The sequence below is a fragment of the Candidatus Nitronereus thalassa genome (genome assembly GCF_032191465.1).
GTDB classification, from domain to species: Bacteria; Nitrospirota; Nitrospiria; order Nitrospirales; family UBA8639; genus Nitronereus; species Nitronereus thalassa.
Window position 1 is genome coordinate 3,101,201 of the sequence record NZ_JAQOUE010000001.1, and the last position, 54,941, is coordinate 3,156,141.

The 54,941-nt window shown below is 50.7% G+C and carries 64 protein-coding genes (2 of these 64 running past the window's edge); 41 read left to right on the plus strand and 23 right to left on the minus strand.

The features are described 5' to 3' along the window. On the plus strand, positions 1-1,268 hold the 3' portion of the coding sequence (locus PPG34_RS13950; protein ID WP_313834022.1) for a VWA domain-containing protein. 106 nt of this gene lie to the left of the window's left edge; only the last 1,268 of its 1,374 coding nucleotides appear in the window; its start codon lies beyond the left edge, outside the window; the stop codon is at positions 1,266-1,268. Between the two features lie 135 nt (positions 1,269-1,403). Beyond that, entirely contained in the window at positions 1,404-1,949 is a 546-nt protein-coding gene (locus PPG34_RS13955; RefSeq protein WP_313834023.1) for a hypothetical protein, read from the plus strand. Positions 1,950-2,025: 76 nt separating this feature from the next. On the opposite strand, the gene PPG34_RS13960 is transcribed toward PPG34_RS13955, so the two are convergent. Then, the gene (locus PPG34_RS13960) at positions 2,026-3,105 is read right to left on the minus strand and encodes a HEAT repeat domain-containing protein (protein WP_313834024.1); all 1,080 of its coding nucleotides are present in this window, start codon (positions 3,103-3,105) and stop codon (positions 2,026-2,028) included. 226 nt (positions 3,106-3,331) lie between these two features. On the opposite strand from PPG34_RS13960, the gene PPG34_RS13965 reads away from it, so the two are divergent. After that, positions 3,332-3,679 (plus strand): STAS domain-containing protein, encoded by a 348-nt coding sequence (locus tag PPG34_RS13965; RefSeq protein WP_313834025.1) that lies wholly within the window; start codon positions 3,332-3,334, stop codon positions 3,677-3,679. After that, entirely contained in the window at positions 3,676-4,053 is a 378-nt protein-coding gene (locus tag PPG34_RS13970) for a PilZ domain-containing protein (protein ID WP_313834026.1), read from the plus strand. Before PPG34_RS13965 ends, PPG34_RS13970 begins: the two co-directional genes overlap by 4 nt. Before the next feature lie 171 nt (positions 4,054-4,224). Here PPG34_RS13970 and PPG34_RS13975 read toward each other — a convergent pair whose 3' ends face one another. From PPG34_RS13975 to PPG34_RS13985, 3 genes are all read right to left on the minus strand, one after another. Beyond that, on the minus strand, positions 4,225-4,686 hold the full coding sequence (locus PPG34_RS13975; protein WP_313834027.1) for a RusA family crossover junction endodeoxyribonuclease: 462 nt from the start codon (positions 4,684-4,686) through the stop codon (positions 4,225-4,227). A gap of 98 nt (positions 4,687-4,784) precedes the next feature. Then, positions 4,785-5,225 (minus strand): division/cell wall cluster transcriptional repressor MraZ, encoded by a 441-nt coding sequence (locus PPG34_RS13980; protein ID WP_313834028.1) that lies wholly within the window; start codon positions 5,223-5,225, stop codon positions 4,785-4,787. Between the two features lie 104 nt (positions 5,226-5,329). Beyond that, positions 5,330-6,067 carry a double zinc ribbon domain-containing protein gene (locus tag PPG34_RS13985; RefSeq protein ID WP_313834029.1) on the minus strand — a complete coding sequence of 246 codons (738 nt, stop codon included), beginning with the start codon at positions 6,065-6,067 and terminating at the stop codon, positions 5,330-5,332. A 212-nt stretch (positions 6,068-6,279) separates the two neighbouring features. On the opposite strand from PPG34_RS13985, the gene PPG34_RS13990 reads away from it, so the two are divergent. Both PPG34_RS13990 and PPG34_RS13995 read left to right on the plus strand, forming a co-directional pair. Further along, positions 6,280-6,996, plus strand: coding sequence for an ABC transporter ATP-binding protein (locus tag PPG34_RS13990; RefSeq protein WP_313834030.1), 717 nt, complete (start codon positions 6,280-6,282; stop codon positions 6,994-6,996). Further along, positions 6,993-7,919 (plus strand): dihydroorotate oxidase, encoded by a 927-nt coding sequence (locus tag PPG34_RS13995; protein WP_313834031.1) that lies wholly within the window; start codon positions 6,993-6,995, stop codon positions 7,917-7,919. Before PPG34_RS13990 ends, PPG34_RS13995 begins: the two co-directional genes overlap by 4 nt. A gap of 48 nt (positions 7,920-7,967) precedes the next feature. On the opposite strand, the gene PPG34_RS14000 is transcribed toward PPG34_RS13995, so the two are convergent. Beyond that, the gene (locus PPG34_RS14000) at positions 7,968-8,252 is read right to left on the minus strand and encodes a LuxR C-terminal-related transcriptional regulator (RefSeq protein WP_313834032.1); all 285 of its coding nucleotides are present in this window, start codon (positions 8,250-8,252) and stop codon (positions 7,968-7,970) included. An 88-nt stretch (positions 8,253-8,340) separates the two neighbouring features. Here PPG34_RS14000 and PPG34_RS14005 point away from each other — a divergent pair, with 88 nt between their 5' ends. From PPG34_RS14005 to PPG34_RS14080, 16 genes are all read left to right on the plus strand, one after another. Further along, a complete protein-coding gene (locus PPG34_RS14005; protein WP_313834033.1) occupies positions 8,341-10,914 on the plus strand; it encodes an FtsX-like permease family protein in 2,574 nt (857 codons plus the stop codon). 123 nt (positions 10,915-11,037) lie between these two features. Then, on the plus strand, positions 11,038-11,568 hold the full coding sequence (locus PPG34_RS14010) for an ATPase (protein ID WP_313834034.1): 531 nt from the start codon (positions 11,038-11,040) through the stop codon (positions 11,566-11,568). Then, a complete protein-coding gene (locus tag PPG34_RS14015) occupies positions 11,568-11,822 on the plus strand; it encodes a hypothetical protein (protein WP_313834035.1) in 255 nt (84 codons plus the stop codon). The genes PPG34_RS14010 and PPG34_RS14015 overlap by 1 nt, the downstream gene beginning before the upstream one ends. A gap of 42 nt (positions 11,823-11,864) precedes the next feature. Then, positions 11,865-12,080 carry a DUF2283 domain-containing protein gene (locus tag PPG34_RS14020; protein WP_313834036.1) on the plus strand — a complete coding sequence of 72 codons (216 nt, stop codon included), beginning with the start codon at positions 11,865-11,867 and terminating at the stop codon, positions 12,078-12,080. A gap of 202 nt (positions 12,081-12,282) precedes the next feature. After that, positions 12,283-12,567 (plus strand): FtsX-like permease family protein, encoded by a 285-nt coding sequence (locus tag PPG34_RS14025; RefSeq protein ID WP_313834037.1) that lies wholly within the window; start codon positions 12,283-12,285, stop codon positions 12,565-12,567. Positions 12,568-12,639: 72 nt separating this feature from the next. Beyond that, positions 12,640-12,864, plus strand: coding sequence for a FitA-like ribbon-helix-helix domain-containing protein (locus PPG34_RS14030; RefSeq protein ID WP_313834038.1), 225 nt, complete (start codon positions 12,640-12,642; stop codon positions 12,862-12,864). Positions 12,865-12,877: 13 nt separating this feature from the next. Beyond that, positions 12,878-13,291, plus strand: a complete 414-nt coding sequence (locus tag PPG34_RS14035) for a type II toxin-antitoxin system VapC family toxin (RefSeq protein ID WP_313834039.1) — start codon at positions 12,878-12,880, stop codon at positions 13,289-13,291. 292 nt (positions 13,292-13,583) lie between these two features. Further along, positions 13,584-16,082 carry a type I restriction-modification system subunit M gene (locus PPG34_RS14040; protein WP_313834040.1) on the plus strand — a complete coding sequence of 833 codons (2,499 nt, stop codon included), beginning with the start codon at positions 13,584-13,586 and terminating at the stop codon, positions 16,080-16,082. Then, the gene (locus PPG34_RS14045) at positions 16,073-17,395 is read left to right on the plus strand and encodes a restriction endonuclease subunit S (RefSeq protein ID WP_313834041.1); all 1,323 of its coding nucleotides are present in this window, start codon (positions 16,073-16,075) and stop codon (positions 17,393-17,395) included. The genes PPG34_RS14040 and PPG34_RS14045 overlap by 10 nt, the downstream gene beginning before the upstream one ends. Next, positions 17,385-17,921 carry a hypothetical protein gene (locus PPG34_RS14050; RefSeq protein ID WP_313834042.1) on the plus strand — a complete coding sequence of 179 codons (537 nt, stop codon included), beginning with the start codon at positions 17,385-17,387 and terminating at the stop codon, positions 17,919-17,921. The genes PPG34_RS14045 and PPG34_RS14050 overlap by 11 nt, the downstream gene beginning before the upstream one ends. Then, the gene (locus PPG34_RS14055; RefSeq protein ID WP_313834043.1) at positions 17,914-18,795 is read left to right on the plus strand and encodes a hypothetical protein; all 882 of its coding nucleotides are present in this window, start codon (positions 17,914-17,916) and stop codon (positions 18,793-18,795) included. Before PPG34_RS14050 ends, PPG34_RS14055 begins: the two co-directional genes overlap by 8 nt. Next, complete coding sequence (locus PPG34_RS14060; protein WP_313834044.1) at positions 18,795-21,917, plus strand: type I restriction endonuclease subunit R; 3,123 nt, start codon at positions 18,795-18,797, stop codon at positions 21,915-21,917. The genes PPG34_RS14055 and PPG34_RS14060 overlap by 1 nt, the downstream gene beginning before the upstream one ends. Then, positions 21,917-22,633 carry a M48 family metallopeptidase gene (locus tag PPG34_RS14065; protein ID WP_313834045.1) on the plus strand — a complete coding sequence of 239 codons (717 nt, stop codon included), beginning with the start codon at positions 21,917-21,919 and terminating at the stop codon, positions 22,631-22,633. Before PPG34_RS14060 ends, PPG34_RS14065 begins: the two co-directional genes overlap by 1 nt. 230 nt (positions 22,634-22,863) lie before the next feature. After that, positions 22,864-23,313: a gamma-glutamylcyclotransferase family protein gene (locus tag PPG34_RS14070; protein WP_313834046.1), complete on the plus strand. Its 450-nt coding sequence runs from the start codon at positions 22,864-22,866 to the stop codon at positions 23,311-23,313. A 357-nt stretch (positions 23,314-23,670) separates the two neighbouring features. Next, complete coding sequence (locus tag PPG34_RS14075; RefSeq protein ID WP_313834047.1) at positions 23,671-24,006, plus strand: DUF6883 domain-containing protein; 336 nt, start codon at positions 23,671-23,673, stop codon at positions 24,004-24,006. An 11-nt stretch (positions 24,007-24,017) separates the two neighbouring features. Beyond that, entirely contained in the window at positions 24,018-24,248 is a 231-nt protein-coding gene (locus PPG34_RS14080; protein WP_313834048.1) for a DUF4926 domain-containing protein, read from the plus strand. Between the two features lie 42 nt (positions 24,249-24,290). Here the strand turns inward: PPG34_RS14080 and PPG34_RS14085 are convergent, their stop codons facing one another. Then, complete coding sequence (locus tag PPG34_RS14085) at positions 24,291-24,506, minus strand: hypothetical protein (protein ID WP_313834049.1); 216 nt, start codon at positions 24,504-24,506, stop codon at positions 24,291-24,293. A gap of 100 nt (positions 24,507-24,606) precedes the next feature. On the opposite strand from PPG34_RS14085, the gene PPG34_RS14090 reads away from it, so the two are divergent. Continuing rightward, complete coding sequence (locus PPG34_RS14090; RefSeq protein ID WP_313834050.1) at positions 24,607-24,879, plus strand: type II toxin-antitoxin system Phd/YefM family antitoxin; 273 nt, start codon at positions 24,607-24,609, stop codon at positions 24,877-24,879. Next, positions 24,879-25,292 (plus strand): type II toxin-antitoxin system VapC family toxin, encoded by a 414-nt coding sequence (locus PPG34_RS14095; RefSeq protein ID WP_313834051.1) that lies wholly within the window; start codon positions 24,879-24,881, stop codon positions 25,290-25,292. Before PPG34_RS14090 ends, PPG34_RS14095 begins: the two co-directional genes overlap by 1 nt. 50 nt (positions 25,293-25,342) lie before the next feature. Here the strand turns inward: PPG34_RS14095 and bioB are convergent, their stop codons facing one another. The 7 genes from bioB to rplU form a co-directional block, all read right to left on the minus strand. After that, positions 25,343-26,335: a biotin synthase BioB gene (gene bioB, locus PPG34_RS14100; RefSeq protein WP_313834052.1), complete on the minus strand. Its 993-nt coding sequence runs from the start codon at positions 26,333-26,335 to the stop codon at positions 25,343-25,345. Between the two features lie 60 nt (positions 26,336-26,395). Continuing rightward, complete coding sequence (gene rsfS / locus PPG34_RS14105) at positions 26,396-26,788, minus strand: ribosome silencing factor (RefSeq protein ID WP_313834053.1); 393 nt, start codon at positions 26,786-26,788, stop codon at positions 26,396-26,398. 47 nt (positions 26,789-26,835) lie between these two features. Further along, a complete protein-coding gene (gene nadD, locus PPG34_RS14110) occupies positions 26,836-27,495 on the minus strand; it encodes a nicotinate-nucleotide adenylyltransferase (protein WP_313834054.1) in 660 nt (219 codons plus the stop codon). A 149-nt stretch (positions 27,496-27,644) separates the two neighbouring features. Next, positions 27,645-28,766 (minus strand): glutamate 5-kinase, encoded by a 1,122-nt coding sequence (gene proB / locus PPG34_RS14115; RefSeq protein ID WP_313834055.1) that lies wholly within the window; start codon positions 28,764-28,766, stop codon positions 27,645-27,647. Continuing rightward, on the minus strand, positions 28,751-29,770 hold the full coding sequence (gene obgE / locus PPG34_RS14120; RefSeq protein ID WP_313834056.1) for a GTPase ObgE: 1,020 nt from the start codon (positions 29,768-29,770) through the stop codon (positions 28,751-28,753). The genes proB and obgE overlap by 16 nt, the downstream gene beginning before the upstream one ends. Positions 29,771-29,863: 93 nt before the next feature. Then, a complete protein-coding gene (rpmA, locus tag PPG34_RS14125; protein ID WP_313834057.1) occupies positions 29,864-30,118 on the minus strand; it encodes a 50S ribosomal protein L27 in 255 nt (84 codons plus the stop codon). Positions 30,119-30,146: 28 nt separating this feature from the next. After that, positions 30,147-30,461 (minus strand): 50S ribosomal protein L21, encoded by a 315-nt coding sequence (gene rplU, locus PPG34_RS14130; RefSeq protein WP_313834058.1) that lies wholly within the window; start codon positions 30,459-30,461, stop codon positions 30,147-30,149. 36 nt (positions 30,462-30,497) lie between these two features. Here rplU and PPG34_RS14135 point away from each other — a divergent pair, with 36 nt between their 5' ends. Then, on the plus strand, positions 30,498-30,629 hold the full coding sequence (locus PPG34_RS14135) for a hypothetical protein (RefSeq protein ID WP_313834059.1): 132 nt from the start codon (positions 30,498-30,500) through the stop codon (positions 30,627-30,629). A 16-nt stretch (positions 30,630-30,645) separates the two neighbouring features. Then, positions 30,646-31,560 (plus strand): branched-chain amino acid transaminase, encoded by a 915-nt coding sequence (locus PPG34_RS14140; protein ID WP_313834060.1) that lies wholly within the window; start codon positions 30,646-30,648, stop codon positions 31,558-31,560. Between the two features lie 153 nt (positions 31,561-31,713). Here PPG34_RS14140 and secG read toward each other — a convergent pair whose 3' ends face one another. The 7 genes from secG to PPG34_RS14175 all read right to left on the minus strand — a co-directional run bounded on the left by secG (position 31,714) and on the right by PPG34_RS14175 (position 39,094). Beyond that, positions 31,714-32,061 (minus strand): preprotein translocase subunit SecG, encoded by a 348-nt coding sequence (gene secG, locus PPG34_RS14145; protein WP_313834061.1) that lies wholly within the window; start codon positions 32,059-32,061, stop codon positions 31,714-31,716. A gap of 21 nt (positions 32,062-32,082) precedes the next feature. Further along, positions 32,083-32,853, minus strand: a complete 771-nt coding sequence (gene tpiA / locus PPG34_RS14150; protein ID WP_313834062.1) for a triose-phosphate isomerase — start codon at positions 32,851-32,853, stop codon at positions 32,083-32,085. Between the two features lie 33 nt (positions 32,854-32,886). Continuing rightward, entirely contained in the window at positions 32,887-34,074 is a 1,188-nt protein-coding gene (locus PPG34_RS14155) for a phosphoglycerate kinase (protein WP_420888102.1), read from the minus strand. 69 nt (positions 34,075-34,143) lie between these two features. Then, a complete protein-coding gene (gene gap, locus PPG34_RS14160) occupies positions 34,144-35,148 on the minus strand; it encodes a type I glyceraldehyde-3-phosphate dehydrogenase (protein ID WP_313834064.1) in 1,005 nt (334 codons plus the stop codon). A gap of 166 nt (positions 35,149-35,314) precedes the next feature. Beyond that, a complete protein-coding gene (trpS, locus tag PPG34_RS14165; RefSeq protein ID WP_313834065.1) occupies positions 35,315-36,301 on the minus strand; it encodes a tryptophan--tRNA ligase in 987 nt (328 codons plus the stop codon). A 15-nt stretch (positions 36,302-36,316) separates the two neighbouring features. After that, positions 36,317-37,033, minus strand: a complete 717-nt coding sequence (locus PPG34_RS14170; protein ID WP_313834066.1) for a site-2 protease family protein — start codon at positions 37,031-37,033, stop codon at positions 36,317-36,319. A 72-nt stretch (positions 37,034-37,105) separates the two neighbouring features. Further along, positions 37,106-39,094, minus strand: coding sequence for a penicillin-binding protein activator (locus PPG34_RS14175; RefSeq protein ID WP_313834067.1), 1,989 nt, complete (start codon positions 39,092-39,094; stop codon positions 37,106-37,108). A 167-nt stretch (positions 39,095-39,261) separates the two neighbouring features. Between PPG34_RS14175 and xerD the strand changes: the two genes are divergently transcribed. The 7 genes from xerD (at position 39,262) to PPG34_RS14210 (ending at position 45,636) form a co-directional block, all read left to right on the plus strand. Further along, on the plus strand, positions 39,262-40,197 hold the full coding sequence (gene xerD, locus PPG34_RS14180; RefSeq protein ID WP_313834068.1) for a site-specific tyrosine recombinase XerD: 936 nt from the start codon (positions 39,262-39,264) through the stop codon (positions 40,195-40,197). A 348-nt stretch (positions 40,198-40,545) separates the two neighbouring features. Continuing rightward, entirely contained in the window at positions 40,546-40,731 is a 186-nt protein-coding gene (locus PPG34_RS14185) for a hypothetical protein (protein WP_313834069.1), read from the plus strand. Positions 40,732-40,904: 173 nt separating this feature from the next. After that, positions 40,905-41,528, plus strand: a complete 624-nt coding sequence (locus PPG34_RS14190; RefSeq protein WP_313834070.1) for a flavodoxin family protein — start codon at positions 40,905-40,907, stop codon at positions 41,526-41,528. Between the two features lie 27 nt (positions 41,529-41,555). Continuing rightward, a complete protein-coding gene (locus tag PPG34_RS14195; protein WP_313834071.1) occupies positions 41,556-42,254 on the plus strand; it encodes a hypothetical protein in 699 nt (232 codons plus the stop codon). A gap of 77 nt (positions 42,255-42,331) precedes the next feature. Continuing rightward, complete coding sequence (locus PPG34_RS14200) at positions 42,332-43,306, plus strand: pyridoxal-phosphate dependent enzyme (protein WP_313834072.1); 975 nt, start codon at positions 42,332-42,334, stop codon at positions 43,304-43,306. Continuing rightward, entirely contained in the window at positions 43,306-44,142 is an 837-nt protein-coding gene (locus PPG34_RS14205; protein ID WP_313834073.1) for a hypothetical protein, read from the plus strand. Before PPG34_RS14200 ends, PPG34_RS14205 begins: the two co-directional genes overlap by 1 nt. Before the next feature lie 132 nt (positions 44,143-44,274). Next, a complete protein-coding gene (locus tag PPG34_RS14210; RefSeq protein WP_420888103.1) occupies positions 44,275-45,636 on the plus strand; it encodes an alanine/glycine:cation symporter family protein in 1,362 nt (453 codons plus the stop codon). 522 nt (positions 45,637-46,158) lie between these two features. On the opposite strand, the gene PPG34_RS14215 is transcribed toward PPG34_RS14210, so the two are convergent. Further along, complete coding sequence (locus tag PPG34_RS14215) at positions 46,159-47,391, minus strand: toll/interleukin-1 receptor domain-containing protein (protein WP_313834075.1); 1,233 nt, start codon at positions 47,389-47,391, stop codon at positions 46,159-46,161. Between the two features lie 509 nt (positions 47,392-47,900). On the opposite strand from PPG34_RS14215, the gene PPG34_RS14220 reads away from it, so the two are divergent. Together PPG34_RS14220 and PPG34_RS14225 are read left to right on the plus strand one after the other, a co-directional pair. Further along, the gene (locus PPG34_RS14220) at positions 47,901-48,128 is read left to right on the plus strand and encodes an AbrB/MazE/SpoVT family DNA-binding domain-containing protein (protein WP_313834076.1); all 228 of its coding nucleotides are present in this window, start codon (positions 47,901-47,903) and stop codon (positions 48,126-48,128) included. A 41-nt stretch (positions 48,129-48,169) separates the two neighbouring features. After that, positions 48,170-48,550, plus strand: a complete 381-nt coding sequence (locus PPG34_RS14225; protein WP_313834077.1) for a type II toxin-antitoxin system death-on-curing family toxin — start codon at positions 48,170-48,172, stop codon at positions 48,548-48,550. Positions 48,551-48,586: 36 nt separating this feature from the next. Here PPG34_RS14225 and PPG34_RS14230 read toward each other — a convergent pair whose 3' ends face one another. Then, entirely contained in the window at positions 48,587-48,898 is a 312-nt protein-coding gene (locus tag PPG34_RS14230; RefSeq protein WP_313834078.1) for a tetratricopeptide repeat protein, read from the minus strand. 179 nt (positions 48,899-49,077) lie between these two features. Between PPG34_RS14230 and PPG34_RS14235 the strand changes: the two genes are divergently transcribed. The 5 genes from PPG34_RS14235 to PPG34_RS14255 all read left to right on the plus strand — a co-directional run bounded on the left by PPG34_RS14235 (position 49,078) and on the right by PPG34_RS14255 (position 53,557). Further along, positions 49,078-50,022 (plus strand): histone deacetylase family protein, encoded by a 945-nt coding sequence (locus PPG34_RS14235; protein WP_313834079.1) that lies wholly within the window; start codon positions 49,078-49,080, stop codon positions 50,020-50,022. Between the two features lie 3 nt (positions 50,023-50,025). Continuing rightward, positions 50,026-51,348 carry a multiheme c-type cytochrome gene (locus tag PPG34_RS14240; RefSeq protein ID WP_313834080.1) on the plus strand — a complete coding sequence of 441 codons (1,323 nt, stop codon included), beginning with the start codon at positions 50,026-50,028 and terminating at the stop codon, positions 51,346-51,348. Positions 51,349-51,374: 26 nt separating this feature from the next. Then, a complete protein-coding gene (locus PPG34_RS14245) occupies positions 51,375-52,244 on the plus strand; it encodes a sulfurtransferase (RefSeq protein ID WP_313834081.1) in 870 nt (289 codons plus the stop codon). Positions 52,245-52,342: 98 nt separating this feature from the next. After that, on the plus strand, positions 52,343-52,684 hold the full coding sequence (smbP, locus tag PPG34_RS14250; protein ID WP_313834082.1) for a small metal-binding protein SmbP: 342 nt from the start codon (positions 52,343-52,345) through the stop codon (positions 52,682-52,684). A gap of 84 nt (positions 52,685-52,768) precedes the next feature. Then, positions 52,769-53,557 (plus strand): nitrilase-related carbon-nitrogen hydrolase, encoded by a 789-nt coding sequence (locus PPG34_RS14255; RefSeq protein ID WP_313834083.1) that lies wholly within the window; start codon positions 52,769-52,771, stop codon positions 53,555-53,557. A 41-nt stretch (positions 53,558-53,598) separates the two neighbouring features. Here PPG34_RS14255 and PPG34_RS14260 read toward each other — a convergent pair whose 3' ends face one another. Next, the gene (locus PPG34_RS14260; protein WP_313834084.1) at positions 53,599-54,483 is read right to left on the minus strand and encodes an undecaprenyl-diphosphate phosphatase; all 885 of its coding nucleotides are present in this window, start codon (positions 54,481-54,483) and stop codon (positions 53,599-53,601) included. Positions 54,484-54,770: 287 nt separating this feature from the next. Here PPG34_RS14260 and PPG34_RS14265 point away from each other — a divergent pair, with 287 nt between their 5' ends. Then, positions 54,771-54,941 carry the 5' end (the start) of a helix-hairpin-helix domain-containing protein gene (locus PPG34_RS14265; protein ID WP_313834085.1) on the plus strand. The gene runs 615 nt beyond the window's last position, so 171 of the gene's 786 nt are visible here — the first part of the coding sequence; it begins with the start codon at positions 54,771-54,773; its stop codon lies off the right edge, out of view.

Here is a 54,941-nt window from a genome sequence, read left to right on the forward strand (position 1 = left end):
TAGGAGTCGAAGTGGGGCGTTGGTATGTGGTACGGGCCGAACTCTCAAAATCAGTGGATGCGATTGCGTTGTTGGGGGCTCAACATTTGTCCAACCCTCATTTGAGCCTACCAGTACTTGTGCAAGAAATGGGGAGGGCAAATTTTCAGCCAGGGTTTTTGGGCACAGATGGCCCAGCGGTGTTTGCCGAAGAGGTTCAATCTGATGGAACGATTCAGGTCACAGGCTACACCTCGGTCATCAACATGATGGCCTCAGTGCTTGAAACTCCAAAAAACAAAGGCGCGTACAAAAGGCAAACGGTTGGATCATTAGGAGTGGCACAACAGCAGCCTGTGGAAATTGTCCTAATCCTAGATCGCTCGGCTTCCATGAGTTCAACATTTAATCCCCTAAATCCCGCGTCTCGATTTTCTCAACCCCCTATCGAAGATCTGAAAATAGCAGCCATCAACTTTTTAGAATTTTTTACCGCCACTCAAGAGACTGATCAAATGGCCTTGATCACCTTTGGAACGAATGTGAAGGTGGATGTTTCCATGGGGTCTGATTTTGTCGGGCCGATGTCGGATGTCATTTATGAATTGGAAGCGAATGGCTCGACGAATACAGAGGATGCATTGCATCAAGCCTCCGGCCCTGCAGGGTTTTCAGAATATCTCACGACTCCAGCCGAGCACCGAGCACAGCAATATGTGGTGTTGTTTTCCGATGGGTCCCCGACGGCGTTTCGTGCACCAGAGGCTTACCCCTTTATGAGAGAAGGACAGACGATCGATGATGCGGTTGTGACAACGAGGTCGAGCAATACCACGACCTTGTTCGATGCCGACACTGGGGAACCACTCGGAATCTATCAGTACCAAATGGGAGATGGCGAGACTCTTGGAATGACCCAATGTGCAACCGGGAGCCCAGCTGTCGCCTATCTGACCACGAAATGGGGCGTGTTGGAAGATCCGGTGTATGGGATTCACAGCTACGAACCCATAGCCAACGTCGATCCTGAAGCTTGTGCAGGTGTCATCCCTGTAATGTTGGGGAGCTATGTGCAACATACCGCTCGGCAAATGGCTATAGATCGCGCGCAAGCGCTGAAAGATCGAGGGGTGAGGATTTATATTGTTGGATTGGGGGCAATCGATCAAGCTTTTTTGTCTGAGGTCGCCAGCGGAAAAGATTTCGAATTTTATACTTCAGATCCAACTGGGCTCACCCAGATTTTTCAGCAGATCGCGACAAATATTAAACTTCGATTGGTTCGGTAAAAGGGGTTCTTGCCGATTTGAATACGTATCCCTCGTATGAGGAATTGCAATGGACTTGGTGTTTTCGATACCGTTGACATTGGAAGTTGGCCCTAGGTGAGGTCCCCCGTTCACGGCATTTGAAAGGTCAGTAAAGTGTTGAATGTTGGACGTTATGTCATCGTCATGGCCCTAGTCGGAATGTTGTTGCCATTGAGCAATACATCGGCCGCTACAGTGAGTGAAAGGGAGTCGCTCCGAGGATTGTCGGGGATTGTGTTGAAGCCGATGGTGTTCGTTTCGACTCCAACCAACGTCCATGAAGAATTGCCCTTGTCTGATCTGACGAGAGAAATAGAAAGTCAATTCCGAAAATCGGGAATGCTTCTCGACGAACAGGTGTCGGATGGGTCAACCGAGCGGCCGTATTTGGAAATTCAAGGAGCAGTCACACAGATTGCGGCGAATTATTATGCCTACACGATTGTCATGGAGTTGCATCAAGAAGTTTTTCTGATGCGCAACGCCAGTCGTCCTTTGGTCGTGACCTGGAGTGAGGGAACGTTATCGACCGGAGATATTCAAAAGTTTCAGGACCGCATTCGATTGCTCGTCAGCATGTTTATCCAGGATTTCCAAACGATGAATGAATCTCGTTCTCCATCCCGGCCTCTTTCCTTGAGACCTTCTGGCGCCACATAAAGATATTATTGTTGTCCCGGACAATTACTCTCCACCATTGACAATTTTACCCACCAATTGACTTCAGGGCACTCAATCACTCGGAATGGGGATTGGGGCTGATTTGCCATAAACTCATATCAATCGCTTCCCGAAGTTCTTGCATGCGTGGATCATTCGATCGAGAGGTCCACGTCTTGACGCCAAGCGTTTTCAGAGGACCAACTGATCGTTGATCAGGTATTTTCCCAAGGGTTTTGACAATTTCAGTCTGAACCTGAAGATCGATCGTTGGGGAATCCACCATCGCAAGCAAGGGTGGGAGAATGGTCATGTCACCGCTTCGAGTGCCAATCTCACCTAAAGCATGCGCGGCGAGGGCTTTGATTTCATCGGAATCCGAATGTTGGAGGAGGTCCAAAAGAATCGGAGTGGCGGCGGTTCCCATAAAGCCCATCGCTTGCGTGGCATCCGGTGCGAGATCTTTTTGTGCCATGGTGGTTTGCAACGCCTGCAGCATCGGGGGACCAGGCGCTTTTTTTGCAAGCTTGAGAATCGTGTGTTTGGTGGCCAGACTACTGTCAGGTGAAGTCAACAATGAGGCCAAACGATCAGCCTGTTTCCACTCGGACAAAAGTTCGAGGGCAAAATCGTCGTCTTTGAGCACATCGGTGAGTTGTTCCAATGCATAGAGCCCGGAGTCCTTGTGTCCATTGGTTTGGGCAGCTTCCCACGAATCTTCAAATGTGGTGCGAACCTCCTGCCGCCAGGGTCCGACCTGACCTTCAATGCTGTAGGAAAACTGACAAGCCGGCCCTTTCCAATGCCGAGAGGGGCTGCCGGGTTGATCCGCATCCCCACCGATTTTGGTCATAGCCACGATGGACCGGCGCTCCTCGCATTTCACCTTGAGCACGGCATCATGCGGTTGGGTTGGTGAATCGACCACCGTGAGTCCAAAGGATTTCACGCGATCAGAGATTGCACGATGAATCGTCTCGCTATTTGCTCGCCCTTTTTCAGTAAGGGCGAGAGTGTGGATGTGAATCGTTTGAGCGGTTTTTAAGCGTTCTATTTGTTCAGGTGTGTGCGCGTTGCGTCGCGCGAAGGGTTCCGGGGGGTTCACCGCCGATAACAAGGTGAAAACGAGCAAAAGATACGGCAACACAATCCTCATGTGTAATGTACTCCCTTTGGATGATGATAATAGGCAAGATCTTCATGATTTGGGGAGCATGAAAATATGCTCTAAATTCAATGTACCATAGTTGAATGTTTTTACGCAGCCCGCGTCAGGCCATGAGTCCTCGAGGTGTGAGGACCAACAAGTGTCAAGTGTTTGAAAGAAAGCACCGAAACAATGGAGAAAGCAGACAAATAAGATTCTCAGAGGGATACCATGTATGGTGATTTCTGAACAACAGGTGAACAATGAAGTCATCATTGAGACGATCGTCGGACGGTTCGATCAGAATGCTCGACAAGAATATAAGTGGCGAATGGATTTAGCCATCAACGCCGGATATCGCCATGTCATTTTGGATGTCACGGAGGTGACCTTTATTGATAGTGCGGCCCTGGGATGGCTGGTGCTCTCTCAACGAAAATTAAATCGGGTACAGGGAAGAATGAGTCTGATTGTGCAGGACGGGATTGTGCGGGATATTCTGAATATTACGGAGGTGGGGGATTGGATCCCTGTCTTTCGCACCCAACAAGAAGCCCTCAAGGCTAAGTGGGAGAAATCATGAAAAGTGAACGACGAAAAACTCCACGCGTTGAGACTCTTTCCGAGAAGTTTCCTTCCGCAGAAGTTCGAGCGAGCCATAATCAGTCCATCGTGGCCAAATGCCTCAACCTTAGCCGTCATGGGGCCCTTTTGGAATTAGATCGTCGTGGAACAGTCCGTTTTCGTGTTGATGAGCAAGTGTCAGTGAAGCTCCGTCTTCCGCAAGACGTCGTGTGGGTGGCAGGAATCGTTCGCCATTGTTATGGCTCAAGGCTCGGAGTATTTTTCCCTGCCGGAGTAGGAAAGGCACTGAACAGTCCCACTCATATTTCTCGCAAAGCCAGTCAGTTGGCAACCCACCGTCGCGCACCCCAAGAAATTCTTCAAGCGTTATAGTCTCGCGTTTCAATTCTCGCCATTCTCAGGCACTCAATCTTTTTGAGTTTCCTGCAATTTCCCTTTCTGTGTTGCCATAGTGTGGCAATTGACCACAAATGAAAATCTACGACAAGGCTAGGTGAATTATCTGCTTGGGTGTTTCTGAGGAAGATTACGGCCCTGGTCGATTTACGATCGAGTTCGCCGATTGGAAGTCGGGCGGTGGGCCTGCCGTTTGCGTGAGGACATGGGGGGCGCGGGGGTAGTGGTCGACAATGAACAATCAAGTCGAGGGGCTTCTCGATCCAACAATTTGAATAAGTGAATTTCCGCGATGCGATTGTCGTTGATGCCCATGGCTTCGCACACGGCATCCTGGGCGATTTTCAGCCCGCCGTCCAAGTCTCGTCTCAACAACGAGGGAAAATAAAATTGGAGCGACAGCGCGAGGTAGTGGGATTGGGCAGAGTGAAGAAAAGTGGCACGATGTGGCGATTGCGCTAGGGCGCTGAGCAACAGTTGTGCGATGGAAGATTTATATCGACGCCCGGTGGAAGACAGCACGCGTCGGCCATTCACGGTGGCATATTGAGTGTTAATGCTAGGAGGCAGCGGCAAGGAAAAAACAAACCGAGTTGGTGTGACCTTCACCGAAGTATTCGGGATACCTGAAAGGGCTGACGTGAGAAGCGAAGAACGTGTGCGCTGACGTGAGGATCGGAAGGAGGGGGCCGCCACGGGCTATTGAATCAAAGCATGTTCAGCATTTTGCCGAGATTGTTTTCAAATTCCTCATCATGCTGGATGAGATACCGTCGCCATTCCGAGGGATTCCAAATCTCCAATTTGTGATACATCCCCACCAAAACCACTTCGAGATCGTCTTCAATGGGAATGGTTTTTCGGAGTCGGCCCGGGATGAGAATGCGCCCGGTTTTGTCGATATCCGAGGATGCTGCTTCCGACACCACAAAGTGCATGAACAGGCGACTTTGGTTTTCGTCAAACGTCTCTTTGGCTTTGGCCAGAACCGTTTCCCATTGTTTGACGGAATAGGCGGATAAGGGTTGTTCCTGGCCTTTCACAAAAATAATGCGCTCGCCTTCGGCTTCCAACTGTTCGCGAAGCGGGCTAGGAAGGATGAAGCGACCCTTCTCGTCTAACTTGCAATGGTACTGGCCAGCAAACATGGAGTAGTCAATCCCGATGTGAAAATGATTCGCGACTGCGCAATAGTCAAAACCAGGTTAGGAAAATTACCTAGTAATGTCAAGTAATACTTTTAGTTTCACTGCTAGACCATTCGCGCCAATGTTTCCACGAACACGTCGGCTGCTCCAGCTTTGCGAAGGGTTTTCGCGCATTCATTGATCGTTGTCCCCGTCGTATAAACATCATCCACCAGCAATACCTGTTTCCCGGACACGACCTCTGGGCGAGTGACGGCAAAAGACTTTCGCAAGTTCTTGAGTCTTGCGGCTCGCTTCAATGTGGTTTGCGGAACGGTAGGGTGCGTGCGGACCAAAATATTCCACATCACCGGTAGGCCGAGACAATGACTCAAGCGTTCGGCCAATAAGAGGGATTGATTGTATTCCCGCTCTCTCAGTCGTGTCGGGTGGAGGGGCACGGCGATAATCCCATCAATACTTTGCGGCAAATCCCAAGCGGAAGCCATGAGTTGCGCGAGTGGTTTCGCGAGTCGAACTTTGCCGTGATATTTGAATTGACTGATGGCATCCTTCAGAACACCCTGATAGGCGTAGGGCGTGCACGCCTTGGTAAAAGCGGGTGGGCGTTGCCGACATCGCCCACAAAGGTGCTGAGGGCTGTGAGTGAGTGTGGATGCCGAGGAAAACGGAAGATGGCAGCGGGGGCATTTGGGCTCAGGTAAAACAGAAATAGTTCCCCAGCAAGGCTCGCAAAAATAGGGAATCGCATTATCCAACAGCGCTTCGCCACAACTGAGACAAGGAGTGGGAAAAAGCGTATGAAGCACACGATGCAACAGTCGAGCAGAAGTCACCGTCATGCGGATTCGAGCCTCGAGGAAAGGATGTACACGACTCTAGGAAAAGGCCTTCAGGCCGTCAAGTCCAGGACATCAGGGTGGCAGTATCCCAAGAAACACGAAGGCCAAAGGGCCCAACATTTGGACCCTGTACTAACGGTATGATATAGGAAGGATTGTCTACCCATCGATGAAGGTTTCCAGGAAATCACCACCATTGGGATTGAGCGAGCGTGATTAAATTAGAACGCGTGTGTAAGGAATACCGGCGGGGAACCGTGGTCATCCGGGCTCTCGACGAGGCCACGATTAACATTGGCGACGGCGAGTTCTGTGCTGTGATGGGACCCAGCGGAAGCGGAAAAAGCACTCTATTAAACGTGATAGCCGGGTTGGATACCATCTCATCCGGAGAAATTTTTCTGGATGGCCAGCCGGTCCGGGGAAGTTCAGATGCAGAATGGACGAGGCGACGGCGGGAATGGATGGGCATGGTGTTTCAGTCCTTTCATTTAGTACCGGGATTGACCGCTTCGGAAAATGTGGGGCTGCCCCTTCAGTTCAACGGACAATCCTCGACATTCATTCGTCAACGAGTAAAGGAAGTCTTGGAGATGGTGGGTCTTGGGCATCGGCAGAACCATCGACCAAGCGAATTATCAGGTGGAGAACAGCAACGGGTGGCCATTGCCCGAGCCGTGGTGCATCGGCCTCGGGTGCTTTTGGCCGACGAGCCAACGGGCAATCTCGACTCTCACCAGGGAGCGGAAATCGTGGAATTGCTGCATCGCATTGCCAAAGCTGCCGGACAGACGGTCATTCTCGTGACGCATTCGGAAGCCGCCGCACGGGTCGGAGATACCCTGTATGCGTTACAAGATGGGCAACTCAAACCTAAAAGTTTACCGCAACTCGCCACCATTGGTGGATCAAGGATGGAGTCCTCATGAACCTTTCGACCACCATTGCCGGAGTGACGTTCCCCACATGTTTAATGAATGCCGCGGGGGCCTGTTGCGTGACCCAAGAGGAATTGGAGGCGTTGGGCGAATCGCATGCCGGCGCGATCGTGACCAAGTCCATGACCCCGCAACCGCGTGAAGGCAATCCCGGACCGCGGTATGTCAGCTTTCCCGGTGGTTCGATCAACTCCATGGGCCTGCCGAATTTAGGGTATCCGGCCTACGCCAAATTAATTCCAGAACTACGCCGGTTCAAGAAACCCGTCGTGGCGAGTGTGGCGGGTTTAAGTCCTCAAGATTTTATCGAGGCGGCCAAGGCTATCGAATTGGCGAAACCCGACCTTGTCGAAGTGAACCTGTCCTGTCCTAATATCCCAGGGAAACCCCAGATTGGATATGATATGGAGGCGTCGCGGCAGTTGTTGCTCGAACTCCAGGATATATTCACCATTCCCATGGGCGTGAAACTGCCACCCTATTTCGACCCCATCCATCATGAAGCCATGGCGCGTGTGCTGGAAAAAGTGAAGGTATCATTTCTCTCCCTCATCAACTCAGTAGGCAACGGGCTGGTCGTAGACCCCGAGTCGGAAACTGTGGTGATCAAGCCCAAAGGCGGGTTTGGCGGGATGGGTGGCACCATTATTAAACCCGTGGCACTGGCCAACGTGCGTGCCTTTTGGAAACTCTTTCAGGGTCAAATGCCCATAATTGGGACAGGCGGGGTCGTGACGGGCACGGATGTCTTCGAGCATCTGTTGTGTGGCGCGTCTGCGGTTCAAATCGGCACCACGCTGGTGGATGAAGGACTCACGGCGTTCGACCGTATTGAGAAAGAGTTGTCGGAGGTCCTAAATAAAAAAGGGTATGCGTCGGTGGAAGCCTGTCGAGGGAAGCTGAAAGAGTTGTGAGTCAGTTTCGGGTGGACTCAAAAGACGAGGCGGAAATAATCGGAGAAATTAGGATTTACTGGGAACAGAATTTTTGGGAATGAGGCGTAAGAGCAAACCTTGACGAAGCAGTTGAGCGACATTGCGTACCCGCAGGCGACGCATTAAATTAAAGCGATGTACTTCCACCGTCCGCACACTGATATCGAGTTGTTCACCGATTTCTCGATTGGTATGCCCTAAGGCAACGAGTCTGAGGATTTCTTTTTGACGAGCCGTTAACGAAAACGCGTCATCCTTCTTTTCACGTACCGCACCCTTCACATCTTGGGTTTTCAATTTTGCTTTCGCCATGAATGAAGCCTGGAAGAATGAATGCGCAAATAAGAAAGATCATATGTACCAAAATTAGACCCCCCCACTCAACCCTCACTATTCATGCATGTTTTATTCCATCCTGACATTGGCAATTCACCATTTGTGGAGCCGTCCCCTGCGAACGGGGTTGACCGTGTTCGGGGTGGGAATCGGGGTCTCAGCGGCGATCGCGATGTCGGTGGCGAATGAGGAAGTCTTCCGGTCATTCGAAACAACCGTCACTAGTGTAGTAGGGACAGCGACCATTCACATCACCGCCACAGAAGGATTACTCGACGAACTGGTCGTGATCCCGGTTCGAAAACATCAGGCCGTAGAGTCAGCGAGTCCGGTGATCAATCTTTCAGCAAAAGTGTTGCTGTCTGAAAACAATCCGCAATCATTTCGAATTCAAGCCGTCGATGTTCTCGAATGGCTCAGCGCCGACACGCTAGAATTTTCTTCCACAGACGCCGAGGATTCGTCACTGGATTATTTGCTGAATCCCGATGTGCTCTTTCTTCATCAAGACACAGCCGAGCGACTCAATCTGAACGTCGGAGATTCGCTCAATTTGGAAGTAGGGAGCCGTCGCTACGAAGTGACATTAGGAGGAGTGTTTGTGGCGACCAATCCCGGGCAAACCTGGGACTCCTTTGCCATCATGGACATTGCTGCCGCGCAAATGTTGTTTGACCTGGTGGGATTTGTAGACAGGTACGACCTCAAAACCCAACACCATGCGCCCGTCCAAGAGATCATCCAAGATTTACAGCGCACCCTGGGCCCCACCATCTCCGTCGGCCGCCCCGCCCAGCGCAATCAACAAGTCGAGCGCATGCTCAGATCGTTTCAGCTCAATCTCACCACCCTCAGCATGGTCGGGCTATTCGTGGGAGTGTTCCTCGTTTACAACGCCGTGGGCTTTTCGGTGGTCCAATATCGGCGGGAAATCGGCATCCTGCGGGCATTGGGCATGTACCGCCGACAGATTGCATGGTTGTTTTTAGGCGAGGCCGCAGTCGTTGGTCTGTTGGGTGGAGCCGGGGGAACCGCCTTGGGTGTGGTGTTCGCCAAACTCTTGGTGGTGTTAGAAAGCGAAACCGTGTCGGAATTGTATACCTCAGTACCGGTAGGGGCGGTTGAGATGACGCCTGCCTTGATGGCGGGCGGTTGTGTCCTGGGATTAGGGCTCGCAATCCTGGGAGCCCTTGGCCCTTGTTGGGAAGCCAGCCACACCGAGCCGGCTCGGGCTCTGGCCCCGGGCCAGTATGAAGACACACGGCAAAACCGTTATGGACTCTTTACGAGTCTCGCGGTGGCGCTGTTTCTGGTGGCGTTCGGGCTGTCGATGTTGCCCCCCGTCGATGGCATTCCGGTGTATGGATATGCCGCGGCCTTTTGCCTGTTGCTCGCCTGTACCTGTTTAGCGCCGCTATGCATTCAGGCCCTTCGGGGAATCATGAGCCTTCCATTCAAATCTGCACTGGGCTTGTCCGCGCATCTGGCCGCGGATCAGATTATTCGCACGCCGGGACGAAATAGCATGACCCTCTCCGCCCTCATGGTGGGCATTGCCATCATGGTAGGCGTGGGTGTGATGGTCCAAAGCTTTCGCACCACCGTGGAAACCTGGATCGATCAAACGATGATGGCCGACTTATTAATCACGCCCCAATTAGATGTGTTGGAAGCCAGTCAGGCGGGAAAGGAGGCGCATTTTCCGGAAGAAATTCTCAAAGCCGCATCAGCCCTGCCGGGAGTGGTGGCCGTCGACCCGTATCGCCAGGTCCGCATTCAAGTAGGAGAGACCACCGTCATTCTCGTGGCCAGAGATTTCCGGGTTCATGCCGATCGGAGCCAGTATTTGTTTGTTGGTGGCGACTCGGATACGCGCCTGCAAGAAGCCCTAAAACAGAATGGCGTCATCGTGTCCGAGGTGTTGGCGAGACGATTAAACGTCGAAGTCGGCGAGTCGTTACAGTTACCGACGAGCCAAGGGTCCCACGGCTTTCCGGTTGTGGGGATCTTCTACGACTATGCCACGGATGGCGGAAAAGTCGTCATGGATCGGGCGCTGTACGAAGAGCATTGGGGAGATGCCTCGGCGTCGGTATTAGCCATCTACAAAGATCCGCAGACAACATCTAATGAACTTCGAACGCAACTGAACTCCGCCCTGACTCCGCTCATGCCCATCACCATTATCGGCAATCAAGAGCTTCGCGAAGAGATTCTCGAAATTTTTGATCGTACGTTTCGAGTGACGCATGGCTTGGAATTGATCGCCGTGCTCGTGGGGTTGCTGGGTATCGCCAATACCTTGCTTACCGCCATCGTAGAACGCCAACGAGAGTTCGCTACGTTCCGTGCGCTCGGCGCAGGCGTGCGACAGATTCAAGGCATGGTATTTTGGGAGTCACTCATCCTCGGCGCCATCGGCGCCATCCTGGGTTTGCTGGCAGGACTGCTGTTGGCTGCTTTGCTCATCTTCGTCATCAACAAACAATCCTTCGGCTGGACCATCCAATTCGTCGTCTCCCCCAGCATCCTGCTCGGAGCCGTGACCGTTGCAGCCCTAGCCGCCATTGCCGCCGCCTACCTCCCAGCCCGCTGGGTCACCAAAGGGGTCATCGCTGAGGGATTGAGGTATGAATAAAATGAGAAAGTAGTCATTCCCGACATTATTAATCGGGAATCCATCCATTCCTTATGTTCTGATCTTTCTTTTTGTTCAATGGTTGGTTAGCATGCAGTTGTCCAAGTGGACACAAAGTCACCAATGGCAAAATCCCAGAAGAAAAAAATCCTGATCCTTGCTGGACCAAACGGTGCAGGCAAAACCACCTTCGCGCGGGAGTTTCTGCCTCAAGAAGCTGAATGCCTAAGGTTCATGAACGTCGATCTTATTGCAGAAGGTCTTTCCCCATTTAACCCAGACGTTGCAGCCTTCCAAGCAGGACGCCTCATGGTTCAAGAGATGGTAACACTCGTCAGGCGTCGCGAAAGTTTTGCGTTTGAGACCACCCTCAGTGGATTGCGATATGCTCGACTCATCCCCCAATGGAGAAAGAAAGGGTATTTCATTAAACTGATATTCCTGAAACTTCCAAACCCGGAAATGGCCATCGCGCGGGTAGCCGCCCGGGTGGCCCAAGGCGGACACAATGTGGCGGAAAACGTGATTCGAAGAAGGTTTAAGGCAGGTTGGCGAAATTTCCAAGGCACCTATCAACCCCTTGTCGATTCATGGATTCTGTATGATAATGCCGGAGATGTTCCACGATATGTCGACTCAGGAGGAACCCGATAATGGCAGGGAAACAGGTATCCATCAAAGATCCAGATCTTGCCAAAGTGGGTATAGCCTTAAAACGTGCCGCGTTAAAAGCCAGAAAATTAGGCTTTGCTACAAACACGCCAGTGTATGTGTATCGAAACGGGAAAATTATCGATATTGTGGCAGAACACCGAAAAACTCGAACATCAAAAAAGGTGAGCGCTAACGGTGGGGTCGGCAAGAAAACCCATCGAAGTCAAAAAGCCCTACGCGATAAGAACCGATAAAATTCCCATTACTTTCGCCTTCTTCCATCGTGGATATAAACCATGAAACTGAACTATTATGCTGAGACGGACTCTCTCTACATCGATCTGACCGAAAACCAAGGCGTAGAAAGCCGGGAAGTGTCTGAAGGGATAATCTTGGATTATGACGCCGAGGGTAATCTGGTAGGCATTGACATCGACAATGTCAGCCGAAAAGTCAAACTCGAGGAATTAACATTAAACAAACTCCCCGCCTCAGTTCATGCCATAGCCTAATAACGTCTGTATTCAGACTGATGTAAGCGACCATCAGAGGCGTGCATCCTTTCCTCAAAAAACGTTTCCGACATTCATAATCGGGAATCTATCTATTCAATTTTTCCCCTTTTTCTTGATCAATTCCCCATCGATTGTATGTTCCAGTTGCGTGACGAGAAGTTGGCCAACTTGAAATCACAAATTGTGACGTATAGTTGGAATGGGCGCAGGCGTGCGACAGATTCAAGGCATGGTGTTCTGGGAATCCTTGATCCTCGGTGCCATCGGCGCCGTCCTGGGCTTACTGGCAGGACTGCTGTTGGCTGCCTTGCTCATCTTCGTGATCAACAAACAATCCTTCGGCTGGACCATCCAATTCGTCGTGTCTCCAAGCACCTTGCTCGGAGCCGTCACCGTCGCAGGCCTAGCCGCCATCGCCGCCGCCTACCTCCCCGCCCGCTGGGTGACGAAGGGGGTGATTGCTGAAGGTTTGCGATATGAGTAATGTGTAGAGGTCAAAGCATCTTGCCCTTTTGCTAGCATAACTCAAATAGTTTTAAAGCGATGAGGTAAAGCCATGAGCACGCTCACAATTCGAAAAATTCCAGAAGCCATCCTTGAACGACTCAAAGCTGCTGCCAGTCGAAAGGATCATTCCATGGAGCAGGAAGTGCGTGAACTGCTCAAAAAAAAGTATGCCACCACTCCAGAGATAGCCGCGCGGATTCGGAAGCGGTGGAAGGACCTGCCTAAGACCACCCCTGCAAAAGTCAAAACCTGGCGACAAGTCGGTCGGCCCTAGGGAAGGCTAATCGATGGTTGTGGACACAATGGTCTTTGCCTACGCGCTGCTTGGTGTCCCACGCTTTCGTGATGAATCTCTTGCAGTGCTCACCCAAGTTGACAGTGTTCTTGTTCCTGACAGCTTCCGAGCCGAACTCGTAAATGTTGTATGGCAATGGATTCGAGAACATCAGCAAACCCTTGAAGTGGGAATGGATGTGTTGACGGATGCGGATGCCCTCATCACCTATGCGGCGCCTGCAGACGAACTATGGGAGCGTGCATTGGAATTGTCTGTCGAAGCCAATCATCCAGCCTATGACACCCTATGTGTAGCATTGGCTGAGAGGGAAAATACCGGCCTCATCACCTACGACACAAAACTGCGCAAAAAGTTTCAGAATCAAACGATCTCACCATCGGATTTCCTCAGCAATCTGTCTTGATATGGATGGTTCGAAAGCCATGTGAAATAGCCGCCTACCTCCCCGCCCGCTGGGTGACGAAGGGGATGATTGCTGAAGGGTTGAGGTATGAGTGAACAAAGAGTCCGTCATTCCCGATGTGTTAATCGGGAAACCATCTTTGTAACTTTTTTCTATATTTTCTGGCTTGTCTAGTCGGAAATTTGAACGGGAAATAATCTCCTAATAATATTGCTTTTCTTCAAATTATAAGATTGTTTTCACCAACCAAGCAGACCTATACTATTCCCTATAGTTTAGGTACATTTCGCCCATGGCTCTAAAAAAATCCGAACTTTATTCATCTCTCTGGCAAAGCTGCGATGAACTGCGTGGTGGGATGGATGCTAGCCAATACAAGGATTACGTCCTTGTTCTGCTCTTCATCAAATACGTCAGCGACAAGTACGCTGGCATCCCCTATGCCCCGATTACCATCCCCAATGGCGCATCTTTCAAGGACATGGTTGCGCTCAAAGGCAAGCCCGACATCGGTGATCAGATCAACAAGAAAATCATCGCTCCGCTGGCCAACGCCAACAAACTGTCGGACATGCCGGACTTCAATGACCCCAACAAGCTGGGCAGCGGCGATGAGATGGTCAAGAAACTCACCAATCTCATCGCCATCTTTGAGAACAAGGCGCTCGATTTCTCGAAGAACCGCGCCGAGGGCGACGACATTCTGGGCGATGCCTATGAATACCTCATGCGCCACTTCGCTACGCAGAGTGGCAAGAGCAAAGGGCAGTTTTACACCCCGGCGGAAGTCAGCCGAATCATCGCGCAAATCATCGGCATCCATGAGGCAAAGACGACCAGTGCCACCACCGTCTATGACCCCGCCTGTGGTTCGGGTTCACTGCTCCTGAAGGTGGGAGACGAGGCCGGCACGTCGGTTACCCTGTACGGACAGGAAAAGGACGCTGCCACCAGTGGCCTCGCGCGGATGAACATGATCCTGCACAACAACCCCACGGCCCTCATTGTGCAGGGCAACACATTGGCCGATCCAAAGTTTAAGGAGGGCGATACACTCAAGACTTTCGACTACGTCATCGCCAATCCGCCATTTTCCGACAAACGCTGGAGCACTGGCATCGACCCGCTCAATGACCCGTACAACCGCTTCCAGCCCTTCGGCACGCCACCTGGCAAGCAGGGCGATTACGCGTATCTGCTCCACATCGTCCGCTCGCTCAAGAGCCAAGGCAAAGGCGCGTGTATCCTGCCGCATGGCGTCCTCTTCCGCGGCCATGCCGAGGCGGACATCCGACGCAATCTGATTCGCAAGGGGTACATTCAAGGCATCATCGGCCTGCCAGCCAACCTGTTCTTCGGCACAGGCATCCCCGCTTGCATCGTTGTCGTAAACAAACAAGATGCCCACACCCGCAAGGGAATCTTTATGATCGATGCCAGCGCAGGCTTCATGAAGGACGGCCCCAAAAACCGCCTCCGCGCCCAAGACATTCATAAAATTGTGGATGTCTTCAACAAGCGTCAAGAAGTGCCTAAATACTCTCGCATGGTTAGTGTGGAAGAGATCGAAAAAAATGAGTTCAACCTCAACCTTCCCCGCTATATCGATAGTCAGACGCCCGAGGATCTTCAAGACATCGAGGGCCACCTGAAAGGCGGCATTCCCGTCGCCGATGTCGACGCCCTTCAGCGTTACTGGGAAGTCTGCCCCAATCTTCAACAAGTGCTCTTCAAGGCCAACCGTCCCGGCTATCTCGATCTCACTGTAGACAAGGCCGCCATCAAGCCCACCATCTACGAGCACCCGGAGTTCGCCACTTTCATCACGGACATGAACCGCCACTTCGCCACCTGGCGCAAGAAGAGCGCCAAAAGGCTAAAGGCTTTGCAGGCCGGATGCCATCCCAAGGAAATCATCTTTGGACTCTCCGAGGACTTACTCGCGCATTACAGGGGCAAGCCGCTCATGAACCATTACGATGTGTATCAACATCTCATGGACTATTGGTCTGATACCATGCAGGACGACTGCTACCTCATCGCCGCCGAGGGCTGGAAGGCCGAGACCTCCCGCATCATCGAGACCAAGAAAGGGAAGGATGGCAAACCCGGCAAGCAGGTGGACAAGGGTTGGGCCTGCGATCTCATCCCAAAGCCACTCATCGTCGCACGGTACTTCCCCAAAGAACAGAAAGCCATCGACCAACTCACGGTCGAATTGGAAAACACGACCGCTCAAATCACCGAACTGGAAGAGGAGCACGGCGGCGAAGAAGGAGTGTTTGCCGAGCTGGAGAAAATCAACAAAGCCACAGTCACGGCTCGCCTCAAAGAACTCCGGGCCGAATCCGAGCATGTCGAGTCTCAGCGCAAAACCATTGAAGGCAAAACCGCCGTCTTGAAAGCCGCGGAAGATTCCCCCCTCTATGGAAACGAGGAAAAATCCGAGGCTGATATTTTAAACGAATGGCTCACCCTCAATAGCCAAGAGTCGGATCTCAAACGAAAAATTAAAGACGCCGAGACTGCGCTGGATGCCAAAGCCTACGCGCAGTATCCCAAGCTCACCGAAGATGAAATCAAAACCCTGGTCGTGGATGATAAATGGCTGGCGACCCTGGAGAAAGACATCCACGGCGAGATGGACCGAATCAGCCAGGTCCTCACCCAGCGTGTGAAGGAACTGGCCGAATGGTATGAAACCCCGATGCCGCAAATGGTCGATCGAGTTGTGGAATTGGAGGGAAGGGTGAAGGGCCACCTGGAGAAGATGGGGTTTGCATGGAAGTGAAATCCGGCTACAAGCAGACCGAGGTGGGGGTGATTCCGGAAGATTGGGACGTAAAAACTATTGACGAAATATGCTTCTATCAAAATGGAACTGCTCTAGAGCACTATTTTAATAATAGCGATGGCCACCTCGTAATTTCCATTGGGAACTATTCCTCATCTGGGAAATTTGTGGAGACAGGAAATTATATCTACAAAATTCATTCAATAAAACTGAAGAAATTCCTTCTAAGGAAAAATGAATTGGCGATGTTATTGAACGATAAAACATCGGTTGGAACAATTATCGGCAGAGTGCTTCTAATAGACCAGGATGACACCTATATTTTTAATCAGCGCACAATGAGGTTAGCAAGTAAAGGGGCAGCAACCCCGGCTTATTTATATTTTCAAATTAATAGTGATTTAACTCATAAGAGAATAGTGAGTCTTGCCAAGCCAGGCACACAAATTTATGTAAATACACGCGATATTACTGAACTAAACATCCCCCTTCCCCCCACCAAAGACGAACAAGAAGCCATTGCCGAGGCGTTGAGCGATGCGGATGCCCTCATCGAATCCCTGGAGCAACTCCTCAACAAAAAATGCCACCTTAAACAAGGCGCCATGCAGGAACTCCTCACCGGCAAAAAGCGCCTGCCGGGCTTTAAGGAAAAATGGGGAGAGAAAACCTTTGATGAAATATTCGATTTCTACCCCACCGCCACCAATTCCCGCAATGATCTCAATCCGGAAGGCGATACGTTCTACATTCACTATGGAGATATTCACACACGGTTTCACAATCACTTGGACTTTAGTCGTGATCTCCCTCCAAAAATCGAGCGCCAATGCTGCAAGAACGCGGCCTTGCTACGGAATGGAGACTGGATCATGGTAGATGCCTCCGAAGATTTCGACGGCATCGCTAAAGCAGTTGAGGTCACCGGTTTGAACGCGGGGACTGCGGCAGTTTCTGGTCTACACACTTTTTTACTTCGAGAGAAAGTGCCGATATTTGCCTTAGGTTTTAAAGGTCATTTGCGAAATCTCCATTCACTCCAACAGCAGCTTCTTCGGGTAGCTACCGGCATGAAGGTATTCGGGGTTTCTAAAACGGCACTAAGAAATCTCTTTTTGCCTGTTCCACCACCTGAAGAACAAACCGCCATCGCTGCCATCCTGAGCGACATGGACGCGGAGATCGCCGCGCTGGAAGCGAAGCTCGCCAAAGCCCGCCAGCTCAAGCAGGGCATGATGCAGGAACTCCTTACCGGAAGGATACGGCTGGTCCAAAGGGACCAGGAAGTGAGTAAAAAAAATGCTGAATAAATTTGCGAAGTTTCTGCTCGTGGCCACATCGCTGTCGCCGGTGCTGGGTGCGGTTGCCGTCAATCAATTTGGGCTCGGGAGACCGTGGACGAACTGGTTCCCCTGGCTAGTAGGGGCACTGCTGTTGGTGTTCATTTGTTGGCTGTTGCTTCAATACGCGGCAGGCAATGCGCAAAAACACCAATTCCGGATAGAACAATTTGAAAGTAACGACAAGGAAGTGCTCGCCTTCTTATTGGCATACCTGCTTCCTTTTATATCCGCCAAGGATATGGCTTTTGAAGGCCAATTGATGACCGGCGCCTATATCTTTTTAATCATTTGCCTGGTGATTGCGCACGCCGGTGCATTTCATTTCAACCCGGTCATGGGGCTTTTGGGCTATCACTTCTATGGTGTAAAGAACAGTGATGGCGTCTCTCAGCTACTCATCAGCAAGGCAGAACTTCGTCGAACCGGAAAAGAGGTGGAGACCGTCCGGCTTGCTCATAATATCTACCTGCACACGGGAGGCGGGGATGCTTGAGAATTTCCAACTTGCGGCCATTGTAAAAGCAGGCGGACAGATGGGGTTATACCAAATACCCCTTCACCAGGCTTTACAGAAAACACTCGCGAAAAACTGGCAGACGCAATACGAATCCTTCACGAACAATATTCACGAAATTGATTTCGACGCAGGATATGACCCCGAGGAGCATGAGCGCTTCCGTTTGGAGGAGTACGAGCTGCCTGATTGGCTCAGCGGTGAGAACAGCCTGACTGCCCCCGACCTTGATTCAATCAGTAAACATGAAGACCTCATCGAGTCCATCAAGGGCATAGTAGCATTCGCGCGTAATGACAAGGGTGAAGAACTAATGCTATTCCAGAACTTCAGCCGCTCGCATGTGATCAAGCCCGGTCGCTCTCTGTTTCTGCAAAACAACACCTACGAAAGTGCGGAACGGCCGGGACTTACCCTTGGTGGGAAATTAAGTGCCTTGTATCTTTCCAGTCAACATAAATTATTGTTTCATAACTTTCGTATTGCCAACACCTTTCTCCCACTTGCTGACTTTTACCAAGAGGCGTCTGAACATGAGATTCGAGAGGTCCTGGAGCACCATCGTTTAGCACCAGACAATCCAGATGCGGTGGTCGCGGATGCCAATCAGTGGTTTCGCAAACGTTTTGCCATGCTCAAAGATTCCAAGATTCTGGATAAGTATTCTGCGAAAAAGATTAAGTCTCTTTCACAAGGTTACGAAGTCGATGTCCAGCTCAAGGGCAACAAGATCATATTTCCCGCAGATAAAACAGCCGCCAAGCGCCTGCTTCAGTTCCTGAATGAAGAGCTCTACCGTGGCCCCATTACGGAAACACTCTACGAAACCAACTCAAAACGGGAAGCTGACTAATGAACGATGTTGGCCAACCGGAGCGTGCCACGCAGAACAGGGTCATTGCCTTGTTTCGCGAGGAGTTAGGCTACCGCTATCTTGGCGATTGGACCGACCGCGACGATAACAGCAATATTGAAGAAGGGTTGCTCACCGACTACCTGACCAAAAGCGGCTATACCCCTGCACAGATCAGCAAGGCCATCTATGATTTACGCACCGAAGCGGATAACCATAGTCGGGGTCTCTATGGTAACAATCAGAAGGTTTATAGCCTACTGCGGTACGGGGTGGACGTGAAGATTGAGGCGGGAAAGGTGACAGATAAAGTTCATCTCATTAATTGGGACGAACCTACGAAAAACGACTTTGCTATCGCCGAGGAAGTGACGCTCAAGGGCAACCATGAGCGGCGGCCTGACATTGTACTGTATATCAACGGAATAGCTGTCGGCTTATTGGAGTTGAAAAACAGTCGCGTGTCGATTGGTGACGGCATTCGGCAAAGCCTGTCCAACCAACTCCCTGAGTTCAATGAATGGTTTTTTAGCACCATACAGTTCATCTTCGCGGGTAACGATTCCGAGGGCCTGCAATACGGCACCATCGGAACCCCGGAAAAGTATTTCCTCAAGTGGAAGGAAGACGAAGAGGACAACACACGCTTCAAGCTGGACAAGTATTTGCTCAAGATGTGCGCGAAAGAGCGACTGATCGAGGTGATGCACGACTTCGTGCTCTTTGATGGCGGCGTGAAGAAGCTGCCGCGTGCGCACCAGTATTTTGGCGTCAAGGCTGCGCAGCAGCATGCGCACCAAAGAAAGGGCGGCATCATCTGGCATACGCAGGGCAGCGGAAAAAGTATTGTGATGGTGTTGCTGGCCAAATGGATTCTTGAAAACAAGCCCAATGCTCGCGTGGCTATCCTCACTGACCGGGACGAACTGGATAAACAGATCGAGCGGGTCTTCACTGATGCTGGCGTAGTCATCGAGCGCACTAGCAGTGGGCGCGACCTGATGAACCAACTCGGCCAGGCTACGCCGCGATTGCTCTGCTCTCTCATCCACAAGTTCGGGCAGAAGGATGTGAATGATTTCGACGCCTTCATCAAGGAGTTGGAGGCCCAGCCCAGCCAGACGGTGGGCGAGGTGTTTGTCTTTGTGGACGAGTGCCACCGTACGCAGAGCGGCAGGCTGCACCGCGTCATGAAGGCGATGATGCCCAATGCCGTTTTTATCGGCTTCACCGGCACGCCGCTGCTGAAGAAGGACAAACAGACCAGTCTTGAAGTCTTTGGCGGCTACATCCACACCTATAAGTTTAGCGAAGGGGTCGAGGACGGGGTTGTGCTGGATCTCGTCTATGAGGCGCGAGACATCGATCAGCGCCTTGGCTCTGTAGACAAGATCGATGCCTGGTTCGAGGCTAAGACTAAGGGGCTCAACGATTGGCAGAAGGCGGAGTTAAAAACACAATGGGGTACGATGCAGAACGTGCTCAGTTCCAAGTCGCGTATGGATCGGGTGCTAAGCGACATCGTGTTTGACTTTAGCGTGAAGCCCCGCCTGTCCAGTGAACGCGGCAACGCCATTCTGGTGGCCTCGAGTATTTATGAGGCATGCAAGTATTTCAGCCTGTTCCAGAAGACGCCCTTCAAGGGCAAGTGCGCAGTGGTGACCTCCTACAACCCCCAGACGAGGGACGTGACGCTTGAGGAGACCGGCGCGAACACCGAGACCGACAAGCAGTTCATTTTCAACACCTACACCGCGCTGCTGAAAGATGTTGAAGCCAAACCAGGAATGACTAAGACGGAGACTTACGAGGAATGGGCGAAGAATCTGTTCACCAAGGAACCGTCGAATATGAAATTGCTCGTCGTGGTGGATAAGCTGCTCACTGGTTTCGACGCTCCTCCTTGCACCTATCTCTATATCGACAAGTCCATGCAAGACCACGGCTTGTTTCAGGCCATCTGTCGTGTAAACCGGCTCGACGGTGAGGACAAGGATTTCGGTTACATCGTGGATTATAAGGACCTGTTTAAGAAGGTCGAGAATGCCATCGCCGTCTATACTTCTGAGCTGGATCACAGCGCGGGAGGTGTTGATCCTGAGGTGCTGTTGCAGGACCGCCTCAAGAAGGGGAAGGAACGGCTCGACAATGCGCTGGAGGCTCTTCCCCTCCTGTGCGAACCAGTGGAGCCACCCAAGGGCGAGTTCGAGCACATCAGATACTTTTGCGGTAATACCGAGATCGCTACCGACTTAAAGCAACGGGAGCCGCAACGCGCCGCGCTTTACAAGGCGACGGTGGCACTTGTGCGCGCATATGCGAATATTTCCGACGAACTGGAGGCCGCCGGATATAGCGGAGCCGACATTACACGGATTAAAGAGCAGCTCAAGCGTTACCTGGATCTCCGCGACATTATCCGCAAGGCTAGTGGAGAGACCCTCGACCTCAAAGCCTACGAGGCCGACATGCGACACCTCATCGACACCTACATCGAGGCGGACGAGCCAAGAAAGATTTCTCCCTTCGACAACATGGGTTTGCTGGAGCTAATCGTGAAGACTGGCATTGCCAATGCCATCGCCACGCAGTTGGGTGGGTTGAAAGGCAACAAGAATGCCGTTGCCGAGACCATTGAGAACAACGTCCGCCGAAAAATCATCAAGGAGCATCTGAACGATCCGGCGTATTATGACAAGATGTCCGCATTGCTGAACGAGATTATTGCAGCGCGCAGATCGAAAGCCATCGCCTATGAAGAATACTTGAGACGTATTGCCGAACTGGCGAACAGAGTAGAGGCCGGGCAGGCAGAGGATATGCCCGACGAGTTAAATACGCCGGGACGCCGGGCTCTCTATAACAATCTCAAGCCAGAGACCATTGACGGCGGCGCAAGTGTGGGCGCTGAGTCTATGGCTTCCTATGGGAACGCAACAAATGATGATGTGCTGAAACTCGCGGTCAAGATTGATGAAACCGTCAAGAGCACTCGTCCCGACGGCTGGCGCGGCGTGCAGGCCCGCGAACGCGTCATCAAGGCTGCCTTGTATGGAATCTTGAAGAACGAGGCTGAAGTCGAGCGCATCTTCCTCATCATCAAGCAGCAAAAGGAATATTGATGGTCACGCAAATCAAGCTTGGTGACATTGCCGTGGATGTGGTGAAGAAGGACATCAAGAACATTCACTTGAGTGTCCACCCTCCAACGGGAAAAGTGCGGATTTCTGCGCCGCTCCGAATGGATATCGATAACATCCGTGTGTTTGCCATCACCAAACTCGACTGGATCAAAAACCAGCAACAAAAGCTGTGCGAACAGGCCCGTGAAACTCCACGTGAGTATCTCAACCGCGAAAGCCATTATGTTTGGGGAAAGCGCTATCTCCTCACAGTCTTTGAGGATGCCCAATTATCCTCCGTTGAATTGAAACACCAACAGATGCTTTTGCACGTTCGTCCGGGTACTGATGTGCACAAGAAGCAGGCTTTGGTAGAGGATTGGTATCGTGCCCAGCTTAAGCAAGCAGTGCACCCATTGATCGAAAAATGGGAACCGCTTATCGGAGTAAAGGTGAAACAGTTTTTTGTGCAGCGTATGAAAACCAAGTGGGGCAGTTGCAACTCGGCCGCACATAGTATTCGCCTCAACACTGACCTCGCCAAGAAACCCCAGGAATGTCTGGAATACATCGTAGTTCACGAAATGGTTCACATACTTGAGCCGACGCACAACGCGCGTTTCCTTGGGCTCATGGACCAGTTCATGCCCAAGTGGCAGTTTTATCGAGAGATGCTCAATTGCCTCCCGGTTCGGCATGAAAATTGGGGATATTGAAGCAGGCAAAGAAGGAAAACGTACGTTTTTAAATCATTCTCCTGAGTTGGCTCCGGGCCAGTTCACCATAGTTCCGCGCACAAGCAAGAAAGGTATTGGTCACTTTTGCCGAAAAAAAGTGCTTCGTCGCGCGGGAACGAAACCCCGCATATGATTTTGATTTAAAGTTAAGCCGTACAGGCGAAAGACTTTACCACCACCACAAACCCCACATCCTCTTTTGAATGATCATGAAGCTCTATTTTTCTTATGGGTCCAATCTTGATCTTGCCGCTATGCAGGATCGGTGTCCTCAGGCCAAAGTCCTTACCCCTGGCTGTCTTAGGGGATTTCAGCTTGCGTTCACTTGGTATTCCAATGGATGGTCTTGCGGTGTCGCTGACGTGGTGGAGAACGCGCAAGGCGAGGTTTGGGGATTAGTGTATTCCATTACGAATGGTGATCTTGCGGCGCTTGATCGGTATGAAGGGTATCCTCGTTGCTACGGACGTTCCCTTACCACCATTGCCTCCAAAGATGCTACATTGGAAAACGTGTGGGTGTACACCGTCCAAGAAAAGTCTGATTTTATTGCGCCCTCTCAAAGTTATATGGAGATCATCAAGCGTGCCTGCGTGGACCACAATTTTCCAGATTCCTATGCCCGAATGCTTGATCAGGTGCCGGTCTTCGAAGGGTGAGATCTTTATTCTCGGGGAACCCTAAAAGGGGCGGGGGTCTGTTGTTAGGGCTTTTCGATCGGATAGAACCGGTGTACAATTGAGTCCATGTCTACCAATCCGTCGTCATCGCCAACCCGTCCCCCCGTCGTCCCAGTGCTTTGAGTGAACGTTTGCCTCAGGAGAAACTTGATGAGGCTCGAGCCTTGTCTCCCGCACAGCGTTTACTCCTTGCCCTTCAACTTTCTGATACTTGCCTTGAGTTACAGCGCTCGTGTTCGACCAAGCGCTAACCACTATCACTCGCCGTTTGGATGAAGCTAAAGCCCAAGGCTTTTTGAAATACACTCGTCGACATCTGGTCTTGGTGTAACCTGAATGAACATACCCAATGAAGAACATGCCATCGTCGAACGCGAAAAGGTGCTGGATTATCTACTTAATGTCGGTCATCCGGATGGATTTGGGAAGGCGGAGTTTATTATTGCTCAGGGTTTCAAACGCGAGAATTGGGAGATATTGGCCGATGCCTTACGGGAATTATTACGCAATTCTCCTACAACAAAAAGCATGACATCCATCCACGGGAAGAAGTATATTGTAGATGGTGCCTTACAGTCGCCCTCCGGGAAGACAGCCAATGTGCGAACAATTTGGATTCTTGACACCCAGGAAGATGTACCTCGTTTGGTGACCGCATACCCGAAAGACTAGGAGCCATTACGATGATCAAAGAACATGACCGAATTGTGTTAGCCGATGACGTTTCTTCTGAAGGCTTGGTGGCAGGAGATGTTGGGACGGTGGTTCATGTCTATCGTGATGGTGAAGCCTACGAAGTCGAATTTAGCACGCTGGAAGGCAAAACAGCCGCAGTGGTTACGTTAGAATCTTCTAAGGTTCGTCCTATCGGTAAACGTGAAATCACGCACGCTCGCGAGCTTGCATCCCGCTAGCTTGTTTTAACTATCCCGTTACTACTCATCTAAATCTGAAGATTACGCCGTACAGGCAGAAGAATTCACTGCCACTTCGAACCCCATGTCCTCGATCATTTTCTGGACTTCATGGGCTGGGTCTCCGGGGGTGGTGAGGTCGCCGTTGACGAGGAGGGAGTCGGCGACATAGAGGGCCAGGGGTTGAAGCGAGCGTAAATTGAATTCGCGGCCTCCGGCGGCGCGGAGTTCGTGTTTAGGATGGATGAAGCGGAACATGTTCTATCCGGGAAGAATATGCCCTCATTCTCTCCATTGACAGGGTAGACGATTCGCCTTAAACTGGTCTATAACTAGTCTAAATGAAGAGAGGATTTATATGCCTGAAGTTGGTGCTTACGACGCGAAAACCCACTTGCCTAAATTACTGGAACGCACTCAAAAGGGTGAGCGATTTGTTATTACCAAGCATGGGCGGCCTGTGGCGGAATTGGTTCCTGTCACTCGGGCTGATCCCGAGTCCGTTCGTCGAACCATCGCTGACATCCGTTCTTTTCGAGAGACTCTCCGCAAACGAGGTGTCAAGATCCGAGGGTTACTTAAAAAGGGCGAAAGCCTACGCGAGTTGGCCCATCAGGGGCACCGCTACTGATGCCTTTTGTGTTGGATAGTTCTGTGGCATTAGCTTGGGTCTTGCCTGATGAATCTGATCCTAGCATTGATCGTTTGTGTGATCGTCTGACTGACGATGTTGCGGTTGTTCCTCCAGTTTGGCCTTTAGAGATCGGAAACGTTCTTCGGATTGCCGTGAAGCGTGGAAGACTTAACGCGAAGGATATGGGGCGTGTGATCAAAGAACTTTGGGCGTTGCCAATAGAGATTGATGCGACTTCCACGGAACGGTCTTTTGAAGAGACCCTTACTCTAGCCCAGAAGTTTGACTTGACCACCTACGATGCTTCATATGTCGAATTAGCCCAGCGGCGTGATGTGCCTCTGGCAACGCTCGATCACAAACTTCGCAAAGCCTGCCTGGCGGCTAAGATTACCGTCCTACCAAGTTAATTCGCTTTTTTATCACCAGAAAAAGTAATGGTTTTTGACCGAGAGCGGAATTAAGCCGAGCAAGCGGATGAATTCACCGCCACTTCGAAGCCCATGTCCTCGATCATTTTTTGGACTTCGTGGGCGGGGTCTCCGGGGGTGGTGAGGTAGCCGTTGACGAAGAGGGAGTCGGCGACGTACAGGGCCAAGGGTTGGAGTGAGCGTAAGTTGAATTCGCGGCCTCCGGCGGCGCGTAGCTCGCGTTTGGGGTGAATGAAGCGGAACATGCTCATGATTTTGAGGCAACGTTGTGGGGTTAAATGATTGCAGTCTTCCAAGGGTGTTCCGGCTTGGGGGTGGAGCATGTTGAGGGGGATGGAATCCGGGTTGAGTTCTTTTAAGGATAAGGCGAGGTCCACGAGGTCTTCGTCTTGTTCTCCCATGCCCACGATGCCACCCGAACACAGTTCGAGCCCGGCGGCTCTTGCGTTGTTGAGCGTGGTGAGCCGGTCTTGAAACGTGTGCGTGGTGCAAATGGAGGCGTGATAGGCTTCGCTGGTGTTCAGGTTGTGATTGATGCGGTCTACCCCTGCGGCTTTGAGTGATTTGGCTTGTGGCTCGGTGAGGAGGCCGAGAGAACAACATACCTGAATAGGCAGTTCTTCTTTGATTTGACGAACCGCTTTGGAGACGACGTCAATTTCCCGATCTAATGGGCTTCTTCCGCTAATCACCACACAGTAGCGTTGGGCTTTGGATTCGGCGGCGCGTCGTGCCGCCGTGAGCATTTGCTCAGGCTCGACGAGGGCATAGCGCTCGATCGGGGCCTTGGAAATGGATGATTGCGAGCAGTAATGGCAGTCTTCAATGCAGGCCCCGCTTTTGGCATTGAAGAGCATTTGCAAGGTGACGGTGTTCCCAAAGTGCCGATGCCGAATTCGATAGGCGGCGTTGATCAATCCCAGGAGTTCTTCATCCGGAGTGTGGAGCAGGGCCAGGCCTTCTTCGCGGGTGATTTCTTCATCGTGTAACACTTTATCGGCTAAGAGCATGTAGTCTGTCATGAGTGGGCTCCGTTGCTGGGTTGCTCCCGAAATGTGTGTGAACGGTTAGAGACGCAGGGGTTAGCTGGCCTGGGGAACAAGGGCCGCGCTGTTGGGTTTGCGTGTTGAGACCAGAGGCTTCGAAGGGATCGAGTCATACTCTGATTGGGGAATTTCCTTCGCATCTCGCCACATGTTCTCAATGCCATAAAAGGCGCGAATATCTTCATGGAAGATATGGACGATGATGTCGCCATAGTCTAAGAGGATCCAGGTTCCCGAGGACGTGCCTTCCACGGTTGGCAGAACCTTAAACACTTTTTTGAGCTCATCCTGGATGGCGTCCGCAATGGCGTTGGTTTGACGGGCTGAATTTCCGGAACAGAATATAAAGTAATCAGCGACTGAGGTCAGGTGCCCGACCTCAAGAATTACGACATCTGAGGCTTTCTTTTCCAGGGCCACTCGGCCCATGGCCAGGGCTTTGGCTTTAATGTTGTCAGAAATAACGAAACTCCTTATTACGTCCCATACAAATGATGCTCGATTATATAAGATTCAATAGGGGCGGGCAACCAATCCGTTACGCTGAGGCCTTTTTGGAGGCGATCGCGAATGGCGGAGGCGGAAATATCGCAGGGAGGCAGGGCCAGGAAGGTGATGGTGGTGCTGGGCGAGGTTGGAATTTCCACATGGTCTCGTACCCCTTGGTCCAGGGCATTTACGTCCTTTTCGGAAATTCGAGGGAGGAGGGGAAGCGCGGTGGTTTCAGCGAACTGAACGCCAGGCCGGGAAAGCACAATGAAATTGGCATTGGTGAACAATTGGTCGGCGGCTTTCCACGTGGGAAAATCCAGAAAGGCGTCGAGGCCGACCAGGAAAAACAGTTCCCCTTCAATTTGGTCTTTGAGCGCATTGAGAGTATCAATCGTGTAGCAGGTTTCGGAGGAGGTGGCTTCGATATCTGAGACCTGAAAGTAGGGAAATGGCTGTGTGGCCAATTTGACCATGGCTAATCGATGATGGGCCGGGGCGAGAGAGGTGAGGGATTTGTGGGGCGGGTCGCCCGTGGGAATAAACAGGATCTGGTCGAATCCGAGCCGAGTCCGGGTTTGGTCGGCAATATGGAGATGCCCCTTATGGATAGGATTGAATGTTCCGCCGAGAAGACCAATTTTCATGAGCCGAGAATAATCTGGTGAGCCTTACAATGGAATAAGGGAGAGTATGAAATTTTTGAACACAATCGTTGTCATTCTAAGTGAAGCGAAGAATCTGCTTTTTCGAACGAGAGATTCTTCGCTGCGCTCAGGATGACAACCGTAGAGCCTTAAAGCAGTGCGAGGTTGTCGCGATGAATCACCTCTTCGTATTCCTTGCCCCCTAAGATTTGCTGCACGTCCTTTGTCTTGAGTCCCTTGATCCTGGCGAGGGAGTCCGATGACACATTGACAAGTCCTTTGGCAAATTCTTTTCCGTTCGTATCGAGGCAGGAGACCGAGTCGCCGGAGGAAAATACTCCTCTGATGTCCAAGATGCCTGAGGCCAGCAAACTTTTTCCTCGGTGCCGTAAGGCTTCAACCGCCCCGTCATCCAAAATCAATTGGCCTTTGGTTCGCAGGGTGAAGGCGATCCAATGTTTCCGGCTGGGAAGGCGTCGGCCTTGAGGAAGAAATAACGTGCCCTGGTTTTCTCCCGCGAATGCCTGCGCCAAGCATTGTGCAGGCTCGCCATTCATGATGAGGGTGGAGACCCCGAATTGCCCCACATGTTTGGCGGCTTGGATTTTGGTGATCATGCCGCCTCGGCTTTCTTGCCCCCGTGATTTTCCAGCGGCGTGTTCAATCTGTGGGGTGATTTCTTCTACCACCGAAAGGAGTTCGGCCTGAGGATTTTGCCGGGGATCTTCGGTGTAGAGACCGTTGACGTCGGATAAAATCACAAATAAATCCGCATCCACCAGGTGAGCCACTTGCCCGGCGAGCGTGTCATTATCGCCAAAACGAATTTCCTCCACCGAGACCGTATCGTTTTCGTTAATGATGGGAATGACCCCCAACTCGATGAGCGTGGTCAAGGTATGCCGAGCGTTGAGAAAGCGTTTGCGGTCGGAAAGGTCCTGATGCGTGAGCAGAACCTGCGCGACTTTTTGCCCCATGTCTTGAAAACATTTTTCGTAGGCATGAATTAAATAGCTTTGTCCTGCGGCGGCGGCGGCTTGTTTCAGCGGGATGCTTTGGGGATAGGTTTTTAGTCCTAATTTTTCAATGCCGGCGACAATGGCTCCCGAAGAGACCATGACGATTTCGCGTTGTTGCGATTTCAGCTCGGCGATTGCCCTAGACAGTTGGGCAATGAAATCGTGTCGCAAGCCGAGGTTGCGAGACGCGACCAAGCTGCTGCCGATTTTCAGGACGACGCGTTTTGCGCCGGTGATTAGCTGACGTTGCATGTGTCTTTGATCTCATCTAACCGGGACCCAATATACGGGACCAGCGCATCAATGCCTTCTCGTGTGGCGGAAGAGATAGTGAAGAATGGCAATTGGTGTTTCTCGCAATATTCCTGAAGTTTGACCACATGGCTGCCATCGCCTTTCAGATCAAGCTTCGTTCCAATGATGGCATAGGGCCGCTCTCCCAAATGTTCGTCGAACGTCGCCAGTTCGCGTCGAAGGACTTCTAATGCCTCCACGGGATCTTCCGGGGCCCATTCCGAAATATCGATGAGATAAAGGAGAAACGCGGTGCGCTGAATATGTTTTAAGAATTGAATGCCCAATCCTTTCCCCGTGTGCGCCCCTTCGATGAGCCCGGGAATGTCGGCCATCACAAAGCTGCGATAGTCCCCCAACTGGACGACGCCAAGATTGGGTTTCAAGGTGGTGAAGGGATAATCCGCAATTTCCGGACGCGCGGCGGAGAGCGTGGAAATCAGCGTAGACTTCCCAGCATTGGGGTAACCAACCAGCCCTACGTCGGCGAGCAATTTTAATTCGAGTTGTAACGTAAATTCTTCGCCCGGTGTGCCTGTTTCGAATTTTGTAGGGGCGCGATTGGTCGAGGTCGCAAATCGCGCATTGCCCCTCCCGCCTTTTCCGCCGCGTGCAATGACGGCAATCTGTCCGTCTTCGACCAGATCGACCAGGACGTCTTGTGTATCAAAATCTTTGATGATGGTGCCCACTGGAACCGTGACGGTGACATCGGCACCGTTGCGTCCATGTTTATTGGAGGTAGCTCCCGGACGTCCATTCTTAGCTTCAAAATGGTTGAGATATTTTAAGTCCAGAAGAGTTGTGGACCGGTGGGATGCTTGAAACACCACATTTCCCCCGTTGCCACCGTCCCCGCCATTGGGGCCGCCGAACGGGACGTATTTCTCACGCCGAAAGCTCGATACCCCACTCCCGCCGTTTCCAGCCTTCACATATATTTTTGCGTGATCGATAAACATACGTTTTCCCAAATCGGATGGGCGGACTTCACCCCAAACCCGAAGTACTTAGATGGAAGATTATAGAGGAACCTAGGGGGAAACAGAAAGGACTTACGCTGATGGGTAGATGCTGATCTTGCGGCGGGCTTCACCACCCTCAAATTTAACGATGCCGGGAGATTTGGCAAATAGCGTGTGATCTTTGCCCATGCCGACGTTTAAGCCAGGATGGAATTTGGTGCCGCGTTGACGGATGAGGATATTGCCCGCCTTGACGAGTTGCCCCTCGTATCGCTTGACGCCGAGATATTGTGGATTGCTATCTCGTCCGTTTCGTGATGATCCGCCACCTTTTTTATGTGCCATGAAATCTCCTCAGTCTTCAATCAAGTCTTCAGCTTGCGACAATTTCGTCAATGCGAATTTGTGTAAACCCTTGCCGATGGCCTTTGGTACGCTTGAACCCCTTTCGCCGCTTTTTCTTAAAGACGGTGATGGAGCGGGTGCGTCCATTTCGGACGACGGTGGCTTTCACATGGGCCTGGTCAACTTCTGGTTGGCCCAGGGTACCCCCATTGTCGCCGGAAATAAACCGAACCGGCTTTAATTCGACCGTTTGCCCTTCTTCGGCATCAAGGTTTTCCACCTGTAGCGTGGAACCTGGTTCCACACGATATTGTTTTCCACCTGTTTCAAGAATTGCATACATAGTGTAATCTTTCCTCCTGAGCCGTGCAGGAATATCATGCAGGCTCAGATCCTGTCAACCCATGGGGGGGAATTGGTCTCTTCTGCGCTCTTAATTGACAGGGTTTTATCCGCTGGGCTATATACGCGGCTGGATGAAGAAGTCGCAGCGACACCTGTTATTAAATAGAGGATAACCACAGGACATGGTTACCGCAAGTGAAAAAATTTGGATGGATGGCCAATTCGTCAATTGGAATGAGGCCAATGTTCATGTCCTGACCCATTCCCTGCATTATGGGCTGGCCGCCTTTGAGGGTATTCGGTGCTATAAGGGCGCCAAAGGGTCTGCCATTTTTCGGTTGAAAGAGCACGTTGATCGATTGTTTGAGTCCGCCCATATCATGGCCATGAAAGTTCCCTATAGTAAAAAAGAAGTGGCGGATGCGATTATTGAGACAGTTCGGATGAACCGGTTGGAATCGTGTTACATACGTCCCCTATTGTACATAGGCTACGGCGAAATGGGTTTGTATCCGGGAAACAACCCAATCAAATTAAGCATTGCGGCTTGGCCGTGGGGAACGTATTTGGGGGAAGATGCGTTGGTTCAGGGTATTCGGGCCAAGTTATCTTCTTTTACTCGTCACCATGTGAATGTGTCGATGACGCGTGCCAAGGTCTCTGGATATTACGTAAATTCTATCTTGGCCAAATGTGAAGCCAAAAACTCAGGCTATGATGAGGCTATTCTTCTCGATCCCGAGGGATATGTGGCTGAAGGAACCGGGGAGAATGTGTTTATCATGAGCAAAGGGGTTCTCAAAACCACTCCGCTTACCTCGATTCTCGAAGGCATCACGCGTGATGCCATCATGACCCTGGCCAGAGAACGAAAAATTCCTGTGGTGGAAGAACGCTTCACTCGTGATGCCATGTACGTAGCGGACGAAGTGTTTCTTACAGGAACGGCTGCCGAAGTGACCCCTGTCCGGGAGATTGACGACCGCACCGTTGGTGAAGGTAAACGCGGTCCCGTGACCACACTTTTGCAACAAGCCTTCTTTGATATCGTCAAGGGTGAAGACCCGACGCACCTGAATTGGCTGGCGCCAGTTTAACGCACTAGTCCTGCCTTTTTTCCTTCGATCCACCTTTTCCATCACAATTTACTTCTTTGATGCAGAAGTAATTTCGAAACACGAGTATCGAAGTCCGAAACAAATTCAAATTTTGGATTTCGGCTTTTTGAAATTGAAGGCTGACCGAACGGGTTACTTTGAATGTTCTTCTGAATCGTGAGTTGAGGATTCAGTAGCTGTGGCTGGGGGTGCGGAAGCTGGAGCGGTTGCCGGTTCGCTCGAAGTAAGAGGAATCACCGAGGATAGAGAGTGTTCTTTTTTAGAAAGTATGGCCAAGCTCAACGACGTCAACATAAAGATTACCGCGGCTCCTACTGTGATTTTGCTCAGGAAGGTTCCTGGCCCACGACTACCAAACACCGTTTGACTCGATCCGCCAAATGCCGCACCGATTTCTGCCCCTTTTCCTGACTGAAGCAAGATGGCGGCAATCATGAGAAAGCAAACAATGAGGTGCAGAATGACAGTGAGAGTGTACATAGTTTTTGGTTCGTTGAATGTTTAGGTTGAGGCCGATACTGCAAGGCTGCAAATCTTAGCAAAGGTTGCGGGGTCAAGACAAGCTTTTCCTATCAAGGCCCCATCGATTTCCGCACAGCCGAACAACGCCTCGGCATTTTGTGGACCAACACTTCCCCCGTACAAGATTCGAACATCCTGAACCTCGCGTCCCCATTCGGATGTGAGGGTAGCGCGAATAAAGGTATGCACCTCTTCTGCTTGTTCAATAGTCGCGGCTCGTCCTGTGCCAATGGCCCAAACGGGTTCATATGCGATAGTGATCTTGGACACTTTTTCAGCGGAGAGTCCTGAGAGTCCCTTGAGTAACTGATCCTTCACAATGGCTTGGGTCTTTCCTGCGTCGCGTTCCTCCAAGGTCTCGCCAATACATACGATGGGACCCAATCCATGTTCTAATGCGGCGTTTACTTTATTGTTGACATCAGCATTGGATTCTCCAAACAGCTGACGTCGTTCAGAATGTCCTACCAGCACAAAGGTGCATCCCAAAGCTTTAAGCATCGGTCCGGAGATTTCACCCGTGAATGCTCCCTCCTTCTCCCAATGAAGATTTTGGCCTGCCAGGGTAAATCGGTCATTGGCTGTCATGGTTTGATGAATGGCAAAGAGGCTGACAAACGGAGGCGCCAGGAGAATGTCGATGGCCGTAGAGGATGGCATGGCCTGTCGGAAATCATTCACGAACTCCACCGCTTCCGCGACGGTTTTGTGCATTTTCCAATTTCCGGCAATAAGGCGCGTTCTCATCATATTTTCGCTAGAGGTTGTCTGTGTTGGGGAAGCTTAGCGATCGGGGAGTGCAGCGAGGCCGGGCATTTCCCCGCCTTCAAGAAGTTGAAGCGCTGCTCCACCACCAGTAGAAATAAACGACATGCTATCGGTTTCTCCTGACCGATGAACGGCTAGAGCTGTATCACCTCCACCGACGATGGTGAGGGCATAGGCATTGGCCACGGCATGGGCAATGGCCTGCGTGCCTCGTGCAAAGGCATCTCGCTCAAACATGCCCATGGGGCCGTTCCATAAGATGGTTTTGGCATTTTGAATGGCCTCGGAAAATAATTTCACCGAAGCTGGGCCGATATCCATGCCATACCAGCCTTCAGGAATTTCCTGGGTTGGCACAATTTTGGTTTCGGCTCCGGGATCGAGACTGGCGGCCACTACGCAATCGACGGGTAAATAAAATTTTACCCCCCGTTCGAGGGCATGTTGGTGTATGCCTTTCGCAAATTCCAACATATCGTCTTCGACCATGGAACGACCAATTTCCAACCCCATGGCTTTGATAAACGTGAAGGCCATGCCGCCGCCGATAATCACTTTGTCGACTTTCTTTCCTAAGTTTTCGATGACGCCAATTTTTCCTGACACCTTGGCGCCGCCTAGAATAGCGACAAAGGGACGGATGGGTTTTTCCACCGCTCCTTCGAGGTATTCCACCTCGCGTTTCATCAGATAGCCGGCGGCAGAAGTTTTGATAAATTTCGTGATTCCCGCTGTTGAGGCATGCGAACGATGGGCTGCGCCAAAGGCTTCATTAATATACACGTCGCCTAAAGATGCGAGTTCTGCAGCAAACTGTTCATCGTTGGATTCTTCTTCCGGATGGAAGCGAAGGTTTTCAAGAAGGAGGACGTCGCCAGGTTTGAGTTGACTCACCAGGTTTTTCACCTTTGGGCCCACGCAGTCTGGAGAGAAAATGACCTCTTTCCCTAAGAACCGTTTTAAGCGCTTGGCTACAGGCGCGAGGCTCAATTCTGGAGAGGGTTTTCCTTTGGGGCGACCAAGATGGGAGCAGAGAATGACCATCCCACCTTCGTCAACGGTATGATTGATGGTGGGCAATGCGGCGCGAATCCGGGAATCGTCTGTGATTTGTAAGGTGTCATCAAGGGGAACATTAAAGTCTACCCGAATGATGACGCGCTTGCCGCGAAGGTCAACCTGATCGATGGTTTGTTTGGTGATATGCACGCGAAATCCTTTCTCCCATCCTCGCTGCCTTCCCGCAGTCTAGAGGGCAGAAAAGACGAAGGATTATTTTTGAGCCGCGACAAATTTCACTAAGTCTCGTAACCGGCACGAATATCCCCATTCATTGTCGTACCAGGCAAACACTTTGACGAAATTTCCATCCATGACGGCAGTCAAGAGTGAATCCACAGTCGCGGAATTTGAGCATCCATTGAGATCGATGGATACAATCGGCTCTTCTGAATATCCCAAAATTCCTTTCAGCGATCCTTGTGCCGCCTTGGCAAAAGCCGCATTGACTTCTTCGACCGTACAGGTCTTTTCGGTTTCGACGCCCAAATCCACAATGGATACGTTGGGGGTCGGAACGCGAATGGCCACGCCATCCATTTTTCCTTTTAATTCTGGGATCACTAAATGCAACGCCTTGGCGGCTCCCGTAGATGTCGGAATCATGGAAAGTGCGGCGCTCCGTGCACGTCGAAGATCTTTATGAGGGAGATCCAATAACTGTTGATCGTTGGTATAGGAATGAATCGTTGTCATAAAGCCATGATGAATGCCGAAATTTTCCAACAAGACTTTGGCCACCGTGGCAAGGCAATTGGTGGTGCAGGAGGCATTGGAAATGATGCGGTGATTTTTGGGGTCATAGGTTTTTTCGTTCACTCCCAAGACGACCGTCAGATCGGCGTTTTTCCCAGGGGCCGAGATGATCACCCGAGGGGCACCTGCGGAAAGGTGTTGGCTGGCGCCTTCATGATCGGTAAATCGGCCCGTCGCTTCGATGACGACATCCACCCCGAGTTTTCCCCATGGCAATTGTTTGGGGTCTCGTTCAGCCAGAACTTCGATGGTTTGCCCGTTGACCACGAGCTGATTTGGTTTGGCATGAACCTCTCCGTGGAATCGGCCATGCACGGAGTCGTAAGACAGAAGATGACTCAGGGTCTTGGAGTCCGTTAAATCGTTAATTGCGACATACTGAATGTCTGAGTCATTAAGGGAAGCCCGAAACATGTTCCGGCCGATGCGGCCAAAGCCATTAATGCCAACTCGTATTGCCATAAGTACCTGTAATGATAAGAGATTTGTCCAAATGTCCTTGTGCGAAAGTCATAGTACTTTTGGGGGGGTAGTAAGTCAAGGAATCTTCCTCACCCTGGTTTTTTCGGTGACGGGATCGTGGAACTAAAGAGAAAGGAGAAAAACTAAATAAAAGAGGGCTTTGGGGTTAAATCTTCATCGCCTCTTTCACTTCAGAAAGTGTTTGCTGGGAAACTTTGGTGGCATGTTCCCCACCACTTTGCACGATGTCCTCAAGTCGTTTGGGGTTGGCCTCGAGGGACTTTCGGGATTCCCAGATTGGTGCGAGTTGCTCAACCATAGTGTTCGCGACCAACGATTTACAGTCGATGCATCCGATTTCAGCGGTCCGGCATTCTTTGTCGATTTGCTTGATGACATCGGACCCTGAGTAAATTTTGTGGAAGTCGAATACCGCGCAGACTTCGGGATTGCCCGGATCTTTTCGCCTGACGCGGGCAGGGTCGGTGACCATGGTTTTCAGTTTTTGGCGAACTTCTGGTTCCGAGTCGGATAGGTTGATGGTGTTTCCATAGCTTTTACTCATTTTCCGTCCGTCGGTACCCATGACCTTCGGGAATTGCGTGAGCATTTCCTTGGGTTCGACCAGAACCGGTGAATAGAGGCTGTTGAATCGCCTGGCGATTTCCCGGGTGAGTTCGAGATGAGGGAGTTGGTCTTTGCCGACGGGAACGGCATCGGCTTTATACAGCAAGATATCCGCGGCCTGGAGAACCGGGTATCCCAAAAACCCGTAAGTGTGAAGATCTCGACCCTCAATTTGTTCCTGTTTTTCTTTGTACGTGGGGTTCCGCTCCAGCCAAGATACTGGGGTGATCATCGAAAGCAGCAAATTCAAAATCGCATGTTCGGGAACATGGGATTGAATAAACACGGTGGCGCGGTCCGGATTAATCCCTGCGGCTAACCAATCAATCAAGATTTCGCGAACGAACGTTTTGAGTTGACGGGTATCCTCGTAATTGGTGGACAGGGCATGCCAGTCCGCCACAAAAAAGAAGCATTCATTGTGTTCTTGGAGCTTCTTCCAATTTTCCAATGCTCCCAAAAGATTGCCGAGATGCAGCCTTCCGCTGGGTTGCATACCGCTTAAGACTCGTTGTGACACCACCATACTCCTTCGTAACAATTAGGACGACATGAGCTCGCTCGGGAGGATCGTCGCTGTGAGGATTTGAAACACGGACATTAAAATGGTCCGGATAATATGCGTGTAAGGGTCCGCCATTATCAACCCAAGGATAATGAACATGCCATATGGTTCTAGCTGTCGAAGAAACAGAGCGGGCTGAGGAGGCAAGAGACTCGTCATAATGCGTCCGCCATCTAAGGGGGGAATTGGGATCAAATTGATGACCATTAAAATGGTGTTGATCAAAATTGAAAATTGGGCCATCGCGGCGATGGGCAATAGGATAGTGTGCGCGAGATTGGATTGAGATTCGCCTCCGGGTTGAATGGTGGGCGAAGTGTCAAAGGCTAAGATGAGGCTGAGCACAACGGCGCTGGCGATGAGCAGAAAGAAGTTCATGGCAGGACCCGCTGCTGCGACGAATGCCATGTCCCTTCGTGGCTTATGCAACCTTGTAGAATTGATCGGGACGGGCTTGGCCCACCCAAAGAGAAAATTTCCTGGTGCCAATAGGCACATCGCCGGGACCAGAATGGTGCCTAAGGGATCGATATGTCGAAGGGGATTCATGGTCAGCCGCCCAAGATCTTTGGCCGTGGAGTCTCCAAAGAAATTGGCCACCCATCCATGGGCATATTCGTGGAGGACGATTGCCAACAGTAACGGCAATGCCATGATTGAAATTGACGAGAGAATTTGGCTCAAAGAATTCATGAAGGTGACTGTGGAAATGGACTCAAGTTCGCGCAGGAAAGCACGGATGGAAATGGTCTGTCAATCGAGGATCTAGTTCACCTGAACAAAGCGACCGTTAGCGACCTGGATCATATATACTTTTCGGTCGAGTACACCACCGTCTCCAAACGCGGCGAGTCCTCCCAAGGTAGGAAAATCATGACGAATGAATAATTGGTCTCGCACTTCCCTTCCGGTGGTGGCCCCATGGCGGATGGTATCCAAAATGACCCGCATGGCATCATAGGCTTGGGCGGCGAAAATGGATGGATCGAGCTGAAATTTTTCTCGATATTTTTGAATAAACTCCTGGACATCAGGGTCCGTACTTTGGAGAAAAAGTGCATCACCAAATGTGCTTCTTTCCAACGTGCTGCGTCCCCATTTCAGTAAGTCAGGATGATTCCAGGTGTTACTGCCCAACAAAGGGGTTTTGACATCGAAGTAGGCCAATTGTGCGGAAAGAAAAGCGACATCCGTTGGGTGTCCGGGAAGGAACATGGCATCAAAGCCGGGGGTATAGACCAATTGTTCTTCCCCTGGTTTTGGGGCCTTTTGGGTATCAGGGTATTCAAAGGGTAGCATTTCACCGTAGAGGCTTAGATCTCTGTCTTTTAACCTCTGAATTTGGGCCGAAGCATCGGTGGTTCCCCGTTGGTAGGATTCGGCAGCAATGATTTCGCCCCCATTTCGTCGAACGATGTCATAAAAATTTCTCGCCAATTCCCTACCATAGCTCGTGTCTGGCGCGAGAATGCAAAAACGTGAAAAGCCCAAGGTTCGCATTGCGTGGTCAACCAACTTGGTGACTTGCAGCCGCGTGGTCAAGGCGGTACTGAACCAAAACCGTCCGAATTGTTTGACATTGGAAATGCTCGCGGTTGGAGTCACAAACGGGACCTCGGCCCAGTCGGGCAAATCCGCGACTTGCTGGACTTGTCGAGCCAAGAGCGGACCAATTAATGCAATGGGTTTAAATTCGCGTAAGACCTGTTCGACTTCATGAGGAAGTTGGGCTGGTGGAATGGCACTATCTTTGACCACAATGCCAAGGGTGTTCGACCCCAAGTGAGTACGTCCTTCTTCCAATGCTAGGCGAATGCCATTCAGGGCATCACTTCCAAAGGGTTTCATTTTTCCTGAAAATGGCAGCACGGCAGCAATGACATACTGATGGGCTTTAATTTTTGAGATAAATGATTGCATGAGCGCCACAGCCGTTTGTGCATAGGGATGATTTGGAAACCGATGTAAAAACGCTTGAATGTCTCGTTCGGCGAGGACTTCATCACCTTGGGCCGTATGCAATTCAATTAAGCGAATCAGGGCGAGGTCTCCGGGGAATTTTGTGGAGAAGGTGTCCAGGAGATCTCCTAGAGATCGTTCCGACATTTTTTGCAAAATGAGACCTTGGATATAATCGATCAACTCCCCCCGCTGGTCATCTGGAGTTTTATTCATCTGCTTCAAGGCCATTTGGACAGCCTTGGTGTACTCGCCCTTTAATTCATACGCTTGGCGGAGGAGTTGCCACCCTTGAGTTTGCGTGGTGGGGTCTAATGATCGATTCAAGGCATTGGTGAGGACCGTGATGGCTCGGTTGGCCTGGGTGGTTTGTATATATAACTGGCCCAATAATAATCGGGCCTCGTCTGTCCGGGAAGAAATAGGGTATTCCTCAAGAAATTGTTCTAAGATGATGATGGCATGCTTGGTTTCGCCCTTGGCTTGAACTGCTTTAGCTTGAAGTAGTGTAAAGGCGTCGGCTAGGGGAGCGTCGGATCCCGACTCGAGTAACGGTTCGAGCATGGCCAAGGCCTGATCAGGCTGCCCCTGTTCCAAGAGAAATTTGATGCGTTGAATGCGTTCATTCTCCGCTTCATGCTCAACGGCAACCAGGGGGTTGGGGTCTTCTATCGGCGTTTCGTCAATTTGGGCAACCAGAGGGGCTGGCCATGTCAGCGCAAGGCAGGCACACCAAAAAAAACAGCCGAATGCGGCGAGAAGTCGTCGAGTAGATAATTGGGGGTTGAATGGCATTGTCGGGGGTTGGGGCAGTATTTTTTCCTAATTTCGTATATAAGGCCAGCCCTCTCTACTGTCAAGAAAACTCTTTGCTGTGGACCTGAACCGACCAGGTGTTGGCTGTAGAACGTTCCTCATCCTTCACGAAAGCCTTTTGAATGGAACAAACCAAGAAAAACCCGATGACAGAAGGAAGTGAACTTGACCGATTGCTGTATCACTATACCACCATCTTACAGGCTGAACGTGGTCTTGCCCGCAATACCCTGGAGGCGTATCGCCGAGATTTGGGGAAGTTTCAGCAGTATTATGCGAAGATCGGCCTTCAAAATCCACATGCATTGACGACTGCAGTCGTTTTGGGATTTCTTGAATTTCTTCGGAGCCAGGAGTTGTCCGCGACCTCGGTGGCGCGTTGCATGGCGGCGATTCGGGGTTTCTGTCGGTTTTTGAGCCTGGAACATGGGATTCCCGATGTGCTGGCCCAGATTCCACGATCTCCGAAACAATGGCTGAAGTTACCCAAAACGTTGACGGAATCCGAAATCACCAACTTGTTGGAATTGCCTGCAGGGGAGGGGCCGGAAGAAATGCGTGATGTGGCAATGGTCGAACTTTTATATGCGACGGGCTTGCGTGTCTCCGAACTCATCAGCGTGGATCTTGCACAGGTGAATTTGGAGGTCGGGTATTTGTTAGCCACGGGGAAGCGTGATAAGCAACGCGTCGTCCCCATGGGAGAAACGGCCAGAAAGAAAATTTCCGAATATTGTCAGGACGCCAGACCTGTTCTGCTGAAACATCACAATTCATCGGCGCTCTTTGTGACTCGTCGCGGCACAGCCATGACCAGGCAAAGTTTTTGGGGGATTCTCCGGAAGCGGGCTCTTCGGGCGGGTATTACTAAACGCATTTCCCCCCATATGTTGCGGCATTCATTTGCCACCCATCTTTTGGAGCATGGGGCCGATCTCCGCGCCGTCCAAATGATGCTTGGTCATGCCGACATTGCCACCACTCAAATTTATACTCATGTTGAGCAGCGCCGGCTGAAAGACATGCATACCGCGCATTTCCCAAGGACCCAGCGACGGGGGGCAAAGGGAAAATCATCGTGATCTGTAATGCGTGGGTGTGATTCCTACCGAACAAATATGTTTTTCCCTCCTGATTTGTTCTAACTACTCCTTGAGTTTTTATTCACAAATTGTATGTTGCGGGTTTTCGCCTGACCGCGACGAGTCACTGTTGTTTCGCCAAAAGTGACCAAAACCATTTTTGCCTGTGCGCACCCAACACCGGAGACGAAGTGAACCATTTACAGGGTGTCGCTATTTCTCCCCGACACTTCACGCATTAAATCTTGCAATTCACAGCGTCCCTAGGTTGCATTGAAAAAATCCACTATGGCAGGTTTAGGAATGACAATGCGTTCGGATGTTTAGGGTCCCTGAAGGAGGATAACGATGAAGATGAAGCGGCAGGTGCATTATGTGAGAGGGGTGTTTGTCTGCCCTCAATGTAATCAAACGTTTGTTCAAGAAAAATGGGTGGAAGAGTTTCGAGTTCGGTGCCATAAATGTGACTACCGAGGGACCCTGACCCATGTGTCTGTGGAAGAGCATATGGAAGAAGAGACCGAGCGCATTTAGCCCTTGGACCCCTGGTTCAGGGATTTTCCGATTTCTTGGATTCGGAAAAAACCCTGTGGTCTTCATGACGGTGGCAAGGTGAGATGTGAAGTGCTTATCTCTGGTCGCCAAAAGAACGTTCTAATTCACTCCAAAAAATTCCCCCCAATTTCTGCGTCGCGCGAGTGATCGTCATGCCATCAAAATTTCTTGTAAGAGGGTTGTTGATTTTCTTCTTCTGGTTGCCCTTTGGGGCAGTGGTTTCACACGTTCATGCCGAACAATTTGTTACCGTGTTGGTTGCCTACCATTCAATGACTGGGCATACGGAAAAAATGGCGCAAGCGGTGGCTGATGGGGCGCAATCGGTTCCCGGAACTCGTGTGCGAGTGGAACGAGTCGAGAACGTCACGGCCGAAGTCCTATTTTCCGCTGATGGATTAGTCGTGGGTTCTCCAGTGTATTGGTCGAACATGGCTGGGGAAGTGAAGACCTTTTTTGATAATTGGCAATTCAAGTTTGGTGTGTGGCCGGAATTCAAAATGCGGAATAAGGTCGGGGCCGCGTTTGCTACTGGCGGACAGGTGTCCAGTGGTAAAGAAGTGACCATGCTCACAATTTTGGCGGCCATGCTCGGCAATCAAATGATTGTGGTCAGCGATGGCGGAGCCTTTGGGGCGTCGGCGACAACGGAGGGGAAGAGTCCTGGCATTGACCAGGATGAATTAGCCGATGCCCGCGCGCTGGGGAAGCGTGTCGCGGAAGTGGCGTGGATGGTGAAGCGCGGGGAAATACATCATGCTGAGGCGGTTCAATAAGCGTTTTAATGAGAGACGGAGTTATCCATGAGTGGCATCCCTGATATTAGCGACATGCAGTGGCCTATCTATTGGGAGCGTGAATATACTACCGCGATTGCCCCGGAACGGCTGAAGCTAGAGATGAATCCCCATCGTCCGCTGATGACCAATATGCCGTTATCTGAACAACGAAAATTGGCGGAAAGTGGATACAAAGTGCTGCCTGATGATTGTGGGCCCGTGCGGATGGTGAGCCAATATGGCTGGTTGATCCGCTGTCCAGTTGATTGCAAATTGCGGCGCACCAAGGACGGTTTTAAATGGCAAGCACCGGAGATTAAACCCGAAGAACGGTTGCTTGGGTATAAATCCTTTTCCGGGATGTATGTGGATACGATCCTTAATAGCGGCTATGCCAAGCTCTGTTGCGGAATACGCTTTTATTATCCCAAACAAATCGGAATCATGCTGAAAGATATTCCCAATCATTTTTATCATTATCCTGACCGCACGTTTTCCGTATGGGAGGGGATCAAATCACAGGAATACAAACTCACGCCGAATCTCTATGACTTTCTTCCGGACTACGATGCGTTTGTCACCAATGTGTTGTTGCAGTTAAACAAGCCCACCACGCTCAAGCGGGGAGATCCTGTGGCCCTGGTGGTTCCGGTTCTGCTTCCCAAACAATTTCGCTTAGAAGAACTAACTCCAGAACGAAAACAGTCCAGCCCCCAAAGTTAAGCTCCATTTTGTTGTGACGAACCGGAGTTCTTCAGTTCGAAGATTCTGAGGAAGAATAGCCGTTTTTTCTGACCATCATGATTCTTCCAACCTTTGAGCATGTGCAGCGGGCCGCGTCAGTCCTTCAAGGGGTTGTGCATCGCACTCCTATTCACACCTCCCGTCAACTCGATGACTGCTCTCGGGCTACAGTCTTTCTCAAATGCGAGAATTTTCAACGAGTCGGTGCCTTTAAATTTCGGGGTGCCTACCATGCGGTGGCCCATCTCAAATCCCAGAAACCTGTGGTGGCGTTATCTTCTGGAAATCACGCCCAGGGTATTGCACTGGCTTGTCAATTATTAGGCAAAGCGGCGCATCTCGTGATGCCAGAGCCCATCAATAGGGTGAAGCGCGCGGCGGTCCAAGATTATGGGGGCATCGTCCATGTTCCCCCTCGTCCTCAAGACGCAGAATCGTTTGCGGAGAATCTTGTGCAAACCCTGGGGGCAGAATGGATTGAAGCGTTTAACGATGTTCACGTGATTGCCGGACAGGGAACGGCTGCTTTGGAATTTCTGGACCAGGTGGAAGACCTCGATCTCATTCTCGGCCCCATTGGCGGAGGGGGGTTATTGTCGGGAACCGGGTTGGCCACGCATGGCGTCAATCCGAAGGCCCAAGTCTACGCGTGCGAGCCAGTCGGTGCGCTGGATGCCATGTATTCCGTCAAAGAAAATCGAATTGTGCCGCAAGAACATCCTCAGACCATTGCAGAGGGATTACGAACGAGTGTGGGTACGCTCACGCTGCCCATTCTCCGGAGTCATCTTGCTGGATTTTTCGTGGTGGAAGAACATGAAATTTTAGAAGCCATGCGTTTTATTTACGAACGTATGAAATTGGTGATTGAACCCGCCAGTGCAGTGGCCGTGGCTCCGCTTCTTCGGAAAGAGCGGATATTACAAGGGAAACGTGTCGGGGTTATAATTTCGGGAGGCAATGTGGATTTGGGGCAATATGTTGCCGGGTTTGCGACTCAGGCGCATGGCGTGGAAAGTGAGGGTTGCTAGTGCCATTTTTTAAACGTCGAAGGCCTGTGAGGGATCCGATTCCCACCGACTCCAAGGTTTCCAAGAAACGCGACCAAGCTGTTGCGAAACGGTTTGAGCGCACTTGGCGTCGGTTGCAGCTGCTTTGCCCTGATCCCGATAGCCAGCATCGATTAAAGTGGCTCCAACAGCAATTTGAAAAGAAGCAGCGGGGCTCAATGGAATCGGCTCAAGCGGAACTTGATATTGCCACACTTTTGGCCAACGCGGGGTTTTCTCTTTCGTTTGTCAAAGAAACCGAAACGGCGACTGCGGATTTAGAATGTTACTTGGGGAATGATCGATTGTTTGTGGAGGTGACGGTTATTGTTCCGACTGATCCTGGCCGATTGAGAGACGCAAAAAATTTTCCTGATCCTAAAACTGAAGAAGAGGGTGTGGATTTCTTGAAAGATGGGTTGGTGAAACGCCTTCTCGCTCGGATCAATGAAAAAGCCAATCAGCTTGCCGACTATTGTGCTCCAGTGGTGTTAGCCATCACCATTGTGCATCAAGAACAGAGTCTGTTGACCAACGGAAACCGCAACGGACGAAAGATGGTCCTGGATCTTCAGCAGTTAGGGGGAGTGACCACCCAAGCCTTGGGAAATGCGCCTCATCTAAGCGCAGTGATGCTCACATTGTGGAATATTCATCCGGCTGAATCCCGCTCCAATATTCGCCTCAGCAACGTGTCTGTCGGGGAATGGGTCTCGGACCCAAATGGAATTTCTCAGGTCCGCTCTTTTGCGGTAAACCCGATGGCCAGTTATCCCATTGAAACCGAGGCCTATCTCGCGCTCCAGCGAGTCCTATAAAACCGATAGCGGCATACCCATTCCTGTGCTATCGTTCTCTATCCACTTCACAGGTGACAATTCTCATGCTGGCTTGAATGGAATCCTGCCGTCCAATTTTTTCTCCCTGAGATAGCAAAAAATAAATAAATGATGGAAGCCATGGAAAGTTTTCTCACTACCCTCAGCGGAATTATTTGGGGCCCTATCATGCTCATCCTTCTGGTAGGAGTGGGTATATATTTGACGATTGGGCTCAGGGCCGTTCCCTGGCGTCGCTTAATCTATAGTTTTCGATTGCTGTGGAAAGGACGATCCTCCACCGCGCAGGACCTTGGGGAGATCTCCTCATTTCAGGCGCTGATGACTGCGCTGGCCGCAACGGTTGGCAGTGGAAACATTGCAGGCGTGGCGACCGCTATTTTTCTAGGCGGTCCGGGGGCGGTGTTTTGGATGTGGGTGACGGCCCTGTTCGGCATGGCGACGAAATATGCGGAGGCGGTCTTGGCCGTCCATTTTCGCGAAGTGGACGAACTTGGCCAACATGTGGGTGGTCCGATGTATTACATCCAAAACGGATTAGGCGCACATTGGCGATGGCTGGCCATGGCCTTTAGTCTCTTTGGCATGCTGGCGGCGTTTGGGATCGGGAACACGGTTCAAGCCAATACGGTTGCCAGTGCCGTGGAGTCATCCTTCGATATTCCACCTTGGGTTTCAGGCCTTGTCATGGCAAGTCTCACGGGAATGGTTATCATTGGCGGTATCAAGCGTCTGGGGTCTGTAGCCGCACGCTTAGTCCCTGTTATGGCAGGGTTCTACATCATCGGAGCCTTAATGATTATCCTGACAAATATCGATCAGGTCCCCTCAGCATTGATGACTATCGTGTTGCATGCGTGGACGGGGAGCGCCGCAGTTGGAGGATTCGCTGGGGCGACGGTGATGATGGCGATTCAATTTGGGGTGGCGCGTGGACTTTTTTCGAATGAAGCGGGGTTGGGAAGTGCTCCTATCGCTCATGCCGCGGCTAAAACCAATGATCCTGTGCGGCAAGGCCTAATCGCGATGCTCGGAACCTTTATTGACACTATTGTCGTGTGCAGCATGACCGCCCTGGTGATTGTCATGACCGGTGTGTGGACCGAAGGAAATACCGGAGCCGCTCTGACGACGCAAGCTTTTGAAAGTGGGTTGTCACAGGTGGGTGGAATAGTGGTGACGCTTGCGCTAATGCTGTTCGCGTTTACGACATTGTTGGGTTGGAGTTATTACGGTGAGCGGTGCACGGAATATTTATTTGGTGTTGGAGTGATTAAGATCTATCGCGTGTTGTGGATTATTGCAATTCCGATTGGGGCCATGGGGAAGTTGGGGCTTGTGTGGCTGATCGCCGATATTTTAAATGGCCTCATGGCAATTCCTAATTTGATTGCGCTGTTGGCGTTAAGCCCTTTGATTTTTCGGCTGACGCGTGAACATTTTGGTTCTTTGGGAAAAGGGCGTGCAGGGTGAAAGGAAGGTTTTATTTTTAAGCGGGGTTTCGGCCCCGCGCGACGAGTCACTTTTGTTTCGGCAAAAGTGACCAAAACCATTTTCGCCCGGGCGCGGCCCTACGGGTGCCTGGTCCGCCACCCCGAATCAAGATGGCTCAGAAACTCGCTCCGCTCAGACAGTCTTCGCCAGAGAGGTAGGATTCGGGGCGGCGGCCCAGCCGCGCCCAAGGCGGGGAAGTGTCAAGACCCAAGGACTAAATGAAATTGGTTGCCAATAAAGGGTAACGTCCCCTTTTCCGGAAAAGGACGGTTTTTAGAGGTGCTCTCAATAAAAACTCAATACACTTGTTCTCCCAAAAATCATGCGCCTTAAAATAAAGAGAAGCGACACCTTTTCTGGCACTTATATTCGGATACTCGACACGATGATAGTCGGATCCCCCAATAGAGACTGTACATATTCCATCTAGTCAGTCCACTTCGAAGCCTAACGGCTTGTACTTTATGGCGTTGGCTGTAGCACTTTGTTGAGACTCAACGCCTACGGGTTTAAGTTGCGCAATATTTTCTTACCGAAGTACGCAATTTTCCGAGCCAAAGAGATTCCCGCGTACGCACTATTCGCGTATGAGTAGAAATCCTCGTCGATTCCAGGGGCAGTAATTCCGCCCATATTGCCAAGTAGTGTGCGTATGTAACGACGTGGTGTGTTTATCTCATCGGGAATGCCAACACTCTCGAAAAATAATTCCATATCTTCGAGCTGGTCAAAGGATTCTTCGTTTATCGGAAGGAAGAAATCGGCTTGGTTGCACCATTGAAGGGTCTCAATCGCTTTTTTTGATTTCCGGTAAAAGATATAGACTGTCGTCAGGTCGAATCGGTCCGTCTGGGCAACACCAAGACTGGCAAAAAGAGAAATCATCCCTGAATCGAAATCATCGAACTGAATCCCTTTTAGGTGTGCGATAGGGGGCGGCGGTTTGATCCCATCCAGCAATATTGGGATAATTTTCGGAGTGCCGTCAGAGTGAAAGAGCATTATGGCATTATCCAGCTCTGTCTTTATCCAGGGTCTACCGATAGAATTCTGTGACAGAATAACTATTAAGTGAGTGGCTGATCTCAAGCCTCTAGCTATTTCATCCGGAATTGAATCTCCTCCAACTATATCCTTATCATCTCTCCAAGTAGCTATTCCTGCCGCCTCAACTTCTCGTGAAATGGCGGTTGCAAGAGGCTTGTCTACGGTACCATGAGATACAAAGAGCTTTATTCCTGTGGATGTAGATGCGAAACCTTCAGTGCCTTTCTTCCAGAAACCGTCAATAGCCTTTCTTACTTCATCAACAGTTCCCAATGCATCAGAAATAGATTGATCAACCAAAAATTTGATTGACTGGCATATATTATCCGCCTTCCTTAGTGCTTTACATAAGGGCGCGTCCGAGTCATCCATGTAAACCTGTGGTCTCGCCTTCTCTACAAAATCATTAAACTCTTTGATCAACCTGCATTGCTCACGGTGAACAGTTAGCAATGCCTTAGTCGAATGGTCATCCATACCCAATACTGCTACTCCCCAAGCCGCACGACTTTTCAATGCAATAAAATATGCGTTATCCTTTTCAATGTCAGCAATCGTGGCGAGTTGACATAGAAAGGCCTTAACCTCAGGAGTGTATTGGCTTGCACCGGACAATCGAATTAAAACCGGCAGAATCACGGCGTATTGCGCGAGGAAGATAAGATTGTGCTTCTTGTCGGTCGACATTTAGTGCGTTCTGACCGTAATCCGTTTCTTGAGCCCAACACTGTTTAAATGGATCGGTGTAAGAGGAGGATATTCAGGCTTCTGTCTGGATAACACGCCATCAATTCTTCCGAAGAATACGCCGGAACTGAGATCTTTTCAATTGGTACTGTCCGTGGTTTTGTTTTTTACGGCATCTCCTGCGTTGGGGGCGGATGGGCCAGGGCCTCGAATCCGACCTCTCTGGCGAAGACTGTCTGAGCGGAGCGAGTTCCTGAGCCATTTTAATTCAGGGTGAAGCCGGAGGAACCCGGAGGGTCGCGCACAGGCAAGAATGGTTTTGGGTCCTTTTGCCGAAACAAAAGGACCTCGTCATGCAGGGGCGAAACCCTGCACCTAATTAATTCTCTAACAGACCAAGTTTTCAAAACCTAACTTAATCTTTTCAATTTTTGTAGGGGTGTCTTTTCTCTTGCCCCGTCACCCCTTCTGTTATAACATAGGTGGTAACGTGAAGGAGGGCTGTATCTATGCTTGATTTGAAGGTCAGAAAAGTTGGGAATTCGTTGGGAGTAGTGTTGCCAAAGGAGGTGCTGTCTCGGTTGAACCTAGAAGATGGAGACCGGGTTTTTCTGACGGAAGCGCCGGATGGGAGTTATCGGATTACGCCGTATGATCCTGAGTTTGAATCGTATGTAAAGATCGCCAAAAAAGGTATGGCGAAATACCGGAATACTCTTCGCGCCTTGGCTAAGTAAGTTCTCTCCATTGGTAAAGGTATGAAAACGATGATGGTTCTATGAAAGAGCCTGCTTGGGTTCTTCATGATTTTGTTCTCGCATTACATGAAGACTTGTTGTCAGGGTTTGGGGGCGCATCCGGTATTCGAGATGGCGCGCTTTTAGAATCTGCTCTGGCTCGCCCTCACCAATTATTTGCTTATGAAAAGCCTGATTTGTTTATCCTGGCGGCGTCCTACATCTCCGGTCTTGTTCGCAATCATCCCTTTATCGATGGGAATAAGCGAACAGCTTTTATGGTTGGCTATTCCTTCTTAAGCAGAAATGGCAAAGAGTTGAATGCTCCTGAACCAGAAGCGACAGCGGTCATTGTGGATCTGGCGCCCAGGAAAATTACGGAAGAAGATTTAGCAATGTGGCTTCGGCAGAATTGCGAGTAAGGAAAAATTTCCTTAGCGGAAATCTCGGAATTTATTTTATAGCGAATCTCTCAACTCTTCCAAATTTTTAATGACCAGCAAGTCGCCGTTTGTGGTAGCGACTTCGATGCCTTGAGCGCAGACTTCCCGACAGCGATCGGGCTGGTCATTATTTTTTAGGCATTGGGCCAATGCAAAGATAGCGGCGGAATACGTGGGTTTGACCTTGATGCAGCTTTCTAACGCAGGGATGGCTTCTGCCCAATTTTCATCTGCCATATAGGCTTTTCCTAAACCAAACCACAGGGTTTCGTCGTTAGGGTCCATCTTCAGGACTTTAATAAACTTTTCTATTTTGGGGTCTGGCATAATTCGTTCTCTCCAAATTGCATTTGATGAAAGGTATTCGCTGAATGATCGACTCTAGCATTGCCCCCTTCGCGTTGTCTAACGCCATACCCTGTGTTACCATCCGATGCTCGAATTTTTCTTATCTCCCTCCTTGCTGAAAACGGCGAGGAGAAAAATCCCTCTAGAAGGATTGGATCATGGGCCGGGTTGGCATTGTTACGCATCCTGCGTATTTGGAACATGATATGGGTCCGGGGCATCCGGAATCACCGGAACGGTTGCGGGTCATCAACGCGCAGCTAGAGGCGACCGGTATCATGGCTAAGTTGACTCGAATCGAACCCCGAAAAGCGGCTACGGAGTGGATTACGCGCATTCATGATCCCGCCTATGTGCAATGCTTGGAAGAGAAAGCCCCGAGTGTGGGGTATGTCTCGCTAGACCCAGATACCTCGATGTCCCCTGGGTCGTTGACGGCGGCATATCTGGCGGCTGGTGGGGCGATGGCTGCAGTTGATGCCATTATGGATAACCAAGTCGATCAGGTCTTCTGTGCGGTGCGTCCGCCGGGGCATCATGCCGAAGCGACTCATGCTAAAGGCTTTTGTCTATTTAATACCGTGGCCATTGCTGCACGGTATATTCAAGAACGACATGGATTGAAACGCATCCTGATTGTGGATTGGGATGTGCATCATGGCAATGGCACACAGCATGTGTTTGAAGATGATCCGTCAGTGCTCTTTTTTAGCACGCACCAATTTCCGTTTTATCCTGGTACGGGTGCGTTCGTGGAACGTGGCCGGGGGGCTGGAGAAGGGGCCACCATTAATATGCCCTTGGATGGCGGACAAGGTCCCGATGATTACCGAGCCATATTTGAGCAGGTTTTGGTGCCGGCGGCCAAGGCGTTTCATCCGGAGTTTGTGCTCATCTCGGCAGGCTTCGATGCGCATCAGGATGATCCTTTGGCGAGTATGGCCTTGACGGATGAAAGCTATGGCGAACTTACTCGTCTTGTCACTGGCATTGCGAATGCCCATTGTCATGGTCGGATTGTGTCATGTTTGGAAGGGGGCTATGCCCTCCGAGCCTTGGCGGGTTCAGTCGAACAACATATTTTAGCCTTAATGGAAGCATAACTCATGGTGCGAGGACGACGAAGACGGCGAAGTCGAGGAGGGTGGGCAGTTCTTTTAGGATTAATCGTGGTGGCTTCGGTATCCGTCTATTATTTTTATACGGAAATTCGCCCCACTGTCATATTTGGCTTGCGGGATGATTATGCCCGAGCCATACCCTTTCAATCGGTCCCGGTTGGATTGGAAAGCCTCAAAGCGGAGGAATGTGGGCAATGCCATCAGGACATCTACCAAGAGTGGAAGACCAGTATTCACGCTCACGCCTACAAAGATCCATTCTTCCAAGCCTATTGGAAAAAGGATGACAACATTTGGGTTTGCCTCAACTGTCACACGCCGCTAGAAAATCAACAACCGACTCTCATTCAGAGCATTCCTAATAATCGTGTGGAAAGGGCCGTGCAAATTGAAAACCCAATGTATGACCCTGCCTATCAGCAAGAGGGAGTGACCTGCGCGGCTTGCCATGTGCGCGATGGGGTGATTTTTGGACCGTACGATGACTCCGTGGCTCCACATCCAACGGAATTTGATCCGGCCTTTCGGACCACGGCTATGTGCTATCGCTGCCACAATGTGGTGTCCGGGCCTTTTCAATTTTACAATGTGGGGCCTTGCGGTACCTATGCGGAATACGAAGGCGAATTCTTCATGAAGGAAAAAGGGTTTACCTGCCAATCCTGTCATATGCCGGAAATATCGAGGCCGGTGGCGGAAGGCGGCCCCATTCGCCAGGGGCGACAGCATTTATGGCGTGGGGGACATGACCCTGAAATGATTAAGCGTGCGGTGGCGATCCAAGTCCAGGCTGATCCGCCGAATCCCAAACCCGGGGATACGGTGAATATGACGCTCACGTTGATCAACGCCGGCGCTGGTCACAAAATTCCGACCGGCGATCCTGACCGTCACTTTACGGTGGAATTTTTTGTGAAGGATAACACCGGCGCCGTCATTGCGGAACATACTGAAACGATGGGCCGGTGGATTCTCTGGCAACCGGTCATCGTGGAGCTTTATGACAACCGATTGCTGCCTTTGGCCAGCCGGGACTACCAATTTTCCTATCAAATTCCTCAAGGGAGGGACGACTTGGTTGTGGAGGCTCGAGTTCGCTATCATATCCTCACAGATGGACAGCATGCCATGTTGCGGGGCAGCTATGGATTGCGATCCGATGATCCCTATCGATTTATGATTTATCAGCGAGATTTTCCACTCAGCGAGAAACTGAGTGTGGCGTTGATTGATCAACCCGTCGATACCCGCATTGGATGTGCCAAGGATTCTTCCGATGTCGTGATGCCCCATGGCCCTTTAAGTTAATTTAGCAGAGGAATAGGAACAGATTTATGTCGAGTGCATGGTTAATTGATACAGAAACTTTGGCGCAGAATTTGGGTCGGAAAGATCTCGTTGTTATTGATGTGCGTGGTGAGGCCGCCTATTCGTCGCATATTCCAGGGGCCATCAATTCCACCTGGCATGCCTATAGTGATCCCGAGGCGGTGGCCAAAGGGGTGTTGGATCCCGATATTTCTCGACTGGAACGCCGGTTGCAGGCATTGGGCATTAATAATTCCAGCGATATTGTAATCTATTCCAACCCCTTTGATAATTGGGGTGATGAGGGTCGAATGTTTTGGATGCTTCAGTATCTTGGCCATTCGAGCGTCAAAATACTGGATGGGGGTTGGGTGAAATGGACGACCGAAGCCAGACCGTATCAACACGATCCTATTCAACTCCCTCCTGGGGATTTTAAAGCCACTCCCCATACGGAAATCATGATTCTCAAAGATGAGCTGAAAAAACTCGTGAAGCGACCACATCCAGAGTCCATTCTCATTGATGCTCGGAGCATCGAAGAATATGCGGGAAAAGAAATTGATGGGTTGCCCCGAGCGGGTCATATTCCTTCCGCGGTCAATATCCCCTGGAATGGCTTCCTCAATCGGGATGGAACGGTCAAAGATTTCGAAACCATCAGAAATATTTTCTTGGACAATGGACTTCGACCTGAACAAGAAATTATTACCTATTGCTTAGGGGGAGTTCGGTCAGCTTGGCTCTATTTTGTGCTGCGACTGGTCGGCTATGAGAAGGTAAGGAATTATCCTGGCTCCTGGTGGGAATGGAGTCGAGATTTTGCGGCACCTACGGAAAAAGATGTCAAACTGCTGCATAAAGTGACCGCCCAGTCCCCTGCGCAATCTTCTTGATGAAATACCAAAACCATGCGAGGATATTCCCATGAACGGTGTTATATTGGGGCGTTCTGGTTTTTTTTATCTTTAACCTTATTTGGTGGAGGTCTGAAATGGGGCGAAATCTACTTTTCGCGGTGATGGTTATGGGTATGACCTGCATGTTGACGGCCAGCCCAGTGCTGGCGGGTGGAAATGAGCATGTTCATGAGGCAATCGAACATGCCGAAGAAGCCGTGGAACATGGCGGCATGGGGCATGCTGATGCGATTGTGAAGCATGCGGGTGTGGCGCTACAACATGCACATGCAGCTCAAAAAGAAGTAAAAAATCCTCATCTCGACGAAGGGGTGCACGAGTTAGAGGAAGCCATCACGCATGGAAAACAAGGTCATGCGGAAGTGGCGACCAAACATGCGAACAGTGCCGTCATGCATCTTAAAGAAGTGCATTGATTGACTCGAAGTTAAAGAAAAAATCGTAGAAAAACGGGCAGGTAAATCCTGCCCGTTTTTGTTTCAGGAGGTCAGAGAAAGAGTATGAAGGTTGGGTATTTCCAATCACACCCACTATTTGGCGAGGTGGAAAAAAATATTGAAGGGTTTGGGGTGCGCCTGACTTCAGTTGAATGTGATCTGCTCGTGCTTCCTGAATTGGCCTTTTCGGGGTATCAATTTGTCAGTCAGGAGGAAGTGCTGAAGTTGTCCGAACCTGTTCCTGAAGGCTTTACGACCCAAACGTGCATTGAATTGGCTCGCAAACACAACATGCATTTGGTTGTGGGATTGCCAGAACGGGATGGAGACCGGTGTTATAATTCCGCCATCATTGTCGGGCCTTCCGGGTATGTGGGGTGCTATAGGAAGACGCACTTATTTTTTGAGGAAACCTTGTTCTTTACTCCAGGCAATTCCGGTTTTCAGGTTTGGGATATTGGTCAGGCGTGCATTGGAGTCATGATTTGTTTCGATTGGTACTATCCTGAGGCAGCGAGGACCTTGGCGCTCAAGGGTGCGGATATTCTGTGCCATCCGTCCAATTTGGTATTACCCCATTGTCCTGATGCCATGGTAACGCGGTCCCTGGAAAATCGGATCTTTAGCATTACCGCTAATCGCATTGGTCGAGAAGCCAGAGGAGAGGGTCGACCCCTCACGTTTATTGGTAAAAGCGAGGTGGTTTCCCCGAAAGGGAAGATCCTTCATCGGGCCCCGATTGATCAGGAAGAATTGATAACCGTGGATATCGCCCTCCTTGAAGCCAGGGACAAATCCATAAATCCATACAATGATTTGTTGAAAGACCGGCGACCTGAGATGTATTCGTGAGATGGGAAGCGTAAAGACGTATTCTAAGTAACGCCTTACGATTACAGTATCATCAGGATGATGGTGCCGAGGACAATTCGGTAATACCCAAAGACTTTCAAGGTATGTCGCTTGACGTAGGTGAGGAACGAGGCGATCACCACCCAAGCTACAAGGAAAGAAACTACCATTCCAATCAATAGGGCAATGATATCACTTGCACTAAACAGATGGAACGACTGCAGAAGTTTGTATCCTGTTGCGGCAAACATGGTGGGGAGGGCAAGAAAAAATGAGAATTCGGTAGCGACTTTTCGGTCCAGGCCAATTAACAAACCTCCCACAATGGTCGATCCAGACCGTGACATGCCGGGGATTAGAGCCACGCATTGTGCAAGACCCACACCGATGGCAGCTGGAAGCCCTACCTGTTCCAGTTGAGAAATTTTGACAGTTTTGGGCCACGTTTCCACCACCAAGATGATGATTCCACCAATGATCAAGCTGATGGCTACCGTCTTAGGAGAAAAGAGGTGAGCTTCGATCCAATCATGAGCGATGAGCCCGACGATGGCTGCAGGGATAAAAGCAGCCCCCAATCCTAAAAGGAACCAGAGGTTTCGATGCTGGACCATGGAGTGACGCAGAGTTGATTGCCAGGAATGCGGAGTGCCGGGCTCCTGGGGAGCCATGAGGCGTTGCCGAAATTCCCGTTGTTCAAGAAGCCCTTGGCGAAGTAACCCCGCGATTTTTTTTCGCTCGTAGACAACCACGGCTAAGACGGCTCCTATTTGAATGCAGATTTCCACACTCACCGCGATGTCACCCGTAAACCCGAGCCAATGCCCCAGAAGGATAAGGTGTCCTGTGGACGAGACGGGCAAATATTCAGTGAGGCCTTCCAAAAATCCGAGGAGTGCGGCTAAGCCTGGTCCAAATTGGTCCATGAAAAAAAGTCTTTCCGGGAATATTTCGAAATTATTTGGAGATGGGTGTCTCTGAAAGGACTCTTTCGGCGGATTGGGTACTGAAATAGAGAGGGGGCAATATTAGCGTCGTTTCTTTTGTTCCGTGCAAAGCTATTGACAAAAATATGTTCCCATTTCATGCTAGGGGCCTCTACCTAGTGAGGCCCCGACATCTTAAATTACTGAAACTGTTTCAGAATGGGAAGACGGCAAAGTGTAGGGCGATGTTATGGTGAATACAACCTTTTTGACATAATGAGGACTAGATGAACTGGAAACACACTGAACATGTTCGGGTTGCCCAATTTCCAATGGTCATTGGCCTGATGATGCTGGCAGGTTTGTTACTGAGTGGTTGTGTCGTGTCAACCAAGAAGTATGAAGCGGCTGTGGCCGATATGGAATCTGCGAAAACCGATCTTGAGAAAAGCCGCATG

Coding starts and splice junctions, on each gene's coding strand:
- proB (WP_313834055.1), bottom strand. CDS start 28,766: ATGCAACGTCAGCTAATCACCGGCGCAAAACGCGTCGTCCTGAAAATC.
- PPG34_RS14095 (WP_313834051.1), top strand. CDS start 24,879: ATGCCTTTTGTGTTGGATAGTTCTGTGGCATTAGCTTGGGTCTTGCCT.
- PPG34_RS14020 (WP_313834036.1), top strand. CDS start 11,865: ATGAAACTGAACTATTATGCTGAGACGGACTCTCTCTACATCGATCTG.
- PPG34_RS14045 (WP_313834041.1), top strand. CDS start 16,073: ATGGAAGTGAAATCCGGCTACAAGCAGACCGAGGTGGGGGTGATTCCG.
- rpmA (WP_313834057.1), bottom strand. CDS start 30,118: ATGGCACATAAAAAAGGTGGCGGATCATCACGAAACGGACGAGATAGC.
- secG (WP_313834061.1), bottom strand. CDS start 32,061: ATGTACACTCTCACTGTCATTCTGCACCTCATTGTTTGCTTTCTCATG.
- PPG34_RS14230 (WP_313834078.1), bottom strand. CDS start 48,898: ATGCCAGACCCCAAAATAGAAAAGTTTATTAAAGTCCTGAAGATGGAC.
- gap (WP_313834064.1), bottom strand. CDS start 35,148: ATGGCAATACGAGTTGGCATTAATGGCTTTGGCCGCATCGGCCGGAAC.
- PPG34_RS14255 (WP_313834083.1), top strand. CDS start 52,769: ATGAAGGTTGGGTATTTCCAATCACACCCACTATTTGGCGAGGTGGAA.
- PPG34_RS14085 (WP_313834049.1), bottom strand. CDS start 24,506: ATGTTCCGCTTCATCCATCCTAAACACGAACTCCGCGCCGCCGGAGGC.
- nadD (WP_313834054.1), bottom strand. CDS start 27,495: ATGAAAATTGGTCTTCTCGGCGGAACATTCAATCCTATCCATAAGGGG.
- PPG34_RS14060 (WP_313834044.1), top strand. CDS start 18,795: ATGAACGATGTTGGCCAACCGGAGCGTGCCACGCAGAACAGGGTCATT.
- PPG34_RS14055 (WP_313834043.1), top strand. CDS start 17,914: ATGCTTGAGAATTTCCAACTTGCGGCCATTGTAAAAGCAGGCGGACAG.
- PPG34_RS14040 (WP_313834040.1), top strand. CDS start 13,584: ATGGCTCTAAAAAAATCCGAACTTTATTCATCTCTCTGGCAAAGCTGC.
- PPG34_RS14240 (WP_313834080.1), top strand. CDS start 50,026: ATGGTGCGAGGACGACGAAGACGGCGAAGTCGAGGAGGGTGGGCAGTT.
- rplU (WP_313834058.1), bottom strand. CDS start 30,461: ATGTATGCAATTCTTGAAACAGGTGGAAAACAATATCGTGTGGAACCA.
- PPG34_RS13995 (WP_313834031.1), top strand. CDS start 6,993: ATGAACCTTTCGACCACCATTGCCGGAGTGACGTTCCCCACATGTTTA.
- PPG34_RS14220 (WP_313834076.1), top strand. CDS start 47,901: ATGCTTGATTTGAAGGTCAGAAAAGTTGGGAATTCGTTGGGAGTAGTG.
- bioB (WP_313834052.1), bottom strand. CDS start 26,335: ATGACAGACTACATGCTCTTAGCCGATAAAGTGTTACACGATGAAGAA.
- PPG34_RS14015 (WP_313834035.1), top strand. CDS start 11,568: ATGGCAGGGAAACAGGTATCCATCAAAGATCCAGATCTTGCCAAAGTG.
- PPG34_RS13970 (WP_313834026.1), top strand. CDS start 3,676: ATGAAAAGTGAACGACGAAAAACTCCACGCGTTGAGACTCTTTCCGAG.
- PPG34_RS14035 (WP_313834039.1), top strand. CDS start 12,878: ATGGTTGTGGACACAATGGTCTTTGCCTACGCGCTGCTTGGTGTCCCA.
- PPG34_RS14260 (WP_313834084.1), bottom strand. CDS start 54,483: ATGGACCAATTTGGACCAGGCTTAGCCGCACTCCTCGGATTTTTGGAA.
- PPG34_RS14175 (WP_313834067.1), bottom strand. CDS start 39,094: ATGCCATTCAACCCCCAATTATCTACTCGACGACTTCTCGCCGCATTC.
- PPG34_RS14190 (WP_313834070.1), top strand. CDS start 40,905: ATGCCATCAAAATTTCTTGTAAGAGGGTTGTTGATTTTCTTCTTCTGG.
- PPG34_RS13980 (WP_313834028.1), bottom strand. CDS start 5,225: ATGTTTGCTGGCCAGTACCATTGCAAGTTAGACGAGAAGGGTCGCTTC.
- PPG34_RS14170 (WP_313834066.1), bottom strand. CDS start 37,033: ATGAATTCTTTGAGCCAAATTCTCTCGTCAATTTCAATCATGGCATTG.
- PPG34_RS14065 (WP_313834045.1), top strand. CDS start 21,917: ATGGTCACGCAAATCAAGCTTGGTGACATTGCCGTGGATGTGGTGAAG.
- PPG34_RS14225 (WP_313834077.1), top strand. CDS start 48,170: ATGAAAGAGCCTGCTTGGGTTCTTCATGATTTTGTTCTCGCATTACAT.
- PPG34_RS13960 (WP_313834024.1), bottom strand. CDS start 3,105: ATGAGGATTGTGTTGCCGTATCTTTTGCTCGTTTTCACCTTGTTATCG.
- rsfS (WP_313834053.1), bottom strand. CDS start 26,788: ATGGGCCGAGTGGCCCTGGAAAAGAAAGCCTCAGATGTCGTAATTCTT.
- tpiA (WP_313834062.1), bottom strand. CDS start 32,853: ATGATGAGAACGCGCCTTATTGCCGGAAATTGGAAAATGCACAAAACC.
- PPG34_RS14050 (WP_313834042.1), top strand. CDS start 17,385: ATGCTGAATAAATTTGCGAAGTTTCTGCTCGTGGCCACATCGCTGTCG.
- PPG34_RS14215 (WP_313834075.1), bottom strand. CDS start 47,391: ATGTCGACCGACAAGAAGCACAATCTTATCTTCCTCGCGCAATACGCC.
- PPG34_RS13965 (WP_313834025.1), top strand. CDS start 3,332: ATGGTGATTTCTGAACAACAGGTGAACAATGAAGTCATCATTGAGACG.
- PPG34_RS14010 (WP_313834034.1), top strand. CDS start 11,038: ATGGCAAAATCCCAGAAGAAAAAAATCCTGATCCTTGCTGGACCAAAC.
- PPG34_RS14210 (WP_420888103.1), top strand. CDS start 44,275: ATGGAAGCCATGGAAAGTTTTCTCACTACCCTCAGCGGAATTATTTGG.
- PPG34_RS14140 (WP_313834060.1), top strand. CDS start 30,646: ATGGTTACCGCAAGTGAAAAAATTTGGATGGATGGCCAATTCGTCAAT.
- PPG34_RS14070 (WP_313834046.1), top strand. CDS start 22,864: ATGAAGCTCTATTTTTCTTATGGGTCCAATCTTGATCTTGCCGCTATG.
- PPG34_RS14195 (WP_313834071.1), top strand. CDS start 41,556: ATGAGTGGCATCCCTGATATTAGCGACATGCAGTGGCCTATCTATTGG.
- smbP (WP_313834082.1), top strand. CDS start 52,343: ATGGGGCGAAATCTACTTTTCGCGGTGATGGTTATGGGTATGACCTGC.
- PPG34_RS14080 (WP_313834048.1), top strand. CDS start 24,018: ATGATCAAAGAACATGACCGAATTGTGTTAGCCGATGACGTTTCTTCT.
- xerD (WP_313834068.1), top strand. CDS start 39,262: ATGACAGAAGGAAGTGAACTTGACCGATTGCTGTATCACTATACCACC.
- PPG34_RS14200 (WP_313834072.1), top strand. CDS start 42,332: ATGATTCTTCCAACCTTTGAGCATGTGCAGCGGGCCGCGTCAGTCCTT.
- PPG34_RS14025 (WP_313834037.1), top strand. CDS start 12,283: ATGGGCGCAGGCGTGCGACAGATTCAAGGCATGGTGTTCTGGGAATCC.
- PPG34_RS14235 (WP_313834079.1), top strand. CDS start 49,078: ATGGGCCGGGTTGGCATTGTTACGCATCCTGCGTATTTGGAACATGAT.
- PPG34_RS14005 (WP_313834033.1), top strand. CDS start 8,341: ATGTTTTATTCCATCCTGACATTGGCAATTCACCATTTGTGGAGCCGT.
- trpS (WP_313834065.1), bottom strand. CDS start 36,301: ATGGTGGTGTCACAACGAGTCTTAAGCGGTATGCAACCCAGCGGAAGG.
- PPG34_RS14245 (WP_313834081.1), top strand. CDS start 51,375: ATGTCGAGTGCATGGTTAATTGATACAGAAACTTTGGCGCAGAATTTG.
- PPG34_RS14090 (WP_313834050.1), top strand. CDS start 24,607: ATGCCTGAAGTTGGTGCTTACGACGCGAAAACCCACTTGCCTAAATTA.
- PPG34_RS13985 (WP_313834029.1), bottom strand. CDS start 6,067: ATGACGGTGACTTCTGCTCGACTGTTGCATCGTGTGCTTCATACGCTT.
- obgE (WP_313834056.1), bottom strand. CDS start 29,770: ATGTTTATCGATCACGCAAAAATATATGTGAAGGCTGGAAACGGCGGG.
- PPG34_RS14075 (WP_313834047.1), top strand. CDS start 23,671: ATGAACATACCCAATGAAGAACATGCCATCGTCGAACGCGAAAAGGTG.
- PPG34_RS14030 (WP_313834038.1), top strand. CDS start 12,640: ATGAGCACGCTCACAATTCGAAAAATTCCAGAAGCCATCCTTGAACGA.
- PPG34_RS14185 (WP_313834069.1), top strand. CDS start 40,546: ATGAAGATGAAGCGGCAGGTGCATTATGTGAGAGGGGTGTTTGTCTGC.
- PPG34_RS14000 (WP_313834032.1), bottom strand. CDS start 8,252: ATGGCGAAAGCAAAATTGAAAACCCAAGATGTGAAGGGTGCGGTACGT.
- PPG34_RS14135 (WP_313834059.1), top strand. CDS start 30,498: ATGCAGGCTCAGATCCTGTCAACCCATGGGGGGGAATTGGTCTCTTCT.